54 protein-coding genes and 2 pseudogenes (2 of these 56 cut by a window edge) are annotated in these 56,989 nt (G+C 62.3%); 28 read left to right on the top strand and 28 right to left on the bottom strand.

From position 1 onward, the window contains the following. Window positions 1-1,507 carry the 3' portion of a S53 family peptidase gene (locus tag I6F35_RS13615; protein ID WP_225118178.1) on the top strand. 185 nt of this gene lie to the left of the window's left edge, so the window shows 1,507 of its 1,692 coding nt (coding positions 186-1,692); its start codon lies beyond the left edge, outside the window; it ends in the stop codon at window positions 1,505-1,507. After that, entirely contained in the window at window positions 1,504-2,421 is a 918-nt protein-coding gene (locus I6F35_RS13610; RefSeq protein WP_225118177.1) for a C1 family peptidase, read from the top strand. Before I6F35_RS13615 ends, I6F35_RS13610 begins: the two co-directional genes overlap by 4 nt. 117 nt (window positions 2,422-2,538) lie before the next feature. On the opposite strand, the gene I6F35_RS13605 is transcribed toward I6F35_RS13610, so the two are convergent. From I6F35_RS13605 to I6F35_RS13595, 3 genes are all read right to left on the bottom strand, one after another. Then, a complete protein-coding gene (locus I6F35_RS13605) occupies window positions 2,539-3,936 on the bottom strand; it encodes an HlyD family type I secretion periplasmic adaptor subunit (RefSeq protein ID WP_225118176.1) in 1,398 nt (465 codons plus the stop codon). Next, the gene (locus tag I6F35_RS13600) at window positions 3,933-5,726 is read right to left on the bottom strand and encodes a type I secretion system permease/ATPase (protein ID WP_225118175.1); all 1,794 of its coding nucleotides are present in this window, start codon (window positions 5,724-5,726) and stop codon (window positions 3,933-3,935) included. Before I6F35_RS13600 ends, I6F35_RS13605 begins: the two co-directional genes overlap by 4 nt. A gap of 188 nt (window positions 5,727-5,914) precedes the next feature. Further along, window positions 5,915-7,981 carry a calcium-binding protein gene (locus I6F35_RS13595; RefSeq protein ID WP_225118174.1) on the bottom strand — a complete coding sequence of 689 codons (2,067 nt, stop codon included), beginning with the start codon at window positions 7,979-7,981 and terminating at the stop codon, window positions 5,915-5,917. A gap of 573 nt (window positions 7,982-8,554) precedes the next feature. On the opposite strand from I6F35_RS13595, the pseudogene I6F35_RS13590 reads away from it, so the two are divergent. Both I6F35_RS13590 and I6F35_RS13585 read left to right on the top strand, forming a co-directional pair. Further along, window positions 8,555-8,871 (top strand): annotated as a pseudogene (locus tag I6F35_RS13590) (sugar ABC transporter substrate-binding protein); the annotation flags it as partial. Between the two features lie 72 nt (window positions 8,872-8,943). After that, entirely contained in the window at window positions 8,944-9,231 is a 288-nt protein-coding gene (locus tag I6F35_RS13585) for a YciI family protein (protein ID WP_225118173.1), read from the top strand. Window positions 9,232-9,535: 304 nt separating this feature from the next. On the opposite strand, the gene I6F35_RS13580 is transcribed toward I6F35_RS13585, so the two are convergent. The 17 genes from I6F35_RS13580 to I6F35_RS13500 form a co-directional block, all read right to left on the bottom strand. Then, window positions 9,536-10,582, bottom strand: coding sequence for a LacI family DNA-binding transcriptional regulator (locus tag I6F35_RS13580; RefSeq protein WP_225118172.1), 1,047 nt, complete (start codon window positions 10,580-10,582; stop codon window positions 9,536-9,538). An 82-nt stretch (window positions 10,583-10,664) separates the two neighbouring features. Further along, complete coding sequence (locus I6F35_RS13575; protein WP_225118171.1) at window positions 10,665-11,552, bottom strand: MBL fold metallo-hydrolase; 888 nt, start codon at window positions 11,550-11,552, stop codon at window positions 10,665-10,667. Then, window positions 11,549-12,373 carry an aspartate/glutamate racemase family protein gene (locus I6F35_RS13570; RefSeq protein ID WP_225118170.1) on the bottom strand — a complete coding sequence of 275 codons (825 nt, stop codon included), beginning with the start codon at window positions 12,371-12,373 and terminating at the stop codon, window positions 11,549-11,551. Before I6F35_RS13570 ends, I6F35_RS13575 begins: the two co-directional genes overlap by 4 nt. Beyond that, window positions 12,370-13,743 (bottom strand): MmgE/PrpD family protein, encoded by a 1,374-nt coding sequence (locus I6F35_RS13565; protein WP_225118169.1) that lies wholly within the window; start codon window positions 13,741-13,743, stop codon window positions 12,370-12,372. The genes I6F35_RS13570 and I6F35_RS13565 overlap by 4 nt, the downstream gene beginning before the upstream one ends. A 10-nt stretch (window positions 13,744-13,753) precedes the next feature. Beyond that, window positions 13,754-14,956 (bottom strand): acyl-CoA dehydrogenase family protein, encoded by a 1,203-nt coding sequence (locus I6F35_RS13560; RefSeq protein WP_225118168.1) that lies wholly within the window; start codon window positions 14,954-14,956, stop codon window positions 13,754-13,756. Window positions 14,957-14,967: 11 nt separating this feature from the next. Beyond that, window positions 14,968-15,903: a hydroxymethylglutaryl-CoA lyase gene (locus tag I6F35_RS13555; RefSeq protein WP_225118167.1), complete on the bottom strand. Its 936-nt coding sequence runs from the start codon at window positions 15,901-15,903 to the stop codon at window positions 14,968-14,970. A 12-nt stretch (window positions 15,904-15,915) separates the two neighbouring features. Then, the gene (locus I6F35_RS13550; protein WP_225118166.1) at window positions 15,916-16,710 is read right to left on the bottom strand and encodes an enoyl-CoA hydratase-related protein; all 795 of its coding nucleotides are present in this window, start codon (window positions 16,708-16,710) and stop codon (window positions 15,916-15,918) included. Beyond that, window positions 16,700-17,866: a CoA transferase gene (locus tag I6F35_RS13545; RefSeq protein WP_225118165.1), complete on the bottom strand. Its 1,167-nt coding sequence runs from the start codon at window positions 17,864-17,866 to the stop codon at window positions 16,700-16,702. The genes I6F35_RS13550 and I6F35_RS13545 overlap by 11 nt, the downstream gene beginning before the upstream one ends. A 73-nt stretch (window positions 17,867-17,939) precedes the next feature. Then, window positions 17,940-18,749, bottom strand: coding sequence for an SDR family oxidoreductase (locus I6F35_RS13540; protein WP_225118164.1), 810 nt, complete (start codon window positions 18,747-18,749; stop codon window positions 17,940-17,942). Continuing rightward, the gene (locus I6F35_RS13535) at window positions 18,746-20,134 is read right to left on the bottom strand and encodes an MmgE/PrpD family protein (RefSeq protein ID WP_225118163.1); all 1,389 of its coding nucleotides are present in this window, start codon (window positions 20,132-20,134) and stop codon (window positions 18,746-18,748) included. The genes I6F35_RS13540 and I6F35_RS13535 overlap by 4 nt, the downstream gene beginning before the upstream one ends. Continuing rightward, on the bottom strand, window positions 20,134-20,829 hold the full coding sequence (locus I6F35_RS13530; protein WP_225118162.1) for an ABC transporter ATP-binding protein: 696 nt from the start codon (window positions 20,827-20,829) through the stop codon (window positions 20,134-20,136). Before I6F35_RS13530 ends, I6F35_RS13535 begins: the two co-directional genes overlap by 1 nt. Continuing rightward, window positions 20,826-21,704 (bottom strand): ABC transporter ATP-binding protein, encoded by an 879-nt coding sequence (locus tag I6F35_RS13525; RefSeq protein WP_225118161.1) that lies wholly within the window; start codon window positions 21,702-21,704, stop codon window positions 20,826-20,828. The genes I6F35_RS13530 and I6F35_RS13525 overlap by 4 nt, the downstream gene beginning before the upstream one ends. Next, window positions 21,701-22,741: a branched-chain amino acid ABC transporter permease gene (locus I6F35_RS13520; protein WP_225118160.1), complete on the bottom strand. Its 1,041-nt coding sequence runs from the start codon at window positions 22,739-22,741 to the stop codon at window positions 21,701-21,703. The genes I6F35_RS13525 and I6F35_RS13520 overlap by 4 nt, the downstream gene beginning before the upstream one ends. Window positions 22,742-22,744: 3 nt before the next feature. Beyond that, window positions 22,745-23,611, bottom strand: a complete 867-nt coding sequence (locus I6F35_RS13515) for a branched-chain amino acid ABC transporter permease (protein WP_225118159.1) — start codon at window positions 23,609-23,611, stop codon at window positions 22,745-22,747. A 10-nt stretch (window positions 23,612-23,621) separates the two neighbouring features. Next, on the bottom strand, window positions 23,622-24,809 hold the full coding sequence (locus I6F35_RS13510) for an ABC transporter substrate-binding protein (protein WP_225118158.1): 1,188 nt from the start codon (window positions 24,807-24,809) through the stop codon (window positions 23,622-23,624). A 341-nt stretch (window positions 24,810-25,150) separates the two neighbouring features. After that, on the bottom strand, window positions 25,151-25,324 hold the full coding sequence (locus I6F35_RS13505; protein ID WP_249792511.1) for a filamentous hemagglutinin family protein: 174 nt from the start codon (window positions 25,322-25,324) through the stop codon (window positions 25,151-25,153). A 159-nt stretch (window positions 25,325-25,483) separates the two neighbouring features. Next, window positions 25,484-26,341 (bottom strand): SDR family oxidoreductase, encoded by an 858-nt coding sequence (locus I6F35_RS13500; protein ID WP_225118157.1) that lies wholly within the window; start codon window positions 26,339-26,341, stop codon window positions 25,484-25,486. Between the two features lie 288 nt (window positions 26,342-26,629). On the opposite strand from I6F35_RS13500, the pseudogene I6F35_RS13495 reads away from it, so the two are divergent. The 8 genes and pseudogenes from I6F35_RS13495 to I6F35_RS13460 form a co-directional block, all read left to right on the top strand. Further along, window positions 26,630-26,764, top strand: a pseudogene (locus I6F35_RS13495) (glutathione-dependent formaldehyde dehydrogenase); the annotation flags it as partial. A 108-nt stretch (window positions 26,765-26,872) separates the two neighbouring features. Then, window positions 26,873-27,436: a cytochrome c gene (locus tag I6F35_RS13490; protein ID WP_225118265.1), complete on the top strand. Its 564-nt coding sequence runs from the start codon at window positions 26,873-26,875 to the stop codon at window positions 27,434-27,436. Beyond that, window positions 27,436-28,446, top strand: coding sequence for a cytochrome c oxidase subunit II (coxB, locus tag I6F35_RS13485; RefSeq protein WP_225118156.1), 1,011 nt, complete (start codon window positions 27,436-27,438; stop codon window positions 28,444-28,446). Before I6F35_RS13490 ends, coxB begins: the two co-directional genes overlap by 1 nt. Next, window positions 28,443-30,356 (top strand): cytochrome c oxidase subunit I, encoded by a 1,914-nt coding sequence (ctaD, locus tag I6F35_RS13480; RefSeq protein WP_225118155.1) that lies wholly within the window; start codon window positions 28,443-28,445, stop codon window positions 30,354-30,356. The genes coxB and ctaD overlap by 4 nt, the downstream gene beginning before the upstream one ends. After that, window positions 30,353-30,955 (top strand): cytochrome c oxidase subunit 3, encoded by a 603-nt coding sequence (locus tag I6F35_RS13475; RefSeq protein WP_225118154.1) that lies wholly within the window; start codon window positions 30,353-30,355, stop codon window positions 30,953-30,955. The genes ctaD and I6F35_RS13475 overlap by 4 nt, the downstream gene beginning before the upstream one ends. Further along, window positions 30,952-31,296 (top strand): hypothetical protein, encoded by a 345-nt coding sequence (locus I6F35_RS13470; protein WP_225118153.1) that lies wholly within the window; start codon window positions 30,952-30,954, stop codon window positions 31,294-31,296. The genes I6F35_RS13475 and I6F35_RS13470 overlap by 4 nt, the downstream gene beginning before the upstream one ends. Then, window positions 31,284-32,177, top strand: coding sequence for a cytochrome c oxidase assembly protein (locus I6F35_RS13465; protein ID WP_225118152.1), 894 nt, complete (start codon window positions 31,284-31,286; stop codon window positions 32,175-32,177). Before I6F35_RS13470 ends, I6F35_RS13465 begins: the two co-directional genes overlap by 13 nt. Next, on the top strand, window positions 32,161-32,568 hold the full coding sequence (locus I6F35_RS13460) for a c-type cytochrome (protein WP_225118151.1): 408 nt from the start codon (window positions 32,161-32,163) through the stop codon (window positions 32,566-32,568). Before I6F35_RS13465 ends, I6F35_RS13460 begins: the two co-directional genes overlap by 17 nt. Window positions 32,569-32,580: 12 nt before the next feature. On the opposite strand, the gene I6F35_RS13455 is transcribed toward I6F35_RS13460, so the two are convergent. Continuing rightward, window positions 32,581-33,498, bottom strand: a complete 918-nt coding sequence (locus I6F35_RS13455) for a cytochrome c (protein ID WP_225118150.1) — start codon at window positions 33,496-33,498, stop codon at window positions 32,581-32,583. 265 nt (window positions 33,499-33,763) lie between these two features. Between I6F35_RS13455 and I6F35_RS13450 the strand changes: the two genes are divergently transcribed. Beyond that, window positions 33,764-34,567, top strand: coding sequence for a Crp/Fnr family transcriptional regulator (locus I6F35_RS13450; protein ID WP_225118149.1), 804 nt, complete (start codon window positions 33,764-33,766; stop codon window positions 34,565-34,567). Here the strand turns inward: I6F35_RS13450 and I6F35_RS13445 are convergent. Together I6F35_RS13445 and I6F35_RS13440 are read right to left on the bottom strand one after the other, a co-directional pair. Continuing rightward, window positions 34,564-35,523, bottom strand: coding sequence for a hypothetical protein (locus I6F35_RS13445; RefSeq protein ID WP_225118148.1), 960 nt, complete (start codon window positions 35,521-35,523; stop codon window positions 34,564-34,566). The two genes, I6F35_RS13450 and I6F35_RS13445, sit on opposite strands and share 4 nt — an antisense overlap. A 35-nt stretch (window positions 35,524-35,558) precedes the next feature. Further along, the gene (locus I6F35_RS13440; RefSeq protein ID WP_225118147.1) at window positions 35,559-35,861 is read right to left on the bottom strand and encodes a hypothetical protein; all 303 of its coding nucleotides are present in this window, start codon (window positions 35,859-35,861) and stop codon (window positions 35,559-35,561) included. Window positions 35,862-36,198: 337 nt separating this feature from the next. On the opposite strand from I6F35_RS13440, the gene I6F35_RS13435 reads away from it, so the two are divergent. From I6F35_RS13435 to I6F35_RS13365, 15 genes are all read left to right on the top strand, one after another. Further along, window positions 36,199-37,293, top strand: coding sequence for an inositol-3-phosphate synthase (locus I6F35_RS13435; RefSeq protein ID WP_225118146.1), 1,095 nt, complete (start codon window positions 36,199-36,201; stop codon window positions 37,291-37,293). 3 nt (window positions 37,294-37,296) lie between these two features. Then, the gene (locus I6F35_RS13430) at window positions 37,297-37,893 is read left to right on the top strand and encodes a histidine phosphatase family protein (protein WP_225118145.1); all 597 of its coding nucleotides are present in this window, start codon (window positions 37,297-37,299) and stop codon (window positions 37,891-37,893) included. After that, window positions 37,890-38,993, top strand: coding sequence for a glycosyltransferase (locus I6F35_RS13425; RefSeq protein ID WP_225118144.1), 1,104 nt, complete (start codon window positions 37,890-37,892; stop codon window positions 38,991-38,993). The genes I6F35_RS13430 and I6F35_RS13425 overlap by 4 nt, the downstream gene beginning before the upstream one ends. Before the next feature lies 1 nt (window position 38,994). Then, on the top strand, window positions 38,995-39,804 hold the full coding sequence (locus I6F35_RS13420) for a nucleotidyltransferase family protein (protein WP_225118143.1): 810 nt from the start codon (window positions 38,995-38,997) through the stop codon (window positions 39,802-39,804). Beyond that, window positions 39,801-40,565 (top strand): TIGR04290 family methyltransferase, encoded by a 765-nt coding sequence (locus I6F35_RS13415; RefSeq protein ID WP_225118142.1) that lies wholly within the window; start codon window positions 39,801-39,803, stop codon window positions 40,563-40,565. Before I6F35_RS13420 ends, I6F35_RS13415 begins: the two co-directional genes overlap by 4 nt. Then, complete coding sequence (locus I6F35_RS13410) at window positions 40,565-41,512, top strand: beta-xylosidase (RefSeq protein ID WP_225118141.1); 948 nt, start codon at window positions 40,565-40,567, stop codon at window positions 41,510-41,512. Before I6F35_RS13415 ends, I6F35_RS13410 begins: the two co-directional genes overlap by 1 nt. After that, window positions 41,500-42,708: a phosphopentomutase gene (locus I6F35_RS13405; RefSeq protein ID WP_225118140.1), complete on the top strand. Its 1,209-nt coding sequence runs from the start codon at window positions 41,500-41,502 to the stop codon at window positions 42,706-42,708. Before I6F35_RS13410 ends, I6F35_RS13405 begins: the two co-directional genes overlap by 13 nt. Before the next feature lie 211 nt (window positions 42,709-42,919). After that, a complete protein-coding gene (locus I6F35_RS13400) occupies window positions 42,920-44,032 on the top strand; it encodes an NAD-dependent epimerase/dehydratase family protein (protein WP_225118139.1) in 1,113 nt (370 codons plus the stop codon). Further along, window positions 44,029-45,093, top strand: a complete 1,065-nt coding sequence (locus I6F35_RS13395) for an NAD-dependent epimerase/dehydratase family protein (RefSeq protein WP_225118138.1) — start codon at window positions 44,029-44,031, stop codon at window positions 45,091-45,093. The genes I6F35_RS13400 and I6F35_RS13395 overlap by 4 nt, the downstream gene beginning before the upstream one ends. Further along, window positions 45,090-46,376 (top strand): TIGR04295 family B12-binding domain-containing radical SAM protein, encoded by a 1,287-nt coding sequence (locus I6F35_RS13390; protein WP_225118137.1) that lies wholly within the window; start codon window positions 45,090-45,092, stop codon window positions 46,374-46,376. The genes I6F35_RS13395 and I6F35_RS13390 overlap by 4 nt, the downstream gene beginning before the upstream one ends. Further along, window positions 46,373-47,485: a glycosyltransferase gene (locus I6F35_RS13385; RefSeq protein WP_225118136.1), complete on the top strand. Its 1,113-nt coding sequence runs from the start codon at window positions 46,373-46,375 to the stop codon at window positions 47,483-47,485. The genes I6F35_RS13390 and I6F35_RS13385 overlap by 4 nt, the downstream gene beginning before the upstream one ends. After that, window positions 47,482-48,612, top strand: coding sequence for a glycosyltransferase (locus I6F35_RS13380; protein ID WP_225118135.1), 1,131 nt, complete (start codon window positions 47,482-47,484; stop codon window positions 48,610-48,612). The genes I6F35_RS13385 and I6F35_RS13380 overlap by 4 nt, the downstream gene beginning before the upstream one ends. Further along, window positions 48,609-49,697 (top strand): glycosyltransferase, encoded by a 1,089-nt coding sequence (locus I6F35_RS13375; protein ID WP_225118134.1) that lies wholly within the window; start codon window positions 48,609-48,611, stop codon window positions 49,695-49,697. Before I6F35_RS13380 ends, I6F35_RS13375 begins: the two co-directional genes overlap by 4 nt. Further along, window positions 49,694-50,818 carry a glycosyltransferase gene (locus tag I6F35_RS13370; RefSeq protein ID WP_225118133.1) on the top strand — a complete coding sequence of 375 codons (1,125 nt, stop codon included), beginning with the start codon at window positions 49,694-49,696 and terminating at the stop codon, window positions 50,816-50,818. The genes I6F35_RS13375 and I6F35_RS13370 overlap by 4 nt, the downstream gene beginning before the upstream one ends. Window positions 50,819-50,829: 11 nt before the next feature. After that, complete coding sequence (locus tag I6F35_RS13365; protein WP_225118132.1) at window positions 50,830-51,894, top strand: UDP-glucuronic acid decarboxylase family protein; 1,065 nt, start codon at window positions 50,830-50,832, stop codon at window positions 51,892-51,894. Between the two features lie 234 nt (window positions 51,895-52,128). On the opposite strand, the gene I6F35_RS13360 is transcribed toward I6F35_RS13365, so the two are convergent. The 5 genes from I6F35_RS13360 to I6F35_RS13340 form a co-directional block, all read right to left on the bottom strand. Further along, entirely contained in the window at window positions 52,129-52,743 is a 615-nt protein-coding gene (locus tag I6F35_RS13360) for a hypothetical protein (protein ID WP_225118131.1), read from the bottom strand. Window positions 52,744-53,036: 293 nt separating this feature from the next. Continuing rightward, window positions 53,037-53,504, bottom strand: coding sequence for a metallophosphoesterase family protein (locus I6F35_RS13355; protein WP_225118130.1), 468 nt, complete (start codon window positions 53,502-53,504; stop codon window positions 53,037-53,039). Between the two features lie 44 nt (window positions 53,505-53,548). Then, on the bottom strand, window positions 53,549-54,079 hold the full coding sequence (locus tag I6F35_RS13350; protein WP_225118129.1) for a hypothetical protein: 531 nt from the start codon (window positions 54,077-54,079) through the stop codon (window positions 53,549-53,551). A gap of 295 nt (window positions 54,080-54,374) precedes the next feature. After that, window positions 54,375-55,661, bottom strand: coding sequence for a hypothetical protein (locus tag I6F35_RS13345; RefSeq protein ID WP_225118128.1), 1,287 nt, complete (start codon window positions 55,659-55,661; stop codon window positions 54,375-54,377). 34 nt (window positions 55,662-55,695) lie between these two features. After that, on the bottom strand, window positions 55,696-56,989 hold the 3' portion of the coding sequence (locus I6F35_RS13340) for an APC family permease (protein WP_225118127.1). It continues 797 nt past the right edge of the window; only the last 1,294 of its 2,091 coding nucleotides appear in the window; its start codon lies off the right edge, out of view — the gene reads right to left on this strand; it ends in the stop codon at window positions 55,696-55,698.

Here is a 56,989-nt window from a genome sequence, read left to right as displayed (position 1 = left end):
CCGCGGGTTTCTCACGCGCGACACGCTCGCGGACGAGGTGACGCCTCTTCCTGAGGCGCTCGACGCGGTCAAAGCCTTCTGCCAGCAGTACGGCTTCACCCTGAGCCGAACCGCGCTGGGCGGCCTTTTCGTCACCATCGAAGGCAAGGCCTGCGCTCTCGCGCGCGCCTTCGGCGTCGCGATCGGCCGCTATCACCACGGTGATCTCGTCCTGCGCGCCTATGAAGGCGCCTTGAGCCTGCCAGCGGCGCTTGCGCCTTATGTACGCGCCGTGCTCGGTCTCGACGATCTTTCCCGGCTCGCAGCCCTGCCGGACGCCTCGGCCTTCACCGAGCCGCCCTCGCTCAAGGGCAATCTGCCGACCACGGTCGCATTCGACTACTATCAATATCCGCAACACCTGACCGGCCAGGGCACCACGGTCGCCTTCATCGAACAGGACCTCAGGGTCGATCTCGACGAGATCGAGGCCTATTACCGCAAGCTGGGCCTCGGCCCCGTGTCTATTGTGCTGGTGCCGGAGTGGGGCCCGCCGAAAGCACAGGACGACCCCATGCGGCCGAAGCGCAACGGTGAAGCGATGATGGACCTGATGCTGACCGGCGCGGTTGCGCCGGGCGCCACGCTCGTCGGCTACGCCATCGTCCAGGACTACGGCTATTCGTCCGATCCCTGGGTCGACACCCTGATCGCGGCGCTCGAGAACGACAAACACCCCTGCAGCGTGATGTCGATCAGCCTTGGCCAGCCGGAATCGAGCTGGTCCACGCAGACGGCGCTGTCCGTGAATTTTCTCTTCGCGATCGCTGGTCTGCTCGGCGTCACCGTGTGCGTCGCCTCCGGAGACTTTGGCGCCCCTGGCGATGTGGATAATGGCGGCACCTACAGGCAAAACTGCGCGTTTCCGGCGTCCTCGCCGTTCTGCCTCGCCTGCGGCGGGACCGAGCTCGTGCTTACGCAGCAGGGAGACCAGCGCGTCCTGACCGGAGAAGTGGTGTGGAACGAGATGACCGAGATCGGACAGAAACTCGCGACCGGAGGCGGCATCAGCACGCTGTTTCCGGTTCCTGATTTCCAGCAGACGCTCACCCTGCCGGTGCCGTTCAATGAGGGGCAGACAGCCGGCCGCGGTCTGCCGGACGTAGCGAGCAACGGCGCCAGCAACAGCAGCTACGACGTTGGCTACGGCACGAGTGCCGCGGCGCCAATGTGGGCGGCCCTGATGGCGCTGCTCGTGGAGGGAAATGGGGGAACGCCGATCGGCTATCTCAACCCCCGTCTCTATGAGCTGCAGCTCGGCGGCACGGAATGCTGCAAGCCGATCACCGAGGGCGACAACGGACCACCCGATTCCAATATCTCGTTCCCGGCCGGCAAGCCCTGGAACGCCTGCTGCGGGCTCGGCTCGCCGCTCGGCTCCAGTCTCGCCACGGCGCTTGGGATAGGCGCGACGACGAGCCAAAGGCAGCCTCGACGCAAGACAGCGGTGGAAGCCGCGTCGCTATGACCGGTTCGCCGGATGCAAGGCCCGCCGGGCGGCATTGCCGCCGGCCCCATCCAATCGTTCTCACATCTCCCAATGGAGGTTTTCATGTCGACGCAGCAAGCCGTTCTCAACGCCGTGTTCGATCCGGGCTACGATCCGACAACGGTCGAGACCGGGCAGTCGATCCGGCCTGTGTTCACCGAGGCACTGCCCACATCCGCAACGTCAACCCCGACTATCTGCCGCCGCCGCAGGCGCAGGGCACAGCCCAGCACCAAGGCAGTCCCGGCAGTTGCGCCGCATGGGCCTCGACCTATGGTCTTGCCACCTTCACCGCCGCTGCCGCGTCGAAGCAATCGCCGTCAACCGCGTCGCTGCAGGCGAGCCCGGCCCACATCTATATCCAGGTCATGAAGATCTATGGCGCCACCACCTGCAATGGCTCGCGGCTCGACTCCTATCTCGATCTTCTGACCCAGGCAGGAACGCCCAACTGGGCAACGGCGCCGTATTATCCGAACTGCCGCGAACTCTGGTCGAGCTATGATGCGAACGCGACCGTTGACGCGAGCTTCCAGATCCCCGGCTGGGCAATGGTGGATACGTCCGATCTCGATGCGATCAAGGCAGTGATCGCTAACGGCGGCGCGCTTTGCTACGGCACCGCGCTGAACGAGGGCTTTGGGAGCTATAACAGCACCTCGCCGAGTCCGATGACCGGACCCTTCAACAAGGACAAGAGTCCGGACGGCAAGCTTATCGGTCACTGCATGCTCATCATCGGCTACGACGACGATCAGCAGGCCATCCTGATCCAGAACAGCTTCGGCCCGAACTGGGGTCACCAATGGAACGGCAGCGGCGGCTATATTTGGATGAGCTACAAGCTCTTCCAGTATCTGGCGCAAGGGAAGGCGATGTACGTCACGGCCTGATGCCACCAGGCACGCAGGAGCTGTGTTGTGGCCGGCGCCCGACGATCACCTCGAGCTGATCCGTCGGCGCGCTCGCCAAGAGGAGGCATACGGAACTCGATAGCGCAGATCACGCGCTCATTGCTCGTGAAAGGCACGGTGAAAGCTGTCCCGAATCGGCTGAGTGATGTAGCGGAAGAAACTTCGCTCCCCAAGCTGAACCATTGCCTCCACCGGCATCCCCGGCGTGAGCTGGACATTGGGAAGATGAGCAAGCTGGTCTCGATCGATCAGAATCTGCACTTTATAGTAGTTGCTTTTCGTCTGCTCATCGGCCGTGACGTCGGAGGCGACGAAGGTGACGCGGCCCGCAACGAAGGGCACGAGGCGCTGCTTGAACGCAGGAAGACGCACCTGTGCTTCAAGGCCAGGATACACCACATCGATGTCGTCGGGCGAAAGTTTCACGTTGGCCACCAGCCGATCGCGCGATGGCACCAGTTCCATAACCGTATCGCCAGGCTTGACCACGGCGCCGACGTTGAACACCCGCATGCCAAGGACTGTTCCGTCCTCTGGCGCCACTACATCGCGGCGCACGGCGACATCCTGCGCGGCGCGCAATTTGTCCTCTACCTCGTTCAGCCTGTTACGGGCTTCGCGTGTGTCGTTCGAGACATCCTGTAGCCGCTGATCTTGAATCTGCTTCATGGATGAGCGAGCCTCCGCGATCGCGGCCCTCGCGCGTTGGATCTGCCCGCTCAGGTCACCCAGCGTCCCTTCCAATCCGGCTTGGCTCCGCTGCAAGGCCAGCACAGCGGACAACGTCGCCAGGCCCTTTGTCAACAATCCCTGCTTGATCTCGGCCTCATACCGTATCAATTCGAGCTGTTGCCGCGTGGCGCGCTGTTGCTGTTCCGCCGATTCGATCACGCCGAGTTGCTGATCGACCCGATCCAGCAGCACGGCAAGCTGGCTTTTCAAGCTGATCGTGCGCGCCTCGAACAGGGCGCGCTGGCCGCTGACCGCATCGGCAGCGCGCAGGGCGTCGAAGCCTTGCCCACCAGCCGCCGCCAGCAGATCATCGGGAAAGCTTATATCGCTGCTTGCGGCCGTCTCGGCGTCCAGTCGGGCCAATTTCGCGAGCAACGCCCAGCGCTGGGCTCGCGCCGTCTCGGCCGCCGCGCTTGCCTGCACATCATTCAGCCGCATCAGCACCTGACCGGCCCGCACATGATCGCCGTCGCGCACCAGGAGTTCCTGGACCGATCCGCCCTCCTGGTTGGCAATGACGCGACGCTGCCCCTCGACCTCGATCAAACCATTCGCGATCGCCGCTTCCGCCAACGGTGCGGAGACGGACCAGACGCTGAAGCCGCCGATGAAGACTGCCATGGCGATCAATCCGAGCAGGATCGCGCCGCGTGTCGACGGATGAGGCGCCTCGATCGATGGTGGCGCGCGCGACGCGATCGACCAGTCGCCGCCATCAGTGACGAGGGCTCGTTGGGACGGAGACGTGAGAGCTTGGGTCATGATGCAACGCGGTTCTGTTCGCGCCGGGCGGTTGCTGGCACTGTGGTGATGCGTGGTTCCGTCAATGTCGGCCGGTTGTCGGGGGTCGGGGCGACGACGCGGTTCAGGATCTCAGCCCGCGGTCCAAACATTTCGACCGCGCCATCTCTCATCAGCAAGACCAGATCGACATGCTGCACCAAGCGCGGACGGTGCGAGACCAGGACCACCGTGGCGCCGCGCGCCTTGAGCTTTCCTAACGTATCGGCAAGATTGGCCTCGGAATCGCCGTCGAGATTGCTGTTGGGTTCATCCAGCACCACGAACTTCGGATTGCAGAACAGGGCACGCGCCAGGCCGATCAGTTGCCGCTGTCCGCCCGACAGATACTGCCCGTTCTCGCCGATCTCGGTCTCGTAGCCGCGCGGCAGCCGCAAGATCATGTCGTGACAGCCCGCAAGCTTGGCGGCCTGGTAAACCTGCTCGGGCGAGGCCTCTGCCATCCGCGCGATGTTGCGGAATACTGAACCCTCGAACAGCTCGACCGATTGCGGCAGGTAGCCGACGTAGCGGCCGAAATCCTCACGCATCCAGCGATGGACGTCGGCGCCATCGAGACGGACGGTGCCGGCGCTTGGCGCAAGCGTTCCGATCAGCATCTTGATCAGCGTGGTCTTGCCGGCTGCCGAGGGGCCGATGATGGCAAGACTGTCACCGGGAGCCAGCGCGAACTGCACGCCTTTGACGATCGGGACCGTCGAACCCGGTAAGCCGTACGAGACACGCTCCACCGACAGCCGGCCGACCGGGGTCGGCAATGGCCGTCCGCATGGACGAAGACGAGGCTGGCGAAGAAAGTGCTGCAAGCGAAAGAAGGCCTGCCGGGCCTGGACCAGCTGCTTCCAGCCGCCGATCAGCATTTCCACTGGCGCAAGCGCCCGGCCCATGATGATGGAGCCAGCGACGGCTACGCCCGATGTCAGCTCATGCTGCAGCACCAGATAGCCGCCCGCGCCAAGCACGGCGATCTGCACACCCAGGCGCGCGAACTTGGCCATGGCCAGCAGAACGGAGGCTCGCTGCGCCGCGCCTCGCTGCGGCGGCAGCATTTCGGCCACCGCCTCCTGCCAGCGGCGCATTACCGCCGGCAACATGCCCATGCTGTCGATCACCTCTGCATTGCGCGCGATACTGTCGGCTCGACGTTGCGAATTGGCCGCCGCAACATTTGCTTCCTCCATCAGGCGCGAGGTGGTCAACTCGTTCAGCAAGGTGAGAATGAAAAGGACGATCGCTCCGGCCGTCGCAATGCAACCCAGCACCGGATGCAGGGCGAAGATCACGGCGAGAAAAATCACCACCCAGGGAAGATCGTAGAGGGCGAGCAAAGCAGGCGAGCCGAGATAACCGCGGCAGATGGCGAGATCGCGCAGCGCCTCCATACGATAGGAATGACCGGAGAGCACGCTCTCGATCGCTCTCGCAAAGCCCTCCGGGGCGGCCCTCTGCTCGACCCAGATTGCAACGCGCTGCAGGGTCTGATTGCGCGAGATTTCCAGAATAGCCAGCAACAGGATGGACATGCCCGCGATCAGCGACAAGTAGAGCAGCGTATCGACGTTTTGCGTCGTCAGTACGCCGTCGAAAATCTGCATCATGTAGATCGGGATGGTGAGCTGCAGCAGGTTGACCACGCCACTGAACAGGCCCACCACCAGGAACTGGATCTTGCAACAGCCGATGGCCTGGCTGAGGATTGTCTTGCTTTCCCCATGCGGATCGACCGCCGCGAGCTTCGACATCGGCTTCATATGCGACGCCCCCAACTTTCAATCCTGATGTCCTGGTCGTGAAATCCGGATCTCGTCGCCCCTGCCGTATCTGACAGGCGCAGCACGACTTCAAAATCCTCCGATACGGTCGTCCTCCCCAAGAGGAGGACGACCGTATCCGTAGAAGCGCTGTTGTGTTCGCTGAGGACAGACAATCCTGAGGGGACTTAGCCCAGGACGAAATCGTGTTGATTGAGATCGGCGGCGTGGACGCCCTCGAACGTCACCTGTCCGGCGGCGCCGAGATCGAGTACGGCTCCGCCGGCAGTGTCGTGCAGGTGGGCCATCGGATCAAAATTGGAGCCAAAGCCGGAGAGATTGATCGTATCGCTGTTGACGTTGAAGTCCGTGATCGCGTCATGCCCACCTTGCGACGCCTGGAAGGTGAAGATATCGGCCCCGCCGTTGCCGGTGAGGGTGTCGTTGCCGACTCCGCCATCGATGCGGTCCGCACCATTGCCACCGATGATGGTATCGTTGCCGTCGCCGCCGAACAACTTGTCGCCGACCGTTGCGTTCGCCGCGCTGGTCGTGAAAGCCTGGATGAAGTCGTTGCCGGCATCCCCATAGATCTCGTCAGCGGCCATGTCACCACCGATGATCCTATCGCTGCCATTGCCGCCATGAACCAGGTCACCGGTAGTATCGTTCCACTGGATGATGTCGTCGCCATCACCCGCATCGACGAAATCATGGCCCGCCATCTTGTCGATGACATCGTTGCCGGCGCCGCCGAAGATCTGGTCGTTGCCATCACCGCCGCTGATGTGATCGTCTCCGTCGCCACCGTCGAGAAGGTCGTTGCCGCCGTTGCCGACGATGGTGTCGTTGCCCGTGCCGCCTTCGATACGATCGTTGCCGTTGCCGCCCACCAGGGTATCGTCGCCGGCATCTCCGAACATCTTGTCGCCGCCCGTGGCGTTCTCGGCGCTCGTCGTGAAAGCCTGGATGAAGTCGTTGCCGTCGCCGCCATGACTTTCGTCTGACGCGGTGTCGGAACCGATGATCCTGTCGTCACCTTGGTCACCAAAGACGGTGTCGCCAACACCATCATTCCAGGAGATCACGTCGTCGCCGGCACCGGCGTGAACGACGTCATGGCCGGCCATCTGGTCGATGGTATCGTTGCCGTCGCCGCCGTAAACCAGGTCGTTGCCGGCTCCGGTGCTGATGTGGTCGTTTCCAGACCCGCCGTCGAGGTAGTCGTTGCCGCCGCCACCGCTGATGGTATCGTTTCCGGTACCGCCTTCGATGTGGTCCGCGGCATCGCCGCCGACCAGCGTGTCATCGCCGCCATCACCGAACATCCTGTCGCCTGCAGTCGCATGCGCGGCATCGGTGGTGAAGGCCTGAATGAAATCGTCGCCGTCGCCGCCATGACTTTCGTCGGACGCCGTATCGGAACCGATGATCCTGTCGTTGCCGCCGTCGCCATAGACGGTATCACCGACGGCATCATTCCAGGAGATCACGTCGTTCCCATCGCCGGCATGAACGACATCATGGCCCGCCATCTGGTCGATAGTGTCGTTGCCATCGCCGCCAAACACCATATCGTTGCCGGCACCGGTGCTGATATGATCGTCGCCGTCGCCGCCATCGAGGACATCATTGCCGCCGTTTCCGTTGATGACGTCATTGCCGGTACCGCCCTCGATGTGGTCGTTGGCGTCGCCGCCAATCAGAGTGTCATTGCCCGCATCACCGAAGATCTTATCTCCTGCGGTCGCGTGCGCGGCGTCGGTCGTAAAAGCCTGAATGAAGTCATTGCCGTCACCGCCGTGGCTCTCGTCGGCCGCCGTGTCGGAACCGATGATCCGGTCGTTACCCTCATCGCCGAACGCGACATCGCCGACCTTGTCGTTCCACGAGATCAGATCGTCGCCCGCACCTGCATGGACGACGTCATGACCGGCCATCTGATCGATCGTATCGATGCCGTCACCGGCGAACACGACGTCATTGCCAGCCCCGGTGCTGATGTGGTCGTTTCCCGAGCCACCTTCGAGAAGATCGTTGCCGTTGCCGCCGGTGATGGCGTCGTTGCCCGCGCCGCCCAGGATGTGATCGTCACCATCACCGCCGCTGAGCGTGTCATCGCCGTCATCGCCTGACAGCGTATCGTTGCCCCCGTTGCCGTTGATCGTGTCGTTGCCGGCAAGGCCGAAGATATGATCCGGCCCATCGGTGCCGGTCAGGATATCGTCGCCGTTGGTTCCCGTGAGATCAGACATGACGCATTCTCCCTTTCAAATCTGGGCCTCGGCGTTGCAGGCAGACGAGATTCCTGATGGTGCCTGAACCGATGCCCTCATGCATTGGTATGCTTTCTTTTCGGAGAGTTCGGGGCGATATGGCTTCATCTGTAATGCGAGACGCGGATTGCTGTAACCAAACTGTAACGTCGCTCTCAGCTTGAGCCGAGGGCATCATCCGAGCTGACGCACGATCGATCTTGAAAAACGCGTGGTTGCTGATGTCCTCGAGCTATTCAACGGCCGCAGTCAGCCTCCAGCATCGTCGCAAACACGATGCCGCGATCAGCCGCCAGGAAGTCGCTGACGTCTTCCACAAGCTCAGAGTGTGGCCGTGGCGCGAAGCACTATAGAGACTGCAGCTTCGATCGAGGTCTCGCCCGAACGAATCCCACCGATCGAGCGCGTCGATAGCTCCCGCTTCGCAAAGCGATGGCTATGCTCGCGGAGTAAAAACAACACCTGCCATGGAAAACATCGCTCAGCGCCAGATCCCGAACGCCTTCAAAAATCGACTATTGCTTTGTCGCATCCATCCAGATGCCCGCCTGCGCCATGGCGGTTGGCGCGATCGAGGCGCTCGATGGCGCCAATCGCAAGGCTCAGGTGATCGGCATCAACGGCACCAAGGAAGCAATCGATACCATCAAATCCGGCAAGCTGCTTGCAAGCGGCGACTACAACGGCTTCGCGCAGGGCTGCCTCGGCACGATGATGGCGATCCGCTCGCTTCGCGATAAGCTGTGATCAACGAAATCGTGCTGAAGCCGACCGTCATCACCAAGGACAATTATCAACCCTTCGACGTGCCGCTGGACCAGCGGACCTGCCCAACCTGGGAGGAAGCTGGTAAGCTTGGCGGGAAATAAACCTCTCTATTCGCTCGAACACGAAGACGGCTGCCGCTGTCGTCTTCGTGCTGCAGTTTTCCGGAGACCGCGATGTTGTTTGTGATCCACGCCCTCGACCGTGCCGATGCGCTTCCGACCCGGCTTGCCAATTACGATGCGCACAAGGCGTACCTCGCGGACACCTCGCGTTTCGGCGTCAAGATCGTGATGTCCGGCCCGTTGGTCGCCGACGATAGCCAGACCATGATCGGAAGCCTGTTCCTCATCGAGGCACCAAGCCGGGCTGCAGCCGAAGCCTTCAACCGCGCCGACCCATTTGCCGCCGCGGGCATTTGGGAGCGAGTTTCGATCACCGGATTTATACGTCGCCAAGGCTGAGCGAGCGAATCGCGGGTCGGGCGGATGGCGGGGCCAATGGATGACACCGAAGGCACGGCAAATGTCCGCTCGGCCTATTCGGAGACCTGCGGGCAGCCGACAGGGCTTGATCCACCACCGAAAAGATCACGCTCGAACACAAAGATGAGATCATTCTTTCGAAAATTTGCACAGCGGCAAGCTTCGTCGTACCGATGGTCGCAGCATGCAGCCCCGGCACCGCCCGCCCACGGTCTCGCCCAGCACGCCGATGGCGAAAGAAGTGATCGGCTGGGACACATTCACCCGAGGCTGCTTCACGAACTCAGGGCGCCTGCCTCGGCGGTCCCACTGATGCGCGGGGGATGAATTCGCTTGGCACCAGCACATGACGGGCCTCCTGCACGTCGTGGTTTCGGATTCTATCGAGGAGCATGCCGGCAGCGATCCGGCCGATTTCACCTTGGTCCCATCCGATGACTGCAATCGGCGGCGTGACAAGCTCCGCAAGTTCGGAGTGGCCGGAGGCGATGATCGAGACATCGTCAGGAATCCGCAGTCCTCTTCCCCGCACCGCGCGCAGCACGCCCGATAGCATGTCGATGCCGCCGGAAATCACCGCCGTCGGTGGATTGCGCTGGCCGAGCATCGCCGAGGTGATACGGAATCCCGCGCCGGGCAGGAAACTGCCGGCCTGGATCAGAGATGGATCGGGCGCCAGTCCGCGCGCCTCATAGGCCTCCCGATACCCGCGGATACGTTCACTTGCCGGATATAGCCCACGCTCACCCGTGATCAGTGCAATGCGGCGATGGCCGAGATCGAGCAGATGGTCGACGGCGGCACGCATGCCGCCTGCGTGATCCGCCATTACCGCATCGGCCCATGGCGGTTTAGCGCGATCGATCAATACGATGGGAATGTCGAGCTCGCGCAGAAAGGCTTCGAACTCTCCCTCGATCGGGGTGTAGGGGCCCATCATGACGCCGTCGGCCTGCCGGCTTGACAGCCGGCTGAGCAGCTCCCGCTCGCGTTCCTCGCGACCTTCTGAGTTGGAGATGACCAATGAAAAGCCCTCGTCGTCGAGCACGTCGTGGGCCGCCTTCACGAAGCCGGCGAGCTGCGGGATATTGATCTCACGCAGGATGCAGCCGATCGTGTGCGTCGAGCGGATCCGCATGCTGCGCGCCACCGCGTTCGGCGCATAGCCGAGTTCGTCGATCGCGCGCTGGACCTTTCGGCGGACGTCGGGACGAACCGTGGCATTGGCATTCAGGACACGCGAAACCGTGCCCGTCGAAACGCCGGCCGCGGTCGCCACGTCGCGAATCGTCAGCTTACTTCCACGGCCCACCATCTGCCGATTTGTCATCGTCTCCACCTGAGGTCCGAATTCACTTTAGCGCATACGGCGCTGAAGTGAATTCCGCGGCCTCAACCGTCGGACGTACCGATCAGATCTCGAAGGCCCACTGCTCTGCTACCAAAGTATACTGTCCGCCCTCGCGTCGCATATGGCCAAAACCGGGGAAATGCAAATGCATTCCGCCGATCAGCATGTCGTCGGTCACCACCATGTCGAAGATCATCTGCCGCGCCTTGGCCGCGGCCTCGGGGTCCGTATCGAATTCCATGGTGACGTGCGGAAGCGCAACCTGGATCTCAGGCACATGCACCGTGTCGCCCCACACCACCATCGACCGGCCGCCGGAGGAGACAACATAAGCAGTGTGCCCGGGCGTGTGACCGGGGATAGGAATCGCGGTGACGCCCGGCAGCACCTCGCCGCTACGGAAGGTGCGGACGCGGTCGGCAGCCATATAGGGTTTGAGCTGAGTCCGGCCAGCTTCAAAGTAGCGGCGGCGGGGCCGCTCCGCTGCCTTTGCCATCGCCTCGTCATTGAACCAGTGATTGATCTCGTTTTCGTGCACGATGACCTCGGCATTGGGAAACAGTCTCGTGCCGGTCGCCGCGTCGGTCAGCCCGTTGGAGTGGTCGGGATGGACATGGGTGAGCAGCACGCCACCGACGGAGGCTGGCTCGATACCTGCCGCTGCGAGATTGGCAGGCAGGCGACCGCAGGTCGGTCCCATCAGATCGGCGGAGCCGCAATCGATCAGGTAGGTCCGTCCGCCCACTCGCAGCGCAAAAGCATTCACTGAAATGCGCGGCGGCGACGTACGGTGATCGCGGGCGAGAATAGCCTTGGTCTCGTTCTCCGGAATGTTGCGGAAGATCGTGTATCCCATATCGACATAGCCGTCGCTCAGGCCAGTGACCAGCACGTCACCCAGTCTGCGATGGTAGACGCCTGCGACTTGCGTCTCGGGAAACCTGCTCATCGGACATTCTCCTCCCAGAGTCGCGCGACCGCAGCGGGATCGTCGCGCCTGTGATGCCAGCTTCGGCCGACGCGAAGCCCGGTTCTCGACCACAGCCGAATCTCCATCAGCGCGTAAGCCCAGGCCACTGCGAACACGTCCATCACCGGTGCGCCGGCGATCTCGCGCAGACCATGACGGATGAGAAGTTCGGCAAGCACCCCCTCCGCCGGAATGATCACGTCGGCGCCGCGCGCCACCAAGCGTTCGGAAGCCGTGATGAAATTTGCGATCACAGGCGCAGGATCGGCATAGGCCGCTGCCAGCGCCGGCTCGTCCAGCGGCGGATCAAGGGCTACGACATCGAGCACGCGGGTAGCGAGCCCGTGCTTGTCGACCGCAACCTTCGTCATCCATTGCACCGCCGGCGCGTTCGACACCAGCGCCACGTAGCGTCCGAGCGAGCAACCGACGAGAAGACCGCTTTCCGTCAGCGAGGCGACAGGGATGTCGACGGCGGAACGGATCTCACGCAAGAACGGCTCGCTGAACGAGCCAATCACGAAGGCCTCATAACCCTCCCGTTCGGCCCTGATCGCGTTGTCGATGACGCGGCCGAGAATGCGGTGATAAGCATATGCATTGCCGAGCACCGCAGTGGCTGACGCTCCGCCATAGCTTCCGGGGGGAAGACCATGGACGACAAGCTCAGCGTCGTTGCCGAGGATTTCCGCCGCATGCGCTTCCAGCACGCGCTTGTAGACCGCCAGATGGTCGAGCTCGTTGACCGACTGATGCCAGATGCGAGGCTTCGAGCCTCCGCCGAATTCTGTGACAATCATGCGTCGGTCCGATCGCCGGTCAGGCGCAGCGAGCGCAACGAGCCGATCTCTTCCAAGCGCCATAGCTGCTCGAACAAGTCGCCTGCGTGGGCGCGGCTGAACACGCGCGTCGTGCAGTCCAGGAACTTGGCCCTCAGTTCCTCGCGCGTGAGCGGCATTTGCCAGCTGCCCTTGGCATACACCACGGGTGCGTGTTCCAGCACTTCGCCTGAAGCCAGCACAACGCTCACCTTGTCCGACGGCGCAAAAGGCTGGTCGCCCGGCATGGTCTCGGCGGTCGTCGTGCAGCGTACCTTCGCAAAGGTGGCACCGACATCCGGTCGCGTGACGAATTCATCGGTCAATTCGGCAAGGCCAACCCGCCGTGCGATGAGCGCGGCGGCCATCGCGAACTCCATGCTGAATTTTGCTTCCAGTCCCGTCTGCGGATTGCTGTTGCGCAACATCAGCTTTTGCGTGACGCCGGTATGAACCCGAATCTCCCTGACGTCATTGGGATCAAGCCTATGCTGATCGACCAGGCCGAGCATCGCATCGATCGAGCGATGCGTGGCATAGCAGGTCGGATAGCGTTTGACGTTGATTCCAAGCTCAGCCAGTCGCCAATGCTTGCCGATGTCGAGCGTTCCGTCCTCAATTTTTGGAGCGCCGGACGGGGAATGAGCGCGAAGGAACCCGGTTCGGTGCTCGAGCACGTCCAGCGAAGCCGTGAAGCCTTGATCCGCCAGACGCGCGGCAAGCACGCCGGATTGCGCGGTGCGACCGGCGTGGAGGGATTTCGTCATTGTGCCGAAATTGGCGACGAGGCCCGAGGCGAGCGAGGCAGCGATGGCGACGGCATGCGCCGTTTTCTCAGGATCGAGCTTACGAAGGCGGGCGCAAGCCGCGGCGGTTGCGAGTGCGCCCATCACCGCGGTCGGATGAAAGCCGCGCTCGTGCAAGTGCCCCGGCTCGAGATCTGCAAGCTGGGCCCACAGCTCATAACCCGCGACATAAGCCGCAACCGCATCGGCACCAGTTGCATCGAGCGACCAGCCTTCGGCCAGGATGGCTGGAACGAGCACCGCGCTCGGATGGCCGGCAAGCGCCACGTCGTCATAGTCCAGCACGTGCGCGGCCACGCCGTTGACGAGTGCGGCATCCGGCGCCGCAAGGTTGCGGCCCGCAGGAATTTCGGGCGCCCCGTCGTTCTGCGTCGAAGATGCGAGCATGGCCGAGACGATCCGCACCGGTTGCTCGGCCGCCCCTGCAATCATGACGCCGACGCAATCGATGATGCCGGTGCGCGCGGCCTCTCTGCACCGATCGGGCAAGTCGCACGGTCGCAGGCCCGCGACGAAATTTGCAGTCTCGCGTGTGATATCAAGCATGATCGCCTCCTCAATAGGATCGGGGAAGACCGAGCACATGCTGCGCCACATAGGCGAGCACCATGTTGGTCGAGATCGGGGCCGTCTGGTAAAGTCTGACCTCGCGCCACTTGCGCTCGACGTCGTATTCCCGCGCAAAGGCGAAGCCGCCATGGGTCTGGAACGCTGTGTCGGCCGCCCTCCACGTCGCTTCGGAGGCAAGCAGCTTGGCGATGTTGGCATCAGCGCCGCACGGGTGTCCGGCCTGAAACAAGGCCGCGGCGCGCCGGCACATCATGTCGGCCGCCTCCAGCTCGGCATAGGCGCGCGCCAGCGGAAACTGGACACCCTGGTTCTGTCCGATCGGGCGGCCGAACACGCTGCGCTGATTGGCGTAGGCGACACCCTTGTTTAGCAACCAACGTCCATCGCCGACACATTCGGAAGCGACCAGGATACGCTCCGCGTTCATGCCGTCCAGGATATAGCGAAAGCCCTGCCCTTCCTCGCCGATCAAATTCTCCGCCGGTACCCGCAAGTTCTCGATAAAGACTTCGGTGGTGTTGTGGTTGACCATGGCCTTGATCGGGCGGATCTCGACGCCATTGCCCTTGGCCTCGCGCAGATCGACGAGGAACACCGAAAGTCCCTCAGGGCGACGCTTGACCTGATCGAGTGGCGTGGTGCGTGCCAGCAGCAGCATCAGATCGGAATAGAGCGCGCGCGAGGTCCAGATCTTCTGGCCGTTGATCACGTAGACGTCGCCCTGACGCTCCGCCCGTGTCTTGAGCTGGGTGGTGTCGGAGCCGGTGTTGGGCTCGGTCACGCCAAAGGCTTGCAGCCGTAACTTTCCGGCGGCGATATCCGGAAGATAGGTGCGCTTCTGCTTTTCGTGGCCGTGGCGCAACAGCGTGCCCATGATGTACATCTGCGCATGCGCCGGGCTCGCCGTGCAGCCATTGGCATTGATCTCTTCCAGGATCACCGCCGCCGCGCGCAGCGGCAGGCCGGAGCCGCCATATTCCTCCGGAATGAGGGCGCCAAGGAAGCCGGCCTCGGTCAGCGCGGCGACGAATTCGGCCGGATAGCCGCTGCGCTCATCGAGCGCCCGCCAATATTCGCCGGGGAATCTTTCGCAGATCTTTCGGACCGTGCTGCGCAGCTCTGGAAAATCCTCGCCCAGGACGACCGTGACGTCTGCCTCGGCTTGGTGGGAAGCATCGTGATAGTTCATGCAGTATCCTTTCAGAGGGCAGCCCCGGCAGGTGCGCGATAGGTCTTCGGCAATCCGGCGCGAGCGATGGCGCCGGAGAACCGCTCGCCCGGCAGCCAGCTTTCGAGCTCCCCGCGCAATGCAATCAGCGCTTCGATATCGGCGCCGGTATCGAAGCCGAGTTGCTCCAGCAGGAACACGGTGTCTTCAGTGTCGATGTTGCCGGTCGCGCCGGGCGCGAAGGGACAGCCGCCAAGTCCGGCGAGCGAAGCGTCGAAGGCGCGAACGCCGGCTTCAAGCGCGGCGGTGACATTGGCAAGACCGAGCCCGCGGGTGTCATGGAAATGGCACGCGACGGGAATGCGGCCGACGGCTGCGATCACCGCTTTCATCAACCGGCGGACCTGACCCGGATCACCGTAGCCTACGGTGTCGGCGACGATGATCTCATCGGCTCCCATTTCAGCAAGCCGCACCGCGACCTCGACGACCCGCGCCTCCGACACGGATCCGGAGATGGTGCAACCGAAGGCAGTGGCAATCCCGGCGCCGAGTGCAATGCGCGCGCCGGCGCGTCGATCACGCGCTGCGACGATGCGCGCGAAATCCTGCAACGATTCTTCGGTGCTGCGACGGACATTGGCGAGATTATGCTCCTCGCTTGCCGACAGCACATAGTTGACCTGCGCCAGATCCAGCGCGAACGCGCGCTCCGCACCGCGCAGATTCGGCACCAGCACCGAAGGCCGGCAGCCGGCAATCGCGATCGCGCCGCGGGCCACCTCGTCCGCATCGGCAAACTGAGGAATCACCTTCGGCGGCACGAACGACGTCACCTCGATCTCGGTGATGCCCGCCTCGACCATGCCGCGACACCAGGCGAGCTTGCGCGCGACTGGCAGGATCGCCTTCACGAGCTGCAATCCGTCCCTCGGCCCGACTTCGCGAACATGAGCTTTCTCACGCATCTCGCGCCTCCATTACTTGCCCTGGAAGTCTGGCTTGCGGCGCTCGTTGAACGCCAGCACGCCTTCGCGGCGGTCCGCAGTCGGAACCAGGCGGTTGTAGGCCTCGATCTCGAAAGCAAGACCGTCCGCAAGCGACATCTGAAGACCCCGGTGGATCGCCTGCTTCGCCTGGCGCACCGAGATCGGGCCGTTGCCGGCAATCCGCTCGGCAATCCCCAGCGTTGCGGTCAGCAGTTCCTCCGGCGGCAGCACGCGATTGACCAGGCCCCAGCGCTCCGCCTCCTCGGCCGAGAACGGCAGGCCGGAGAGGATGACTTCCTTGGCGCGGCGTTCGCCGATGGCTCGCGGCAGATTCTGCGTTCCGCCGGCCCCCGGCATGATGCCGAGCGTCACTTCCGTCAGTGCAAAGCGCGCGTTGCTTGCGGCGTAGACGAAATCGGCCGCCGCCGCGATCTCGCAGCCGCCGCCATATGCGGCGCCGTTCACCGCCGCAATGACGGGTATCGGGCACGCCAGGATCGCGCGCAGCATACGCTCGAACACGAGATGCTGGGCCTGCCACGCTTCATCCGTCATCCCCTTACGCTGCTTGAGATCGCCGCCGGCGCAAAACGCCTTCGCGCCGCTCCCGGTCAGAATCGCAACGCGAAGTCCTTCGAGATCGACGGTGAGCCCTTCGAATAGCTCCATCAGGTCGAGACCCATCTGAGTGTTCATCGCATTGGCGGCGTCCGGCCGGTTCAAGGTGACCAGCAGGATGTGATTGTCACGCCGTTCGGCCGTGATGGTCTCGAAATCACTTCGCATTGACTGTCTCCGTTCTGGCGGGTGTCCGAAGGATGACATTGTGCTGACCTAGCGCCGGAGCCGGCGTGCGCGCCCGGGGACGCTCCCCGTTGAAGGCAAGGGGAATGCCGATCAGCTCGATGTCGTCGTCATCGCATCGCACCGTCATGTCGAGCGCGCGGGTTTGCGGATGCTTGGCGACTTCATCAATGCCGAGCAGCGGCGCATTGGGCACCCCAGCCTCATCAAGCAGCTTGCCGAGCGCCTCGCCCGAATATCGCCGCACCGCGGCTTCGATCTGCGGCAAGAGCTGCCCGCGGTTGACGACGCGCGCGGCGTTGGTGGCGAAGGCGGGATCGGACGCAAGCGCATGGAGTCCCAATGCGCCGCAGAGCTTGCGGAACAGATTGTCGTTGCCGGCGGCAATCATCAGCCAGCCATCGGACGCCTCGAAAGCCTGATAGGGTACGATCTCCGCCGTGCCGGAGCCGTAGGGCTTGCGGACTTCGCCGGATGCCGCGTACCCGGCAAGCGGCACGGTCATCCAGGCAAGGCCGGTCTCGTAGAGCGACGTCGCGACGATCCGCCCCTCGGCGCCGCTCTTGCGCGCGACCAGCGAAGCGAGCAGGCCGATCACGGCCCACATCCCCGATCCCATGTCGATCAGGGAAACGCCGACCCGCACCGGCGGCCGGCCGCCCTCGCCCGTGACACTCATGATCCCCGTGCTGGCCTGCGCGAGCGGATCATAACCCGGCTTGCTCGCGAGCGGCCCCTTGGTGCCGAACGCCCCGATGTCACACCAGATCAGCGCAGGCTTCTCGGCACGCAGTGCCTCGGCCGTGAGCCCGAACTTGCTAAGAATGCCCGGCCGCAGATTCTGGATCACGGCGTCGGCCTGCGAAAGAATAAGCGACTTCAGCTCGTGGCATTCACGCGCATCGCTGAAGTCGACCGTCACGTCCTCCTTGCCGCGGTTGAGGCAGTGAAAGGCGCTCGCCGTCTCATTCCAGAACGGAGGTCCCCAGCCGCGCGCATAGTCGCCGCTCTTCGGATTCTCGACCTTGATCACGCGTGCGCCGAGATCAGCCAGGATCAGCCCGGCGTAGGGCGCGGCCACGCTGTGACCGAGCTCCACGACGGTGATGCCTTTCAGCGGCTTGTCGATCTCAGCCATTCGGTTCTCCTTGATGGGGTGCCGCGCACCGTTCGCCTTCGTCTTCATTGCGACCAAGCTTTCCGACCAGGCTTCAGGACTTATCCATCGCGTTATCGGCCACGAGCACCGCGCCATTGACGAAGCTCGCCCGATCCGACAGCGCGAACACGATCAGATTGGCGAGTTCCTGCGGCGTGCCCCAGCGCGTATTGCGCATCGAATTGTTCTCTGACCAGCGCCGCCGTTCAGCCTCGGCTTCCTCTGCGCTCAGATTGCGCTTGGCGAGCTCACGCTCCCATTTCGCGAAGCGCTCCGGCGTGTTGACGAAGCCGGGCACCACGCAGTTGACGCGGATATTGTGCGGTCCGAACTCGTTGGCCAGGATCTTGGAGAAACGGATCTCGGCCGATTTGGCTGGCCCGGTGCAGGACGACAGGAAGGGCGGCATCGTCACCATGATGCCGGTCTCGCCCGAGACGTTGACGATGCTGCCACCCTTCTGCTGGATCATGACAGGAATGATGCGCTGGCAGATGCGAAACTGGGCGAAGAAGTTGATCGCCATGCCATACTGCAATTCCTCGTCAGTCACCTCGAGGAATGGCTTGTAGGTGCCGGTGCCGGCGTTGTTGACGAGGATATCGATGCGCCCAAGGCGGTCGCGGGCGATCATCGGCAATTGCTCGATCTGCTGCAAATCGGTCACGTCGAGCGACAAGGTCTCGACCTTCGCACCCGTCGTCTTCTCGATGTCGGCGCGCGCCACAGTGAGAGCATCCTCGCGCCGTGCGCAGATAAGCACCTTGACTCCCTCTTCGGCCAGCAGCCGGCTCGTCTCGAGGCCGATACCTTTGCTGCCGCCGGTGACGATGGCCGTCTTGCCTTCCAATCCGAGTTTCATCTGTTTTCTCCCTGAAGCGAGGTCATGCGATCGAGCAGCACGCGGATCGGCATCGTTCCGCCATTGCGCGCGGAGGCAAGGACGTCGGCAGCCAGCCGGCTTGCGGCGCCGGATGGGAATCCCAGTCGCGCCATCCGGGCTTCGAACACTTCGGTGGCGCGCGCCTCGTCCTGGAAGACCAGCATCCTTGGCGCTTCGCGTGCGGTGCGGCGGTAGCGGCCGCCATCATCCATCTCGATCTCGACGGTTGCATCAAGATGCGTCCCGACATCGTCGGGCAGGACCGTCGTCTTCTCGACGAGTGTCAGGATCTGTGGATCCCGCTGGTGCTCGGCGCCCATCTCATAATCGAGCCGGTCGTAGCGGAGCATGGCGGCAACCGCAAAGGCGGTGCTGGCCTGCGTCTGGACGATGCTGGTGAAGGGTCCCTTGAAGGATGTCCCGGGATACTCGGTGTAGGGACGCCAGATCGTCACCGTGATCTGCTTCGCGTGCGCGAGGTCGATGCCGTCGCCGTGGAGCAGCTTGGCTGCAATCACGGCAGACATATTGTCGCCGAGTGTGGCGAACGGCTTGGCCATGACGCCGAGCATCGTCGCGGGATCGGGATTTTTCAGCCAAGCCTCGGGCGTGTGGTCGAGACCGGCAAGGGAGCGTAAAAAGCCCTTCGGCCCTTCCAGTGCATCGAGCGCACCTTGCACGCCGCGCGCCGCGAGCTCAGCGGCAATGTACCCGCCGTGAGCGGCGCGCCCGTTTTGCACGCGCCATTCGTCCGACCCGCAGCGTACCGGCTCGAGCGTTCCCCCTGTCGTGGACGCCGCAATGGCGACCGCGTTGGTGGCTCTTGACGGATCGAGACCAAGCGCCGCGGCGCCGGTCGCGGCCGCGGCTATGGTGCCAAAGGTCGGACTGGTGCGCACGCCTCGCCCGATCAGGCCGCGGGCAACGGTCTCGCCCGCGCCGAGCCATTTGAGCGTGGCATAGCCGGCCGTGAGCGCATTAAGGACGACGCGCAGCGATGCGTCGCACGCTTCGCCCAAGCACACCGCCACCGGTGATATCAACGATCCCGGATGGGTCCACGAATCGTGATCGGTATCGTCCTGGAAATGCGCATGCACGGCAATGCCGTTGGCAAGCACCGCTTCGGACAGTGGGACATGCTTACCGTTCGCCCAGATCCGCGCACTTCGCGGGCCAGGCGCGACATCAGTCGTTATCGCCCGCGCAGCCGTGGCCGTTGGTTCATCACGCGACACCAGCCCAAGCCCAAGCGAATCGAGGAGGCAGATCGCAGCCTTCACAGCGATCTCGACCGGGAGTTCGGCTTCAGCCGCTGACGCGGCAAAGGCGCCGAGCCGAGTTGTTGCGTTGATTTGAGCCATCACAGGTACTCCTCGGCCAGCGCGACATCACGTATTTCAGCCACAGAACCGCTTCGCCTGATCTCGCCGCCACGCATCACATAGCCGCGCGTTGCAAGCTTGAGCGCTGGCCGGGCCATTTGCTCGGTCATGAGGATCGTGGTGCCGCGCGCCTGCATATGGCGGATCGCCTCGCTGATCCGCGCGATCCACACCGGCGCTAGCCCGAGGAAAGGCTCATCCAGCAGCAGCAGCTTGGGAAACGAGCTCATGGCGCGAGCCAGAGCCACGATCTGCTGCTGACCTCCGGACAACTGTCCCGCCGGCTGGCTCGCGCGCTCGCGCAGCATCGGAAACAGACCGCAGAGCCAATCCAAGGCTTCACGCTGTGCCGCACTGCCTCGCCCGCAGGCGCCGCTCAGAACATTGTCGGCGACCGACATGGTCGGAAATACGCGGCGGCCTTCCGGCGAATAACCCATGCCGGCGCGCGCCCTGCCGTCGCATGCGAGCGCGCTGATGTCCCGGCCGGCAAAGCGCACCGTGCCGCGCGAAGCGCCAGCAAGGCCGATGACGGCATTGATCAGGCTTGACTTGCCTGCTCCATTGGCACCGACCAGAAGGACCGTCTCGCCCTCCGCAACTTCGATCGAGACGCCGCGCAGGGCCGTGATGCCGCCGTAGCGAACTTCCAGGTTTTGCACCGCGAGCATCATGCCTCTGCCCCCTCCATCGTTCCGAGGTAGGCGTCGATCACGTCCTTACGCGACAGCACTTCTGCGGGTGCGCCTTCGGCGAGCACGCGGCCGGAATCGAGCACCAGGATCTTCGGGCAGAGCCGACGCACAAGTTCCATGTCGTGCTCGACGATCAGAACGCCGCACCCCAATTCCGTCACGGCATGACGAACGAAAGCATCGACACGCAGGCGCTCGCGCCGTTCAAGGCCGGCCGCCGGCTCATCCAGCAGCAGCACTTTCGGCCGCACCGCACAGGCAAGCACGAGGCCAAGCATCTTCTGCAATCCGTAAGGCAGTTTGTCGCTTTGCTCGTCAAGGTGCGCGGCAAGATCGAATTCATCGATCAGCGGCGCAATGGTCTGCCACAGGCTCTCGCCGCCATTGCTGAAGCGCACCGCGCGCGAAATATTCTCACGCGCCGTCGCGGTACGGAACGTGTTGGTCTGCTGAAAACTGCGTACGATGCCCGCGCGGCTCACGGCATGGAGCGGCTTTCCCGTCATGTCCCGGCCATCGAGCAAGACGCGGCCGGCGGTTGGCGGGAGCATGCCGCAGATCACGTTGATCAAGGTGGTCTTGCCGGCCCCGTTGGGGCCGATCACGCCAAGCACGTCTCCCGGCGAGATCGAGAAGCTCACGTCATTAAAGACGTGCAGCCCGCCGAAACGCTTGCAGATGCCAGCGACCTCGAGACGCGTCCCCGACTTCGCGGTGCCGACGACAAGTTCGCGGCGATCGAACCGCGGTCCCATGACGCCGAGGACGTCGCCGGGCGGCATCACAAACCCCTCGCCGAAACTACCCTCGGTCCGCGCCGCCTCTCTGGGCAGCGGCTCTCTGCTCCTCGTCATGGTCGCGACTCCGTGGCTGCGGGGGCACCTAGCGCGCCGGACCCAGGGTTGATGGTGGGCCGGCGGGGAGCGCGCGAACTTGGAAGGACGACAAATCGAGACGCGGTGCCAACAATGCCTTCACGCGCTGCAAGCACCACGACCACGATCAGGAACCCGAACAGGAGCTGGGAAAATTCACCACGCAGCGAGAAGATGTCTCCTGCCCAGATCAGCAAGGCTCCGCCGACGACCGGCCCGAGCATGGTGCCCTTGCCGCCGATGATCGTGTAGGCGATGTAGTTCACCGACGAGAGTGCGCTGAACGAGGTCGGATGTGCGGTGAGCAGCATGTTGACCAACGCGAAGCCGGCGAGCCCGGAGACGCCCGCGGCGACCGCAAAGCCGAATGCCTTGTAGTGCCAGACGACGAGCCCGAGAGATTGCGCAAGCAGCTCGTTCTCTTCGATCGCGGCAAAATGCTGGCGCAAGCCCCGCGTGACCGCAGCCGTGATCAGCGCACCGGTGAGCGCCAGGCCGATCGTGACCAACAGCACCGCGCGATTATCGCCGAGTTCGATCCCGAACAAGGTCACGGCCGGCATGCCGACCAGGCCGTTGGCCCCTCCGGTCCAACCCGGCATCTCGAACAGCAAGAGCTGTGTGATCTCGGTGAGGACGAAGGTCACCAATACGAAGTAGACGCCGGTAAGGCGGAGCACCAACGCGCCTAGCGGCAGCGCAAACAGCGCCGGCACCATGAAGCTCGCAATGCCGAGCAGCACAACGTCCGTCACACCATGGCGGAGACCGAGGATGGCCGCGGTGTAGCCTCCAATCGCCATGAACGTGGGCACCGCAAACGTCATCAGGTTCATGCGCAGCATGATGTAGACGCTGAAGGCAGCAGTGACCCCGATCAGGATCTGATTGGCCAGCGAGTAGATCGCAGGATTCTGGCTGATCCAGGGGATGACGAAGGCGGCGGCGATAATAATAACGCTTGCCGTCTCGGCGATGGCGCCGCTGCGCGCGGTGCCAAGATCAATGCTTGCCATGGCTCACGCTCCCCGTACCCGATGACCGAACAGACCTGACGGTCTGACCACCAGCATGATCAGGACAAGCACGAACAGTGCGAGGGCGCCTTTCGATCCTCCGAGATAGACGGCTGAGAATGCCTCCACCATGCCGACGATGAAAGCCGCAACGGTTGCACCGCCAATGCTTCCCAGGCCGCCAAGGATGACAATGAGGAAGGATGTCGCCAGCACGGGATCGCCGACATGCGGCGCAAGCGACAGGATCGGCGTGACCAGCGCGCCGGTGAGACCCGCAAGTCCGGTGGCCAGCGCAAACGCGGTTGGAAACAGAAGTTTGGGACGCAATCCCTGCGCCGTGGCGACTGCACGGTCGTCAGCAAGCGCACGCAGGGCACGGCCGAAATCGGTGTGGTAGATCAGGGCGTAGATCAAGAGGATCCCTACAAGACAGACAACAAGGACCACGAGATTCTCGATCGGAACGTAGAATCCGTGCCCGCGAAGGACGCCGGTCAGGGGAAAGCTGAACGCAGGCGACTGCGGTCCAAACAGCACCAGGAAGCCGCTCGACATCATCAGATAGAGACCCAGCGTCAGCATCAGCGTTGCCAAATGATCGTCGATCACGCGATCGAGGACGAAGCGTTCGAACAGATAGCCGAGCGCCGTCGTGCCGAGTGCGGCTGCGATCACCGCCAGCGCATAAGGCACACCAAGATAGGTCACCGCCGAATAAGCGAGATAGCCTCCGAGCACGTAGAAGCCGCCATGGGCGAAATTGACAACGCCGAGAATGCCGAAGATCAGGGTGAAGCCGAGGGCGAGCAGTGCATACTGCGCGCCCAGGCTGATGCCGATGAGGCCAGTGGCAACGATGCCTTCCACAGGAGCTCCGCTACTTGCCTGTGGCCGCTTCGACCGGAACGATCGGCTGCAATTGGCCATTGGTGACAAGTCCCACGCCGAAGGGGAACGACAGCTCCTGGTTGATGCCGAAGAATGCCTGGCCGATCCAATGGCCTGAACCAATATTTGGATCGTCTACGGGCAGTCCACGTAGAGCCTGGGCCACCTTTTCGGTGTCGGTGATCGTGCCCGCTTTGGCGATTGCCTTCACGACCATGCGGGCGCCGGACACCCACTGGAAGAACAGATTGTTCTCAGGCCGCTCGGCACCGAACAGCTTCTTGTATTCGTCGGCGATCAACTGAACTTTCTCGTCGACCAGAACCGGTTCGTACCAATAGAAGTCCTTCAGCACGGCGTCGCCGCCGGCGACGCGGGAGATCTCGCCATAGCCCGGACCACCGAGGCGCCCGATTGGTCCTTCGAAGCCGGCTTGTCGCAATTGCTTGACCATGATGCCGGCGTCGCCGGGCGGCGAGGACGCAAGATCCACAGCCTCCGGCTTCGCGTTCATGATGCGCGTCACGATCGGCGCAAAATTGGTGGTGCCGCGCTGGTAGTATTCCTCGGTCGCGGCGATACCGTTCTTCTTGTAGGCGTCCGCATCGACGCTTGCGATATCGGTGCCGCCCTGATCGTTCGGAGCGACGAGGACAACGCTCTTGATGCCGAATTTCTGCTTGGCGATCTTGATGATCGGATCGGCCCATCCCGACGGACCAGGACCGACATGGAACACCAAGGGCCATTGCGGACCGAGCGCATCCTTGGCGTAGCCATTGCCCATCACCAGCATTGAATTGCGCTTGCCGATCGGCTTTAGCCCGGTGAGTTCGGGTGAACCGATGGGTCCGATGATGAATTTTACGCCCTGCCCCGCGAGCGTATTTGCCGCGGCAGCGGCGCCCTCGGCAGTGTACTTGCTATCGATTGCGACGACACTGACCTGACAGGGTGCGCCATCGATCTTGACCAGACGGTCGCGATTAGCCTCCGCCGCGACGAACTCCACCGCACCCTTGAGTGCGAGCCCCCACTGCGCAGCCGGTCCGGAAAGCACACCGACGACGCCGAGTTTAAGCTCCGGTTCAGCGGCCAGTGCGGACGGCCGGGACGCGACACTTGAAGCGCCGATCGCAGCGCTGGCCAACAGCAGGTTACGACGCGTTATCTCCATTCCATCCTCCCCGTTATGGATCGTTTCATTTATTATGCCGCTGATGCTCATCACGAGGCACAGAGACCTCGCTTTGGGCAGCCGCGCCATCACCTCGGAGAGAGGACGCGACTATCCAGCAAATATTTGATTTTACTTAGATATATTTCTACGAAGCATCTCGTGCTGGCGAAATGCGCGTTCGGCACGAGTATTGACGTCCTTCCCTACGATTGTTCTTCCAGCACTTGGTTCGAATTATGCGCAGTTATCCATGTGCTGTCAATGAAACGATTTAACAGAATCGTCAAGGTATCGCGCAATCAGATCGATGTCGCCTGGCCGTACCTCAGGGATTGGGTTCAGTGTGGCAATGCCGGCGCCTGAGCTCGGCGCCACCGGTGAGAGCGCCACAGGACCGTACTTGTCGTAGACGCGCCGAGCCGGGTGTACAGCACAGTGGTCTTGGCACCACGACCTGCGTCGATGCCGCCTTCGGCAAACCAGGCAAGAATATCGCCGCCGAAGGTAGTCATGATAGGCTCACCCAAGCAGCAGGATGCCCCCGGCAGCGCGGTAGCCAACGCAATTGTACCAACTTCATGTCGATATCTTCGAGGTAGAGGCGCGTCATTGCTTGCGCATGACGGCGTTCTTAAACATCGCCAATGGCACCGTTGGCCGTTCCCCCAGGATCAGATGAACGGTTTGCCGCCTGTGACTGCGATGGTGGTGCCGGAGGTGTAGCTCGACAGGGGATCGGCCAGCATCACATAAGCGGTAGCCAGTTCGGCCGGCTGCCCTGCCCGCCGCATCGGCACCTGCTTGCCGAAGTTCTTCACGGCGTCCTCGGGCATGGTGGACGGGATCAGCGGCGTCCAAATTGGACCAGGCGCGACCGCGTTCACGCGTATGCCCTTCTCAGCGAGCATCTGCGCCAGTCCGCCGGTGAAATTCTGAATCGCGCCCTTCGTCGTGGCGTAAGCCAGCAGGATGGGATTCGGCATGTCAGAGTTCACCGACGCCGTATTGATGATTGCGCTTCCCGCCTTCATAAGCGGCACCGCCGCCTTCGCGAGATAGAACATCGCGTGGATATTCACCTCAAAAGTGAGCTGCCACTCTTCGTCGCTGATGTCGCCAATATCGCTGAACGTTGCTTGGTGCGCGGCGTTGTTGACGAGGATATCGATGCCACCGAGTTCGCTTGCCGCGCGGCTCACCACATCCCGGCAATGCTCTGCATTTCGGAGATCCCCTTCGACTAGGATGGCCTTGCGCCCCTCCTTCTCGATGAGTTGTTTCACGTCCTGAGCGTCTTCCTTCTCGTTGAGATAGGCTATCAGGATGTCAGCCCCTTCGCGCGCGAACGCAATGGCTATCGCGCGGCCAATTCCGCTGTCGCCGCCGGTTATGATGGCCTTTCTTCCCTGCAGCCGACCGGACCCTTTGTAAGTCGCTTCGCCATGATCTGGCCGCGGCCTCATCGCTGCCGTGGACCCCGGCATTTCCTGCTTCTGAGCGGGATATGGCGGTTTTGGATAGTCGATCATGTGTGCCTCCTGTCGAGCGCGCTGAGCTGCGGTCTCTTGCTTCCGGAAGGCAGTACGCTGCGATCGAGCCGGTGATCAGGATGTGGACCGATGCCGATAGACGCACCGGTGATGACGGCAAGCTGTCCCATGAGCATGTCAACTTCCTCAACTTGAGAGCTTGCCGCTCAACGGCCGTGGTGACCGGTCGTTCCTATTTGCTTCCGCCGCTTCACCGCAGCGCGCGCAGCAAGAAATCGAATGGTCGTTAGCAAGAATCGCCGGCGCTCCGACTTTAGAGTTTCATCCGGCAAGCTGAAGAAGAGCGAGCGAATCGTCGCGCCCTTCACCATCATTTGCGGCCGGTGCGAGCACTTCTCGGTATGCGAGACCACCAATCGCAAACGGCATCTGGCCGACAAGGTGTCCGGAGCTCGATCCGCGACCTTCGTTCCTCTTCATGCCTTCGGCGGTTCCCACGGCCGGCCGAGGAACCTTGCTCCACGACATCGATTACGAGTCCGACGTCTCCCGTTTCCACCAGATCGAACCATGCGGATAGCGACGCTTCTTACCGGTCTCGCGATTGCTGTGGCGGGATGCCAACGGGAGGAACGACAACTCCGGCTCGATCCACCGATCGCGGAGGCGCTCGACAAAGTAGCGCTGATGCCGAACGGCATCAGCGGCGCGCCGCCCAACGTGTATTTTGCGCTGGAGAAACCGTACGAGACCAACGCCTACAATCTCAGCCAGGGCAAGCGGCTTTACTCTTGGTTCGGATGCAAGACCTGCCACGGCAATGGCGAAGGTGGCATCGGACCCGCCTTCCTCGATGGCTGGTGGTACTACGGCCCCGACATGGTCTCGATCTTCGCCTCGATCCGCGATGGCCGGCCGCACGGTATGCCGGCCTATCGCGACAAGATGACGACCGATCAGATCTGGCAGCTTGCAGGCTACGTGCAGACGATCGGCTCCTATGCCGGCAAGACGGCCGCGCCGAGCCGCAGCGATGAAAAGCATACGCGCCCTGCGGAAAATCGCGCGCCCGCAAAGATTCAGTTCGATCAGGGACCAACGCCGCTGCATCCGGATCAGGGGCCTACGCCGTGATGCGACGCGCGACCAGACTTGCGTGGGTCGTGACACCTGCAGTCCTGCTGGCGGGTTGCGACGGCTGGCAGTCGGCGCTGGATGCGCATGGCACATCTGCGGTCAGCCTGAAGCAATTGATCATCCTGATCGTGGCGGTCTGCTCCGTGGTCTGGATGCTGGTGATGATCGCGCTGATCATGGCCCTATGGCGCAATCGCCGCGAGCGTCCCCTGCCGGTCACGCCGCAACCTTCGACGCAGAGGCGCATGACGGCCACCGTCATCGCCGCAGTCGCCGCCACGACCGTCGTCATCAGCGGTTTTACCATCATGAGCTTCTTTGCGACACGCGCGCTGGGCATCGGCGGCAACGACGAGCTGACGATCAAGGTGCGCGGCCTGCAATGGTGGTGGAGCGTCGAATATTTCGGCGCGCGCTCCGAGGAACGGTTCGAGACCGCCAATGAGATTCACATTCCCGTCGGTCGCAACGTGCGTTTCAAGCTCGAGGGGCTCGACGTCATCCACTCCTTCTGGGTGCCGAGCCTGGCCGGCAAGCAAGATCTCGTCCCGGGCCGAGCCAACGAGCTGATAATTCGCGCCGAAAAACCCGGCATCTATCGCGGGCAATGCGCGGAGTTCTGCGGAATGCAGCATGCGCATATGGCGTTCCTGGTTATCGCGGAAAGTCCGGACGAATTCGACAAATGGATAAATGCACAGCGGCAGCCGGCCGTCCAACCATCCGAAGAAGAGCTCGCCGGCGGCCAACGAACGTTTCTCGAGAAGCCATGTGCGGCCTGCCACACTGTTCGTGGCACGGCGGCATCGGGCACGACCGGACCGGATTTGACGCATGTCGGCAGCCGCAAGTACATCGCCGCCGGCCTGTTCGAAACGACACGGGGATCGCTCGCAGCGTGGATCGCTGACCCGCAGACGATCAAGCCAGGCAATAATATGCCGATGGTGCCGCTCACGCCCGAGGAGCTGCGCGCGGTCTCGGCCTATCTGGCGAGCCTGAAATGAAGGCGAACATCACCGGGCCAGCTACGCGCGACACCGATCTCGAGCGAAGCCAGCTGGAGGCTGAGCTCGCAGAAACTTGGAAAACGCCTTCCGGTTTGTGGGCTGCGCTTGCGACCGTCGATCACAAGATCATCGGCCGGCGCTACATCCTGACGGCCTTCGTATTCCTCGCGCTTGGCGGAATCCTCGCCGCGCTGATGCGCATCCAGCTCGCACAGCCGGAAGCGCGCTTGATCGGTCCGGACCGCTACAACCAGATCTTCACGATGCACGGCGCGAACATGATGTTCCTGTTCGCTGTGCCCGTGATGGAAGCGATGGCGGTGTATCTGGTGCCGCTGATGCTCGGCACGCGCAATATCGCCTTTCCTCGGCTGAACGCGTTTTCCTACTGGATCTATCTTGCCGGAGGCACGCTGCTCTGGCTTTCCTTTGCGCTCGACATGGCTCCCGATGTCGGCTGGTTCGCCTATGTGCCACTGTCCGGCCCGCAATATGGCGCCGGCAAGCGCGCCGACATTTGGGCCCAGATGATCACCTTCACCGAGCTCTCGGCGCTCGCCGTGGCAGTCGAGCTCGTTGTGACCATCTTCAAGCAGCGCGCGCCGGGCATGACACTCGACCGCATTCCCGTGTTCGTCTGGGCAATGCTGGTAACCGCGTTCCTTGTCATCATGGCGATGCCGGCAATCATGGTCGCGAGCACCAGCCTGATCCTCGACCGGCTCGTTGGCACGCACTTCTATAACCCCGCCGAAGGCGGTGACGTACTGTTGTGGCAGCATTTGTTCTGGTTTTTTGGCCACCCCGAGGTCTACATCATCTTCCTGCCGGCGGCTGGCATGGTCTCCACCATGATCGAGCCGTTCGCGCGCCGTCCGGCCTTTGGCTATCTCGCACTGGTGATGGCGCTGATCGCCACCGGCATCCTGTCGTTCGGGCTGTGGGTCCACCACATGTTCGTGGCCGGATTGCCGAGGCTCGGCAACAGCTTCTTCACCGCCTCCAGCATGGCGATTGCGATTCCCGCCGGCGTCCAGGTCTTTTGCTGGATCGCGACGTTGTGGGATGGCAAGCCCGTGTTCGCGACGCCGCTGCTGTTCATCATCGGATTCATCGTCACCTTCGTGATCGGCGGCTTGACCGGTGTGATGGTTGCGTCCGTGCCGTTCGACACGCAGGTGCACGACACCTATTTCGTCGTCGCGCATTTCCATTACGTGCTGATCGGCGGCGCCGTCTTCCCGCTACTCGGCGCCGTCCACTATTGGTTTCCCAAGATCACGGGACGCATGATGAGCGAGACGCTCGGGAAATGGTCGTTCTGGCTGATCTTCGTCGGATTCAACCTGACATTCTTTCCCATGCATATCCTCGGTCTGCAGGGCATGCCGCGCCGGATCTACACTTACCAGCCGGACATGCCATGGCATGGCATCAACCTGTTCGTCAGCTTGAGCGCGATTATCCTGGTTGCCGGCTTCCTGATTTTCTTCCTTAATGCCATTCGCAGTGCACGGTCCGGATCAGTGGCCGACGACAATCCCTGGGCGGCGCCGACCCTGGAATGGGCCACGCCCTCGCCACCGCCAAGCTACAACTTCGCCCGCGTGCCGGTCGTGAGCGGCTCCCACCCGCTCTGGGACTGTAGCGACGGCCTCGCCGTTGCGAACGGTTTGCGCACCGACCGGCGCGAACTGGTCGTCACCTCGCTCGTCGCTGCCGAGCCGCAGGCGCGCGAGGCTTCGCCGCGGAATTCGATCTGGCCATTGTGGGCGGCGATCGCGACGACCGTGATGCTGATCTGGTCGATCTTCTCGCCGTGGGCAGTGGTCTGGGGTTCGATCCCGATCTCGATCACCCTCATCGGCTGGTTCTGGCCGAAGAGCATCCCAGAGGACGAATCATGAAGGAGAGAGTCGCGCTCGATCTCTCAAAGCTCCCGTTGCACGGAATGGGAACCGCCAGCGTCACCTGGTGGGGAACGCTCGCCTTCATGCTGATCGAGGGCACCGGCTTCGCGCTCGTCATCGCGGTCTATTTCTATCTCATGAGTCTGGCTGCGACCTGGCCGATCGATGCGCCGAAGCCCGACCTGCTGCCGGGCACGCTGGCGACGCTGATCCTGATAGCAAGTCTCGTTCCGAACGTCTTGATGTCGCGCTGGGCGGAGCAACAGGATCTCGGAAAGATAAGAATCGGAATGGTCGTGATGTCGCTATTCGGCGTGGCGCCGCTGATCGTGCGCATCTTCGAGTTCCCCGCACTTGGAGTGAGCTGGGACACCAACGCCTATGGCTCGATCGTTTGGACGCTGCTCGGTTTGCACACGACCCACATCATTACCGATCTCGTCGATACGCTTGTGCTCACCACGTTGATGTTCACACGCCACGGCAACAATACAAGGCGGTTCGGCGATGTGCAGGACAACGCGATGTATTGGAACTTTGTCGTCGTCACCTGGCTTCCGATCTACGGCTGCATCTACTGGATCCCGCGGCTATGACCACGTCAACGATGATGTCCCATCTTCTGCTCTGGGCCGGCCTCTGGCTCGCGCCGCTCGTCTGGGCCGTGAACATGCAGCTCGGACAAATCCTGCCTTATGCCGACTGCCGGTCGCAACTGCACGCAACCGCCGCCGCGTCGCTGATCGGCGCCACGATCGCTGCCCTTTCCGGTCTCGCCTCATGGCGATCGGCGCGACCGTCATCGGCGGATGCTGGTGCGCCCGACGAAACAATTTCCTTTGCCGGCAATCTCAGTGGCCTTGCCGCGCTTGTCTTCACCTTTGCCCTGATCATGCAGGGCATCGCGTCAATGATGCTGACCGGATGCGAAAAGTAGCCGTTTCCCTCCTTGTATTGCTGTTGGCAACGTCGGCGCACGCCCATGACGTCGAGCAGCCGATCGCTCGCGCGAGTTGGACATTCGATCCCTGGATCGTTGCCCCTCTTCTCACGTTCGGCGGCATCTACGCCATTGGTGCGCTGACGCTGTCCCGGCGGCGGGGATGGAATGGCGGCAGGCGGAGCTGGCGTGATCTCGCCTGCCTCGTCGGCTGGCTCTCCCTTGCTGCTGCCCTGGTTTCGCCGCTGCACTGGCTCGGCGAACGTCTCTTCACGTTTCACATGATCGAACACGAGATCATCATGGCCGTGTCGGCGCCGCTGATTGTTATCGCCCGGCCGGTTGGGACATTGTTGTGGTCGCTGCCGCGACGGGCCCGTCTGGCCATGGGCCGCCTTATGCGGCAGCCCGTCACCCGCGCGGCATGGAACTGGCTGAGCTCCGGCCGCAACGCCACCCTGCTGCACGGCGTTGCAATCTGGGCGTGGCATGCGCCGGTGCTGTTCGATGCCGCAGTGGCCGATCCGCTGCTGCATCGGCTGCAGCATCTCAGCTTCTTTGCGACGGCGGTGTTGTTCTGGTGGTCGGTATTCCGCCGCAGCGAGACCGGCGCGGCCGCCTGGCACGTATTCGTCACAATGCTACACACGAGTGTGCTTGGCGCGCTCATGGCGCTGGCGCCGCGGGTGCTCTATCAGCAGCAAACGGCTGCGGCTGCCTCATGGGGCCTGACACCGCTGGAGGACCAGCAATTGGCCGGAATCATCATGTGGGTGCCGGCAGGGACGATCTATGCCGGGGCCGCGCTGGCGCTGATCGGGATCTGGATCAACGGGGCGGGCAAGACGGCAGGACAAGCCGATGTGGTCGCTCCCTAGACTTTACGTGTGGGCACTCGCATTGGCAGCGACCTGCCCCGCTGCAACTATCGCGGCTCAGCTTGCGTGGAACTCGCAACATCAGACGGAGAGGGTTGCCCGTGCGATGACCGGCGGCGATCCTTCGCACGCACCGGAAATCATGCGCCGCTATGGCTGCACGGGATGCCACACGATCCCGGGAGTTGCCGGCGCCGACGGCCAGGTCGGCACACCGCTCGCAGGCCTGCGCGGCCGTGTTTACATTGCCGGCGTGGCGACGAACTCGCCCGATAACCTGGTGCGGTGGATCGTTGCTCCGCAGGCCTTCTCGCCGCGCACGGCCATGCCGGCCACCGGAATCACCGAGGCCGAAGCGCGCGACGTCGCCGCCTATCTCTACGCCCGGTGATCAGGAATTGTGTCACGGCTTTGGTGTCGGTCGCGCTGCTAGCGATTTGATATAGAGTGCGACCGCCTCAAGATCGCTCTCGGGCAACATGGCGGTGTTGGTGACGACATCAGCCATTGAGGATCCAACGCGCCCGTGGTCGGGCGTTTTCCCGCTCCGGAGCATCTCGATCAGATCCTGTTCCGACCAATGGCCGATGCGCTCGGGGGTGATGTTTGGGTAATAACCGGCGCCCTCCGGATCCTGGCCACCGGCATAGCGCGTCTTCGTCTTGATGCCGCCGAACATGTCGCGCGAGGAGTGGCACTCGGCACAGTGTCCGATTGCTTCCACAAGGTATCGGCCCCGATTCCATTTCTCGTCGCGAGCAGGATCCGGCTCGAGCGGGCCGGGCCTGAAATAGAGAATTTTCCAGAATCCGACGAAGCGACGAACGCTGAACAGCGAAGCTAGTTCGTGTGCAGGCGGCCTCCCCTTGACCGCCGGCAACGTCCGCAAATACGCCATCAGGTCAGCGACGTTCTGCGGCTCCATATGCGTATAGCTCGCATAGGGAAATACCGGATAGTAGTGGCTCCCGCTCGGAGAAAGGCCACTGAGCAGCGCGTTGGCGAGGTCCTTCGTCTGCCAGTTGCCGATGCCGTCCACCGGGTCCATCGAGATGTTCGGTACACGAAATGTCCCATAGGGCGAGGCGAGAGCAAGTCCTCCGCCCAAGCGCAGTCGATTAGACTGTCCCGGAGACGCATGGCACGAAGCACAATCGCCCGCAGCAAAAATCAGCCGGCCTCGCGCGGCATCGCCGCCCCTGTCCGCGAACCACGCGAGATCTGCGGATGCGAAAAGCTGTGGCAGGGTGATCAACCAGGCGCCAACGGCGAGAACCGTTGCGACCGCAATTCCTGCGCTCATCCATATACGTACGCGCATCTTGCCCTTGCACGGCGGTCTCCCGGCGGCACTAACGCCTCCGCTTTCGCCGTCGTTCCCTTACGTCTCCATGCACCGCCTGGCGAGACATCGACGAGATAGTCGGTTGCGCGGGGTAAATAGGAACTTTCAGTTTCGTCACGAGTCGACCTTTGGAACTGTGAAAACGCTGTTCACCTTCGAGGGCTCAGAGGTCCGATCGAGTAACACAGATTAATCCACACCAGCCTCTGCAGCGCGGAGGTGGTGCGGATGCGGGATTATTATGCAAACAGGATTTGCCTTCTCGAAATTCGCAGACCGCCTTGCCAGCATAATCGAACTGTCATCTGACGATCTCGATCTGCTCGCGAGAATGCCGACCAGTATCAGCCATCTTGGTCCCCGCCACCGTCTCCACAAGGGCGATCAGCCCAGCCATTGCTGTTTACTCCTACAGGGCTATGTTTGCTACCAGGATGCCGAAAGCCGCGATGGCCAGATCACGTCGATCTACGTGCCTGGCGACCTACCCGATCTCCACACCGTCTATGACGGCCGGGTCGATCACGAATTGCTCACGCTCGGCTCCGCCGTGGTCGCATCCGTGCCTCACAGATATTTTCGCGAGATATCCGTCCTATCGCCATCGATGTCGCGCGCACTATTGCGTTTACTGTTGGCTGACGCCTGCTGCTTGCGGAATTGGATCGTCAATCTGGGAAGCCGGGATGCAATGACGCGAGTCGCACACCTGTTCTGCGAAATTACAACCCGCCTCCGCGCCGTCGGCCTTGCCAAGGATTTGAGGATTCCGTCTCCGTTCACGCAATCCGATCTGGCCGCCGCCTGCGGCATCTCCGCCGTTCATGCCAACCGAATCATTCAGGAATTGCGCCGGAGCAATCTGCTACGGTGGCAATCGAAGACGATCACGATCACCGACTGGAACGGCCTTGTTCGGCTGGCCGGATTTAATCCCGATTATCTGCGGCTGCGGGAATACAACAACATCGAAAACATCGAACAGGAGTCAGCGCTGGCGACCACCATCGACCGCAGTTCCATTGTCGACGCGTTGCTGCCTTAGGCTGGGTGATCGGCCAGTTCGTCTTGGTCCTTCGCTCTTACCTGCTCGAGGAGCGCTAGCCGGACCTCTCGGAGGACGCTCGACCAGTCCCCGGGAGCTGACTGTCGAAACAGCCGCAGGCTCGGATACCATAACGTCCTGTTGCCGAAAGCAGGCCACCGCCAGTCGCAATCGGAATGCAGCAGCACCCAGGCTTCGCAGCCGAGCGCCCCCGCCAGATGCGCAACGATGGTATCGACACAGACCACCATGTCCAGTTGCTTGATCGTTCGGCCGAGTGTGGCGATGTCCGGCGTGCTGATGTCCGCCGCACCGATCTCGGCCGCTTGCGCGGCCGCAGGACCTCGTTGCAGCGAATAGAGGTTTACGCCGTCGCCGTTGAGACGCCGCAACAAGCCCGCCGGTATCGCACGCCGCTTGTCCCAGTCGCCGACCTCCCAGACCAGGCCTACCGTCAGCCCCTCGCCGCTCCGGCATATTGTCCCGCCGTCACGCTCGGGCAATGTCAGATAAGGCTTCCGTATGGCGATCGAGCCCTTCCCAGCCCTGATCGCGTGAGGAACCTCCATGATCTCGATGTCGACGTCGAATTCGGCGTCAGGTGTACCATCATGAAGCGGCATCGCGCGGTCGACGCCGTTCGCCCGCTCCAGCAGTGGTAGCAGTTCGGGCTGACACCAGAGCGTCACTTCGCGCGCGACGGCACGAAGCGCCGGCATGAAGCGGACAAACTGGATGGTGTCGCCGAGACCATGGTAGCAGCGGACCAAGACCCGCTTGTCGCGGAGGTCCTCCCCGCGCCAAATCCGTTGCAGATGGCGCGGTCCGGTATGCTTCTCAGGGCCGAGGCGGCACAAAACCGCCAGATCGCGATCGTTGATCGCCCAAGCACGCTCGAAGTCCCCCGTCCGCATCGCATCGGTCCAGCTTTCTTGCGATTCGTCCGCCGGCGACAAATCGGCTGGGCCAGTTCGCGCTGCGGATCCAGGATTCATCCGGCGGACGAGCGCCGCACGAATTTATGGAATCGGCTCGGCTTACCCTCGCCGGTCTCATCCTGGTACAGGAACGCCAGTTCAGACTCGTCGAACTTCCGAAAGAACTCGTCCCAGCTGATTCTATCGAGCCCTTCGTCCTTCGGGCCGAAATCAATGCGTAAGATGCCGGCATGCCCGTCCTCTTCGGTCGCCCTGACCGTCGCCGGACGGCCACCGCGCTCTTCCGCCCAGTCTCGAATCACCTCGTGGTCAGTGGTCGTGTGCGCTTCACTTTCCCTGGTCTTGCTCGCAATCATTGGCAGCTCCTCAATCGTTGGACCCAACGGACAGCGCAGGCTTTCGCGTCAGGTTATTCGCCAAGAAACTCCGCCATCCCGGATTGGTTCTTCCACGCACGATCGTTACGGCTCTTGCGGAGTGATATTTCAGGATCATCTTCTTCATCTTCATCCAGTAAGCGCTTCGTTCCTGCGTGATCCTATCCTGGGTTAAGCTTTCTCGATTTTGTGAGACGGAATCGGTCTTCGTCTCCCACGGGCGCGCTCGGTGCAGGAACGAACATACCTTTCACACGTTCGCCGACCTGCTTACGTCCGCACCGCATGGCGGCTTGCTCCCGGAGGATCACGATCGATGCATTCACGTCTTCAAGACAGCCGACGCGTTCGCGTCGGTATCGTGGGAGTTGGAAATTGCGCGAGCTCCTTCGTCCAAGGCCTCAGCTACTACCGGAACGCCAAATCGAACGAGCCGGTCCCGGGATTGATGAATGCGGATGTCGGCGGCTATCACGTTGGCGATGTCGAGATCGCTTCGGCCTTCGACGTCAACGCCAACAAGGTCGGACGCGACGTGGCAGAGGCGATCTGGGCGGCGCCAAACAATACGCACCGTTTCTCGGATGTGGCGCGAACCGGCGCGATCGTACAGCGCGGGCCGGTGCTGGACGGCGTTGGGCACTATCTTGAAGACGACATCCCGATCGCAGACATGCCTGAAGCCGATGTCGCCGACATCCTGGTGAAATCGCGGACGGACGTGCTGGTTTCGTATCTACCGGTAGGCTCGCAAAGAGCAAGCGAATGGTACGCGGAGCGCGCCATCGCCGCCGGATGTGGCTTCGTCAACTGCATTCCCGTCTTCATCGCATCCGACCGCAGCTGGCGGCGGCGCTTCGAGGAAGCGGGTCTGCCGATCATCGGGGACGACATCAAGAGCCAGGTGGGCGCCACCATCCTGCATCGCGTGCTAGCTAACCTGTTCCGCGACCGCGGCGTGCGGCTCGACCGCACCTACCAGCTCAATGTCGGCGGCAACACCGACTTCAAGAACATGCTTGAGCGGGAACGCCTGACCTCGAAGAAGATTTCGAAGACACAAGCCATTACCAGCCAGTTTGACGTACCGATCGATGCCGACAATGTACACGTGGGACCGAGCGATCATGTTCCATGGCTCACCGATCGCAAACTCGCCTTTATCCGTCTGGAAGGCACCACCTTCGGGGGCGTTCCGTTGACGGCCGAGGTCAAGCTCGAAGTCTGGGATTCACCCAACTCTGCGGGCGTCGTGATCGATGCCGTCCGCTGCGCCAAGCTCGCGATGGACCGCGGCCTATCGGGTGCGCTGACCGGACCGTCGAGCTATTTCATGAAATCTCCGCCACGGCAATTCACCGACGAGGAAGCGCGTCGGCGAACGCGCGCCTTCATCGACGACAAGGCGTAGCCAATGGTGCAAAGCATTCACCTCGTTCGCCACGGCCATCATGCACTACTCGGGCAGGTCCTATGCGGCCGCGTGGCCGGCGTTCAGCTTGATGATCTCGGCTGCCGCCAGATGGCGCGTTGCGCCGAGCTGATGCGGCCCGCTCCTTCGGCAGTTCAGGCGAGCCCGCAGCCGCGCGCCCGACAATCAGCCGCCATTCTTGCCTGGCATTTCCGCCGCCCTGTTGAGATCGTGCCAGCGGTAGACGAGATCGACTGTGGCGACTGGACCGGCCAGCCGTTCGCGGCGCTCACGAATGATCCGCGCTGGATACGGTGGAATGACAAACGCGGAGCGAGCCGTCCGCCGAATGGCGAATGCATGCACGCCTTGCAGCGGCGCGTCGTCGAACACGTGGAACAGCTCGGTCGCGACCGAACCGACGGCACGATTGTCATTGTCAGCCACGCAGAGCCGATCCGGGCCGCGCTGCTGCATTACGCGGGGATTCCGCTCGATAACTTTCTCTCGATCGAGGTCGATCCAGCCAGCATCAGCACCCTGGCGGTTGACGAGACGGGAATTCGCATCGCGCAAATCAACCAACGGGTGGCGGCGTGAAGATCGTGATTTTCGGCCTGACGATCTCATCGTCCTGGGGCAACGGCCATGCGACGCTGTGGCGTGGCCTGTGCAAGCATCTCGTGAGATCCGGCCACGCAATCGTGTTCTTCGAACGCGACGTTCCTTATTACGCCGGCGCAAGAGACATGTTCGAGTTGCCAGGCGGGCAACTGGAGCTGTTCTCGACCTGGGAAGACGTCCGCGCCAAGGCGCATGACCATATCCTTGGCGCCGATGCAGCGATCGTTACCTCCTATTGTCCAGATGCCATCGTGGCAACGCAGTTGATCCTCGATCAGAGCCGTGCACGCGCGGTATTCTACGATCTCGACACACCAGTCACGCTGTCAAAGCTGCATGCTGGGGAGGCGGTGCCCTATATTGGGCCCGACGGCCTTGCCGGATTTGATCTTGTCCTGAGCTTCACCGGCGGACCGCGCGTATCGGATGAGTTCCGCCGCAAGCTCGGCGCGCGCAATGTCCAGCCGCTCTACGGGCACGTCGATGCCGACGTGCATAGACCGGTGCCGCCGCAGCCGCACTATCGTGCGGCGCTTTCCTATCTCGGCACCTATTCGGAAGATCGCCAGCTCGCCCTTGAAACACTTTTCGTCGAACCTGCGCGTGCGCGGCAGGACCTCCGGTTCCTGATCGGCGGTGCGCAATATCCGGACGATTTTCCGTGGTCGCCGAACATCCACTTCGTCCGGCATCTGCCGCCATCTGAGCACGCGCCGTTCTTTGCCTCTTCACGGCTGACGCTCAACGTCACCCGCCGCGCGATGGCCGAGATGGGCTGGTGTCCGTCGGGCCGCCTGTTCGAGGCGGCGGCTTGTGGCGCGCCCCTGCTCAGCGATGGCTGGGCAGGCATCGAGGCTTTCTTCACCCCGGGTGACGAGATCCTGATAGCACACGACAAGTGCGACACGCTTGCCGCGCTTGACATGAAAGACTCAGAGCTGCTGCGCATCGCCGGCCGCGCGCGTGAGCGGACCATGGAGCAGCATAGCTCCGGCAAGCGCGCCGGCGAACTGATTGCGCTGCTGGAGCAAACGGCGCGCCGAGGCGCACTTCAAGCGGAAGCCGAGGAGGCTTAAGATGTGGGGCATCGTTCCGGCCGCGGGCCGCGGCAGTCGCATTCAGCCGCTGGCATTTTCGAAGGAGTTGCTGCCTGTCGGGAGCCGGCGCGACAACGGCGCGGACCGCCCCTGCGCCGTCTCCGAATATCTGGTCGAACGCCTGATCCTTGGCGGCGCCGACAAGATCTGCTTCGTCATTTCGCCGGGAAAATCCGATATCCTCGAATATTTTGGCGACCACTATAGCAGCGCCCAACTCGCCTACGTCGTGCAGCCGGAAGCGTCCGGACTTTGCGACGCGGTATTCAGGGCGAGGACCGTCATCGGGGATCATGACCATGTCCTGATCGGCTTACCCGATACCGTATGGTTTCCGAAGACGGCGCTGCAGACCCTGCCGGATGCCGATCTATCCTTTCTGCTGTTTCCGGTCGAACATCCTGAATTCTTCGATGCCGTCGTGCTCGACGGCGACAATGTGCGGGAAATCCAGGTCAAGCGGACTGATGCCGCGTCGAACTGGATTTGGGGCGCCTTCAGGATGTCCGCGGCCGGCTTTCGCGATCTGCAACTGCTCTGGCGCCAGCGAAACTGCCGCGACGAATATTTTGGGACGCTGGTGAATGCCTATCTCGCGGCCGGGGGCCATGGGATTGGCGTCAGGACCGGCGAATCCTACGTCGACGTCGGCACCGTGAACGGCTACCGCACGGCGATGGCACTGCTTGCCGAGAGCGACGGAAATGACGGCCGATCGAAACAATGGGCGGATTCGCGGAGCGATGCGGTCCGTCTCCCCGCAAACGTAAGCAACGGAAGGAATACATGACGAGCGACACGCTCTCCAGGGAGGAAATCCGCCGGCGCGTGAATGCACTCGGCCCGTGGTTTCATAACCTCGACCTCAAGGGCATCAGCACGGCGCCATCGCATTTCCTCGGCGATTATCCCGCCGTGAAATGGCAGCGCTTCTCGGGCGTCATCCCTGATAACCTGGAGGGCAAGACCGTGCTCGATATCGGCTGCAACGCCGGCTTCTACGCGATGGAGATGAAGCGACGCGGCGCCGAGCGCGTGCTCGGCCTCGATACCGACGAGGAATACTTGGCGCAAGCGCGATTTGCCGCCGAGGTGAACGGGCTCAAGATCGAGTTTCACAAACTGTCCGCCTACGACGTCGGCCAGCTCCGGGAAAAGTTCGACCTCGTGATCTTCATGGGCGTGCTCTATCACCTCCGTCATCCGCTGCTTGCACTAGACCTGATCCACGAGCACGTGGCGGGCGATCTCCTGCTATTCCAATCCATGCTGCGCGGCGACGATCGCGTGGATCCGGTGGACAAGAATTACGACTTCTGGACAACGGACCAGTTCGATCGTTCGGGATATCCGAAATTGCACTTCATTGAGAACGAATATGCCGACGATCCCACCAACTGGTGGGTACCCAATCGTGCCTGTGTCGAGGCGATGTTACGCAGCGCCGGGTTCGTCATTGCCGCCCATCCCGAAGACGAGGTCTATCTCTGTCGGAGGGCGACAAGACCACAGGCCGAGGGAGCGACCTATCCATCGCGGGGTACGATCTGATGATCGAGGCGGCAAAGATCTGGAACGAACCGAACAACAAGTCGCATTGGGATATTCTGATCGATCCGGACTGGGCGAAGTTCGCCGAACTGGCGATCGCCGCAGGCAAGGCGATCCGCGCCGCCCACCCGAACCTGCCGCGGGTGCTCGGCGGCATCTCGCCGATCGATCCATCCTTCATGCGCAACATGCAGGCGCGCGGCGTGCTGGATCATTTCGAAGCAGTCGCCGTGCACGGTTTTCCACTCGACTGGAATCTGTGGCAGATCGATGAGTGGCCGAACAAGCTCGCGGAAATCAAGGCAGTCGTCTCGCTGCCGGTGTGGGTGACGGAAGTCGGCGCCTCCTCGTTTGGCGCCGAGGAGGTGCAAGCCTGGGGCCTCAGACGCACCGCGGAACTATTGATCGGCCGCGCGCCGCGAATCCATTGGTACAGCCTCTATGATCTCCCCTCCGCCTGGGAGGCGACAACACGGCACAAGGAAGCGGAAGGCTCTTCATATTATCGGCATTTCCACATGGGGCTGCTGCGCGAGGACGGCACGCCGAAGGCAGGACTGGAGCTATTCGCAGAGTATTCGCACGCGATGGGGCTGTGCCAATGGTTTCATTTCGAGGATCATCGCCTCGACGACGCGGTGCGCTGGATGCGCCGGCTCGGCGTCAGGCACCTTCGGACTGGCCTGTCCTGGGCTGACAGCTTCCGTCCCAACGCACTTGATTGGTTCGACCGCCAGATGGACGCGCTTGCGGAGTTTGACGTCACCGTCACCCTTTGCTTCACCCCTGAACACCGCGGTATCGCCCCGCACCATACCAGCCCGCCGCTTGACGCGAATGAATTCGCCGACTTCTGTGCGGCGATGGTCGCGCGCTATGCCGGCAGGACCGGGCTCGCGCTTTCGTCGACATCCACCGAAACAAGGGAACCGACATGCGTGCCCTGATCCTCGTGATGGACTCCGTCGGAATCGGTGCCGCTCCCGACGCGAGCCTTTACGGGGACGAAGGAGCTGAGACGGTCGGCCATGTCGCGCGTACCTGTGTGCTCGGTCAGGCCGACAGCAACCAGCGCGAAGGACCCCTTCGCATTCCCAACCTGGTTGACCTCGGGCTCGGAGAAGCCTGCCGCCTTGCAACCGGCCGCGTGCCGCCCGGACTCGATGGCGCCAACATCTCGCCTCAGCAATTCGGCTGCGCCAGCGAACTGTCCAAGGGCAAGGACACGCCTTCCGGTCATTGGGAAATCGCCGGCGTCCCGGTGCCGTTCGATTGGGGATATTTCCCGAGGACCATACCCTGCTTTCCGTCAAAAATCATCGAACGCCTATGCAAGGAAGCTGCCCTGCCCGGCGTCATTGGAAACCGCCACGCCTCCGGGACCGAGATCATCGACTCGCTCGGCGAGCGGCATATGCGGAGCAGCGAGCCCATCTGCTACACCTCCGCTGACAGCGTCTTCCAGATCGCAGCCCATGAGGAGACCTTTGGGCTCGAACGGCTCTATGATGTGTGCGCGGTCGCGCGCCGGCTGCTTGATCCCTTGAACATTGGCCGCGTGATCGCCCGCCCCTTTGTCGGCTCCTCGAAGGGCGGCTTCAGGCGGACCGCGCATCGGCGAGATTTCTCGGTTCCGCCCCCAGAACCAACCATTCTCGATGCTTGCGAAGTCGACGGTCGCGATATCGTCTCGATCGGCAAGATCGACGATATCTTCGCCCATCGCGGCACCGGACGAAACGGGCGCGGGGACAGCAACGACGCGCTGTTCAATTGCACGCTGGACGGCTTGAACAGCCTCGCCGATGGCGGACTCCTGTTCGCCAACTTCATCGATTTCGATACCCTCTACGGCCACCGGCGCGACGTCGCCGGCTATGCGGCAGCGCTCGAGGCATTCGATGCCCGCCTGCCCGAACTGATGGCGCGGCTGAAGAGCGATGACCTGCTCGTGATCACCGCCGATCATGGCTGCGATCCGACCTGGAGTGGCACCGATCACACGCGCGAGCAGGTGCCTATTCTGCTCCGGAGCAGCGCCCAAACATCACCAATCGGCAAGCGCGTCGGCTTTTCCGATATCGGCGCAACGGTCGCCGCGCATCTCAAGCTCGCTCCACTTCGACACGGCGTCCCGTTCTGAGCAAGGCCGCCCCTCAATCTTTACTCATGTTATTGATCGAAGTTAGAGAAACCATTGTTTGTACATTTTTGAGGAACGAACATTCGTTGCACCGCTTCTGATTCCAAACGTGACTGGCGCGCAGGTCAATCGGCCATCAGGGCGCACATCCACTTTCATCCCTGGCCGGTCGCAAGACCCGGTCCGATGTTTGGCAAGGAAGCGAAGGCGAATGACACGAGTATTGATTACGGGTGGTGCCGGCTTCATCGGCTCCCATGCCGCAGACGCGTTGCTTGCCGCCGGCTACGAGGTCAGGCTGCTCGACGAGCTCTCCCCCCAGGTTCACGGTCCGCAACGCGAGCGTCCCACCTATCTCGACCGCGAGGCGGAACTTGTCGTGGGCGACGTGACTGACGCGCTTGCCGTAGAGCGCGCGTTGCGCGGCACCGATATGGTCCTGCATCTCGCTTCCGCGGTTGGCGTTGGTCAGAGCATGTACGACATCGATTCTTATGTGCGGACCAACGAACTCGGCACAGCGATCCTGCTCCAGGCTCTGTCCAAGCGTCCGGTCGAACGTCTCGTCGTCGCATCCTCTATGAGCATCTACGGTGAGGGCCTTTGCCGCGGCGTCGACCATGCCGAGTTGGCGCCGCAAGAGCGGTCGCTTGACCAGCTCCGAAGTGGTGTATGGGAGTTGCGCGACGGCGCAGGCCGCAGCCTCGATCCCGTGCCGACGCCCGAAACCAAGCAGCCTTCCTTGAGCTCAATCTACGCGCTGAACAAATATGCGCAGGAACGCATGTGCCTGATCATTGGCAAAGCCTACGGCATTCCAACGGTCGCGCTGCGTTTCTTCAACGTGTTCGGCCCTCGCCAGGCATTGTCGAACCCCTATACCGGCGTGCTGGCGATCTTCGCCGCACGCCTGCTCAATGGCCGTCGTCCGCTGGTATTCGAAGATGGCCTGCAGCGGCGCGATTTTGTTCATGTCAAGGATGTCGCCCGCGCCTGCCGGATGGCGCTGGAGACCGATCGGACCAACGACGTATTCAATGTCGGCTCCGGCCAGAGCCGCACGATCGTCTCGGTGGCAAAGGACCTTGCCCGCGTCATGGGGCGCGCGGACATTGCACCTGAGATCACCGGCAAATATCGCGCCGGCGATATCCGCCACTGCTTTGCCGATATCACCAAGAGCCGCGCTCTGCTCGGCTTTGAGCCGCGTGTCGCATTTGAAGACGGGCTCACCGAGTTGGCCGGTTATCTTGCGGACCAGATTGCCGATGACCAGGCTGAGAAAGCCGCCGAGGAACTCTCGCGACGAGGATTGGTCGCATGAAGAACAGAGACAACAGGCCTGTGCTGATCACTGGAGGCTGCGGCTTTATCGGCTGCAATCTCGCCGATCGGCTCGCCGAGCGTCGTGATAATGTCCTCGTCCTGGACAATCTCGCCCGCGCCGGCGTCCGCGAGAATGCGCAGTGGCTCAAGTCGAAGCATGGCGATCGGATCAACATCATCGTCGCCGATGTTCGCGATCCGATTTCGGTCATCGACGCCGTGAGGGACGCCCGTGCCGTGCTTCACCTCGCGGCTCAGGTCGCCGTGACCGACAGCGTGGCGGATCCGGTCGGAGATTTCGAAACCAACGCCCGCGGCACCATCAATGTGCTCGAGGCCGTGCGCCTTCACAACAAATCCGCGCCCGTGCTCTTTGCGTCGACGAACAAGGTGTATGGCCGGCTCATCGACGACACGCAGATCATGCGAACCGGTGCCCGCTATGCGCCTGCGAGCAAAACGCTCTCCGACGGAATATCCGAGAATGCCCCGCTCGACTTCTACAGCCCCTATGGTTGCTCCAAGGGAACGGCCGATCAATATGTCCGCGACTATGCCCGCGTGTTCGGCCTGCAGGCTGTCGTCATGCGCATGAGCTGCGTCTACGGCCCGCGACAGTTCGGGACCGAGGACCAGGGCTGGATCGCGCATTTCCTCCTGAGCGCGATTCGCGGTATCCCACTGACGATCTATGGCGATGGTCTTCAGGTTCGCGACGCGCTGCACGTCTCCGACGCCGCCGACGCCTGGCTGACCGCGCTGGAGCGGATCGCGCTGGTTCGCGGTCGCGTATTCAATCTCGGCGGCGGCCCTTTCAATTCGGTGAGCCTGCTCGAGCTGATCGATCACATCAGGCAACTGACCGGTCGCGAGGTCAAATACGCACTCGCCGATTGGCGCCCCGGTGACCAGCCCTGGTATGTCACTGATACGCGAGCTCTCTCTACCGCGCTCGGCTGGACGCCGAAGGTTTCCCTCCAGCAAGGGCTGCACTCGCTGCACGCGTGGCTTGACGGCCGGTTTGGACAATCGACCGCAAATAGGGAAGCCTCGGCATGACGCGCGTCGCCCTGATCAATCCGAACTGGAATTTCGACGGCAGCATCTATTTCGGGTGCCGCTCGCCGCACCTGCCTCTGGAGCTCGGAATCTCGGAGCGCTATCTGCGTCAAGCTGGGCATCCGACGCTGTTGCTCGATGCTCACATGTTCAGCCTTTCGCTCGCCGAGATCGAAGCCGAGCTCCGCGCATTCAAGCCGGATCTCGTCGTCGTTACGACAGCGCCAACCTATCTGTTCTGGCGCTGCGCGCCGCCCGAACTGCGCGTTCCGCAGGAGCTTACACTTTCACTGCGGGGACTTGTACCAAAGCTGGTCGCCGTCGGGCCTCACGGCTCGACCACGCCGAAGACCGCGCTGAAGAAGCTCGGCGTCGATATCGTCGTGATGGGCGAGTGCGAGCAGTCGCTCCTGCGCATTGCCAATGGCGAGCGCGATTTCGCTGGTTTGTGTTTCGCTGACGGCAATTCAATTCATGTCAACGGCGGACCTCAGGCGGTCAACTTCAAGGATCAACCATCGCTGCACTGGCCTGCGGAAATGCTCAGACGGCATCATCATCATCATCACCGCTTTGAGGCGGAGCCGAGCGGCCCCGGCGCCGAGGTCGAGGCTTCGCGCGGCTGCCCGTATAACTGCACTTTCTGCGCCAAGGAGAATTTCCGCAACGCCTATCGCAGGCGCCCTGCCCCGGTCATTCTGGAAGAGATCGACGGCTTGCGGGACCAAGGCATCGAGTATCTCTACTTCATCGACGAAATCTTCCTGCCGAACAGCGAATTGCTGCAGGGCCTGTCCACCCGTGGGCTCAAATTCGGCGTGCAGACGCGGATCGATCTGTGGCGTCCCGACATGCTGGAGCTGCTCGGCCGCGCCGGCTGCGTGTCGATCGAGGCCGGGGTCGAAAGCCTGACGCCGGAAGGGCGAGCAGCGCTGGCAAAGAACTGCAAGATGACGACCGACCAGCTCGCCGACCGGCTGGTCGAAGCGCGCCGGCATGTGCCGTTCGTGCAGGCCAACCTGATCGAGATGCCGGAGGATGAGGATCCCGTGGTCCAGCGCTGGCGCCGGCGGATGCAGGATGCCGGCGTGTGGGCCAACGATCCGGTGCCGCTCTACCCATATCCCGGCTCACCGGATTACCGGAAGCTTTGGGGTGAGCCCGATGATTTTGCCTGGGAGCGAGCCCACCAGCACTACCTCGCGATGTTCGACCAATTCAGCGATGTGCAGGAGGAACGTCCCGTTCCACTCGCCGCGCTCGAGCTGCAGGTTGCGTCATGAGCCGATCCGCGAATCTCACGATTCTGATGACGTCGGATACCGTCGGTGGTGTGTGGACTTATGCCTCCGCGCTTGCGACGGCGCTCGCCGCTTCGGGTGCCGAGGTTCATCTCGTGACGACGGGACCGCGCGCACGTATGGATCAGCGTGCGATGCTGCAAGACGATCGCGTGCACCTGATCGAGACCGACCTCGCGCTCGAATGGCAGGATCCGGAAGGAGCCGACCGGCCTGTCGCCCAGCGCGTCCTGACCCAACTGGAAGAAGACATCGAACCTGACGTCATTCACCTCAACAGCTTCCGCGAAGCCGTATTCGATTGGAATGCACCTGTGCTCGTGGTCGCGCACTCCTGCGTAAATTCATGGGGCCTCGCCTGCCACGATACCGCGTGGCTCGAGGAACCGGCATGGCGAGGGTACACCGCAGCCGTCGCCGCGGGCCTGAGCAAGGCGCAGGCGTGGATCAGCCCGAGCTGCGCGTTCTACGATGTCATATGCGATCTGTACAGCCCTAGAGCGCCGGGCCTGGTGATCCGGAACGGCATCGCGCCTGCCTCGCAAACAGATAGGAAGGAGGACTTCATCCTTGCGGCCGGCCGGGTGTGGGATCGCGCTAAGAACATCGCAGCGTTGACCGCGGCCGCGAAAGGCGTGCACTGGCCGATATCCATAGCGGGCCCCGACAATGATGCCGCCCGAGCCGAAGTCTCCTGGTTAGGACATCTTCCCTACGACGAGTTGCGCGCGCGCATGCAACGCGCGGCGATCTTCGCAAGTCCCGCATTTTACGAGCCCTTCGGTCTTTCGGTCCTGGAGGCCGCCTCCGCAGGGTGTGCGTTGCTCCTATCCGACATTCCGACGTTCCGGGAACTATGGAATGGCGCCGCCGTGTTCGTCGATCCGACGGATACGAAAGGTCTGCGTCGCGCCCTCAATGCGTTATGCACCCATGACGACGAGCGCGCGCAATTGCAACGAGCCGCCCGGACGCGCTCGCAGCGCTACTCGCTGGGACGAACGGCAAGCGCCTATCTGCAACTCTACATGAACCTGGTGGCCAACGCGCAGCGTCCTGCTCCAACGCATGCGATGGAGATGCACGCATGAGATGCATCCTCTTCTACCATGCGTTTACGTCCTGCTGGAACAACGGCAACGCGCATTTTCTCCGCGGCATCGCACGCGAGCTTGGCGCGCTCGGCCACGAGGTTCTGGTCTACGAACCCATTGATGGCTGGAGCCGGACGAATGCAATTCGTGACCGCGGTTCGAATACCCTTCACGAGGTACCGACCCTTTTTCCCGGCATCGATATTCGCCAGTATGACAGCTCGCTCGAACTGGACGAGGCACTGGATGGCGCTGCGCTTGTGATCGTCCATGAATGGAATCCGCCGGAGCTGATTGAAGCGATCGGCCGTCGCCGCACCCTCGGCGCGCCCTTCACGCTCTTGTTTCACGATACCCATCATCGCGCCGTCACCGCCCCCGATAAGCTTGCGGGGTTCGACCTCGATGGATTCGACGGCGTACTCGCCTTCGGCGAAGCGCTTCGTCAGATCTATCGGCGGCTCGGATGGGCCGACCGTGCATTCACCTGGCATGAGGCGGCTGATACAAAGCTATATCGCCCGCTGCCGCATATCGCGCGAACCCACGACGTGGTCTGGATCGGCAATTGGGGCGATGGCGAGCGCGCTGCCGAACTCGACGAGTTTCTGGTTCGACCGGTGTCGGAATTGAATGCCCAGGCGCGGATCTACGGCGTCCGCTATTCGGAAGCCGCGCTCCGCGCGATTGAGCAGGCCGGCATTGAATACCGCGGCTGGCTTCCGGCGCATCGCGCGGCCGCGGCCTTTGCTACCGCGCGTGCCACCGTGCATGTGCCGCGCGGCCCCTACGCCCAGTCGCTGCCGGGCATTCCGACGATCCGGATGTTCGAGGCCATGGCCTGTGGCATTCCCATCGTCTCGGCCCCGTGGGACGACGTTGAGAATATGTTCCCGCAGAACGCCTACCTGCGAGCCGAGAACGGAGCGCAGATGACCCGCGCGCTGGCGACGCTCCTTAATGATCAGGCGTTCGCGGCTGAAAGCGCCGAAACCGCTCTTCAAGTGATCAAGAGCCGTCATACCTGCGGCCATCGCGCTATGCAGCTTCTCAACATTGTCGATGAGATTCGAGGCGCGCGTGCGTCATCGCACCCCGCCGAGCACGAGGGAGCCATCGCATGAAGATCTGCTTCTTCGGTTCGAGCCTCGTCTCGTCCTATTGGAACGGCGCCGCGACCTACTACCGCGGCATGCTGAAGGAAATCGCAGCGCTCGGGCATGACATCACTTTCTTCGAGCCCGACGCGTTCGAGCGACAGGCTCATCGCGATATCGACGATCCATCGTGGGCCAGGGTGGTCGTCTATCCGGCGACGCCGGAGGGATGGCAGCGCTCGCTGGAGGTCGCTGCTCATTCCGCGGACCTGCTGATCAAGGCGAGTGGCGTCGGCGTATTTGACGTCGAATTGGAAAAAGCGATTGTGGAGATTCCGTCGAGCGCGATCCGTATCTACTGGGATGTCGACGCGCCAGCCACGCTGGATGCGATGTCGAGCCATCCACACCGTCATCTGCGCAAGGCGATCCCGCGTTATGACATCGTGCTCACCTACGGCGGCGGAGAATGCGTCGCGGCGGCTTATCGCGCGATGGGCGCCCGGGACTGCGTCCCTATCTACAATGCGCTGGATCCGGCGACGCATTTTCCGGCGCCGGCCGATCCCAAGTTCGAATGCGATCTCGGTCTGCTCGCCAACCGCCTGCCTGACCGCGAGCAGCGCATCGACCAATTCTTCCTCGACGTCGCGACACGGATGCCCGACAGGGGCTTTGTATTGGGCGGATCGGGCTGGGAGACCAAGGAGACCCCCTCCAACGTCCGCAAGGTCGGGCACGTCGGCACCGGCGATCACAACGCGTTCTTTGGCTCCGCTCTTGCGACGCTGAACGTCAACCGCAACAGCATGGCCCGTTACGGGTTCTCGCCGCCGACCCGTGTGTTCGAAGCGATCGGCGCCGGCGCGTGCCTGATCACTGACGACTGGGAAGGCATCGACCATTTCCTCGAACCAGATCGTGAAGTGCTGGTGGCAGCCAACGGCGCCGAGGTGGCCGAGCACCTGAATTCACTGAGCCCCGAACGCGCACATATGATCGCGGAGCGCGCGAGGGCACGCATCCTCAGCCTTCACACCTACCGCCACCGGGCGCGCCAATTCAACGACCTTTTCGCAGGAATGGACACGAGAATCGAGGCAGCAGAATGAATCTCAACATTGTGGTCATCGGGCTCTCGGTTACGTCTTCCTGGGGCAACGGTCATGCCACCACCTACCGTGCCTTGATCGACGCCATCGCGAAGCGCGGCCACCGCGTCACGTTCCTCGAGCGGGATGCGCCATGGTACCGCGATCATCGCGACCTTGCAAAGCCGTCGACATGGACCGTCAAGCTCTACCAGTCGCTGCCGGAGCTTCCCCGACGGTTCGGCAAGCTGATCCGCGATGCCAATCTGGTGATCATCGGCTCCTACGTGCCGGACGGAATCGCGATCTCGGAATGGGTGACGACGCACGCGCAGGGAATAACGGCCTTTTACGACATCGATACGCCGGTCACGCTCGCTGGGCTCGATCGAGGACTGGGCTACATCTCCGCCGCCATGATCCCGCGCTTTGATCTCTATTTGTCCTTTAGCGGTGGACCGGTGCCGAAGATGATCGAGGATGACTTTGGCAGTCCGCTCGCCCGCGTCCTCTATTGCAGTGCCGATACGAGCCTCTACCGCCCGCAGCAGGCGGAAATAAAGTGGTCGCTGGGTTACCTCGGCACCTATAGCGAAGACCGGCAGCCGCTGCTGGAGCGACTGCTGCTTGCGCCTGCCCGAATACTACCGGATCAACGATTCGCAGTCGCGGGATCGCAATATCCAGAGCGTCTTGCCTGGCGTGAAAATGTCGAACGGATCGAGCATCTCGCGCCGACCCTGCACGCACAATTCTATTCGGAGCAGCGCTTCGCCTTGAACGCCACTCGCGCGGATATGCGCACGCTCGGTTTTTCGCCGAGCGTGCGGCTGTTCGAAGCCGCCACCTGCGGAACGCCGGTTATCTCCGATCGATGGCCGGGCATCGAAACGATTCTCACGCCATCGACGGAGATCCTCCTGGTCTCAGAAACGCGCGAGGTGGTCCAGATCCTTCGCGAGATGCCTGAAGAACGCCGGCGGTCGATCGCCGAAAACGCGCGCAAGCGCATCCTGGCCGATCACACGCCCGAACATCGCGCCCGGCAGTTGGAAGCCCATTATCTCGAGGCAACTGCGCGGCGCTGCCGCAAATCGACCCGGCCGTCCATCAGCCCGCCGATGCAGGTCGCCGAGATATGAGAGGAGATGCCATGACGTTTCAGGTCCGCCTTCGGTCTTCCCGCTGCACCAAAACCGTGCTGGTCGCCGGGGGCGCCGGCTTCATCGGTTCGCATCTCTGCGATTCACTGCTTCAGCGAGGCGCGAGTGTGATCTGCGTCGACAATCTCTTCACCGGTACGGTCGACAATATCCGCCCATTGCTCAATCATCCGAACTTTCGATTTGTCGAATGTGACGTGCGCGATCCGCTTAGCATCAATGACGACGTCGATCAGATCTACAGCCTTGCCTGCCCGGCTTCACCGCGTCACTATCAGGCGGATCCGATCGGTACGATGAAGACCTGCGTCGTCGGCACCATGAACCTGCTGGAACTCGCGCGGAAGAAATCGGCCCGGGTCCTGCAGGCCTCGACCAGCGAGGTCTATGGCGATCCCGAGGTGCACCCGCAACCCGAATCCTATGTCGGCCATGTCAACACCATCGGTCCGCGCGCCTGCTATGATGAGGGAAAGCGTGCTGCGGAAACGTTGATGTTCGATTATCAACGAATCCACGGCGTCGAGGTGAAAGTGGCGCGCATCTTCAACACCTATGGGCCGCGCATGTTGGAGAACGACGGCCGCGTGGTGTCGAATTTCATCGTGCAGGCCCTGCGCGGCGAACCGATCACGATCTATGGAAGGGGAACGCAGACACGAAGCTTCTGCTTTGTCGACGATCTCATTCGCGGGCTCGAACTACTGATGGAGAGCTCGCCCTCCATCAGCGGGCCTTGCAATCTCGGCAACCCGCAGGAAATCACCATCGAGTCGGTGGCACGCGAAGTTCTGGCCTATACCAATTCCGCCTCGCCGCTGCGTTTCGAGCCGCTGCCGAAGGATGACCCCAAACGGCGCAAGCCGGTGATCGACACTGCCGAACGGTCGCTAGGCTGGCGTCCGCGTATCGCGCTGAAAGAAGGCCTGCAGGCAACCATCGCCTATTTCGCGTTGCGTGTTGCGACGGCGATGCCAGTACTGGTGCCGGCGAGCGCCTCCCGGAGCACATCACGTGCAGCGCGCGCTCGATTGACCATCGCCACCCAGCAGTGACGCCGACGCCAGCTTGAACAGGTGGACGCGAGGTGGCTCGATGTGGATGTCGGCCACGTCATACTGGTAAGCGCACCGCTCAACGCACGAGACAGCACCGATGGTTCAGGCAAGCCGCTCGGCGCGCGAACGCACGCATGCGCACACGGCAGGAGAACAAAGGTCAGCCTTCCCAAATGGGCAAGCATCTACCCGCGCTCTTCGGTTCGGAGCTGGGCACCACCTTGATCTACGTCAGGTCACAGGACGTGCCGTCTCTGCGACAGCGCGGCCGGTAGTCGCCATCCCTGCAGCGTACGCCGCTCCAGCTCCGAGCAGAAGTGCGCAGAAACTTGCAAACATCGCATAAGCGAAGTGTTTGCGCGCTTCGTCGATTTGAGCCTGTGTCGCGGACCGGGCGGTCGAGCCGACCGTTTCGCGTCCTGGGACATTCGACAAGGCAGCCACGCGCGCACTGGCAGCATATGTCGGACCGACCAAGTTGCTGGCGATACTGGTCGCGGAGGCCGGCATCAGGGCGGCCGCCGCGACTACGACCACGGTTGCCACCGCCCACGCACCCAGGGCGTGACCGACCCGCCCGAGACCCGTCTGATCCGGCGAATTGGCTGCCGCCACCGCGCCACCGATGAACGCGGCTATAATGCCCGATACCGCCCACCACACGAACGCCGCCCAGCCTGCACCAGCAGGCGCGGCCGTGGCGGTTGAGACATCGATCGCGAGCAGACCGATGCCAAAACCGAGCATGGTCAACAAGATTTGGACAACCAGCGAAGCAAAGACGCCGGCAAGTACGGCCGACCACGTCCAGGCAAAGAAAGCGTTGGATAATGTGCGCGAGACCATGGCAAGCTCCTCCATGAAACTGATTTTGGTTCCAACGTTCTATTCAAACGTACGTTCCTGTTCCTAGGAACTCCGGATGGTCCTCACGGGTTTGAACATGCGGGCTTGTTGGAGGAGAGGCCCCTCGTTGGAGGAGACGACAATGACATTTGGCAGAGGCGCTTTGCTTTGGTTGCTGGGTATTCCTCTTCCGGTCATCCTGCTGCTTGCACTATTCTGGCGGTAGGCAAGCCGCGAGACCGAAGCGCTACGCTCCGGGAATGTTCATACCCGAAAAGAAGCCGCGCCGGCGATCAGTCCACATGACCGAGACGGTGAATCACCGGCCGAAGGCCGCTTGCGGTCAGTTCAAGAATGGCCAGAGTAACAGGCAGCTTAAAGCGGCGGGGCCCAGCGCTTCCGGGATTGAGATAAAGCACCCCGTCAATGGTCGCGATCCGCGGTCGATGCGAGTGGCCGGAAACGACCACGTCAATTCCGCACAAACCAGGATCGAGCCGTAGTTCCTGCAGGTCGTGCAGGATGTATATGGACCGCCCGCCGAGCCTTACCGTCTGGGTGTCGGGATAGTGCTCCGCCCAGTCGCCGGTATCGATGTTCCCTCTGATCGCCGTTACCGGCGCAATCCGGCGCAGCCGGGTGATCACGTCGGGGCGACCGATGTCGCCGGCATGGATGATATGCGCGACGCCGGCGAGGCATGGCTCAACCTCGGGACGCAGCAGGCTGTGGGTATCGGAGATGACTCCAATCCTGAGCAATACGTCAGTGTCCCTTGGTGCGGTACCTGGTCCTTCAAGCGCGTTCACCGCTGAGAAAGAGCGCCCTCTGGCTTGGAAACGACACCCGCTGGTGCTCTCGGCGGAGACGGTTCATTCGAAGACACCGGCCGTAGCTCCGGCCGCACAAACCTGATCAGCGCCCTCTTCTCCTCGCTCGCATTCGGATTCTCCGGGAGAGAGGCCACGGCAATGTCGATGCGGCTGCCGAGGTCGGCCTCTCCGATCTGAGAGCCCGATGCGCCGCCAGCTCTCTTGCGCTGGGCATCGGCAATCTCGTTCCAAACCGTCCAGGGCAGCGCCCAGAGCCAGGCAAGCGATGTGCCGAGCACGAGCGCACCAAACAGCATGGCGGTAATCGTAGTCAATAGCCAGCGTCGGCTTGGCGTCGGCGGCGTGACATCGTCATCGAAATGCCGCGGCAGTGGCGGTGGATCCTCGTCGTCCCAATCGATCAAAGCCTGCTGCCACAAGGGACGCGGAATTTCGGCGACCGTGATCGGAGGGTAGGACTCTGGATAACCGCGAAATCGCTCGATCGATTTTCCGACGGGCACTGTTTTTGACCTGCGTGATAGGTGCCTAAACTCAACCCAGGAAACTCGCTATGCGCGCTTAGAATCCGGTAGAGAACCGATCATAACGTGGACACGTCATTCTTGTTCCTAATTCCACGGGCTCGCGCCCGAGCGTTCCCTGATGCGCGCCGCGGCTATGACCTGCGGGCCCGGCACGGAACCCTTGCCTGACTGAGGCGGCCGCCGAGCGGTGCACGAATCGATAGCTGAGAAGAACGCAATCGCTTGACGACTGGTCTGCGAGAGCAGATCTGGCTCGCGCTTCAAACGAGGCCTACTTGGTCAGCGACTTGCTCTGATGAACTGACCACCATTCGACTACGGCTTGAGAGACTTTGTCCCAGAGGGATGTCGGCAGGTCTGGGACTGCAATTCTGAGCACATACCGGTCCCGCGGTCTGTCGTTGAACCACTCTGCTGCTCCGAAATCGAAACCGAAGCTTCCGGCATGACGTAGGGGCAGCCCGGTCTTGCTCAGATCGTGGCAGAGCTCCGCCGCGAGACTCCTCGTCTGCTTCTCGTCCAGCCTCGTGGATGGTGCCAACGTGACATAAAGCCCGTGCGCGAAATGCAGCTCCGCTGACGAGCCGGGAAGCGCTGACGCAAAGTAACGCGCCGTACGTCGGCTGTTACGCAACATCGCGGCAACGCGTCTATCGGTCAACTGTCTGTAGGCCGTCGTCCCTACATAAGGCGGGAAATGCGCCGGCACAGCAGCACTCCCCAGAAGTCGGACAGCATTGCGTGTCCCATCGACCAATTCGCGGAGCAATTGCCGCTTTGAGGCTTCGGCCTTCTTTTCGCAACGAACAAAAACAGCGGAGCCGAGCCGGCCATACTCCACGCCGAGAGAATCCAGTTTGGTATGGCTGCGCACCAGAACGATGGGGATTCTCCAACGGCGTGCCCAACTCAGAACCCGGCGGATCCGACCAGAGCCGTTGGAGAAGCAAGTCGTATCGAAGACTGTCAGATCGAGCTGCGGCTTTTCGCAATGCAAGGTCGCCTCGAATGCGGCAGCGGACGTGCAGGAATCGAACAGAAAAATGCGTGGTCTTTCAGCGGAAGGTTCGACTTCGTCGGGTGATGATTTCAACGTGATCAGGCGCAGATGGCGGGCATGACTTTCGACCAGCTCGACGGTTTCTCCGTAAGTGCCTGGCAGCGTCAGGATATCCGCGTCGGGCAACAAAGGCCTGGTGGCCAGCAGCAGCGCCGATATGGCTGCCATTCCGGAGGCCGTATAGATGGTCTCGTCGTCTTCCGAAGCAACGAACTGGTAGAAGGATGGACCCCGGACCGCGAGGTCCGCCCGCTGATAGTCATAGTCAAACTCAAACGGCCCAGCTCGCAGCCGGCCCGAGTGTGCCCACGCCGTTTCGGTAAGCGCCCAATCGTGCAGCGCATGTTCGGCCTTCAGGGCAGCGGCAAGTTGGAATTTTTGCTCGATCACCTCGGCCGGCGAGGACGGATACCGCAGGGGCAGCGGCGTGCTGAGCGATCCATTCAGCAACCTGAGTTCCTCGTGCTTCCTGTCGAGATATGTTTCGAGCGCTTCCACCGATGTCCTCACTGGTCCAGGACTAACGTAGCCGCTAACAATTGGGTCCTCCGAAGAGCCCAGCGCGAGTCTCGATAACCATTCGCGCATCAGCAGCGGAAATCGACTTAGTTCCAGGAGGCCCAGGAATTCCTCGACTTTCCTTGTCGGATGCTACCCGACTCACGCAGGTTGGGTCGAACCTGGCTTCTGAGTCGGTCTTTGCCTTTCCGTCCGAATCAGGAACGCCGATTGGCTCGTTGCCGAACTCATTATCCACGTCCAAGCGCCACGGGAGGTTGATCACGGTCACATCGGGCCGCCCGAGTCCGATGAGTCGAGAGCGCAACCGGAGGGCGCGATGCGTATGCAGCAGGTGTTGGTACCAACGCCGCTTAATCACTTCTGGGATCAGCACTGCGAGTCGCCTGCCGCGAAACTCATCTCTGATGTCGTCAATCACCCTCAACATTGGTTGCTGAATCGTGCGGTACTGTGCTTGAAGAACGATAAGACGTGGAGGCAGGAGTCCTGCTTGCAGTGCCGGCACCTCGACATCCTTTCGCCATTGGTCGCGGAGATTTCGCTGTTCATCCGCAGCATCTGGACCTGATAGCTGTAAGAGATGAACGGCGACGACTTCGGGCGAGATGCTCAGCGCAAACTTCAAAGCGTTGTCGCTCAGCCTGTTCCAGCTCTCGAACGCAACAACGACAATAGGCGGTGTCAATCCGCTGAGATTTAGAGGAGCGGGATCGCGGAGCTGGTTGGCAAGCTCGTCGTAGTAGGCGCGTATCGCTTTGAGCAGAACGATGACGAGCGGAAGCACCAAAATGGTGATCCAAGCTCCCTCCGCGAACTTGGCGGCGATGATCACGATGAGAGCAGTACCTGTCGTGATCGCGCCGACCGCATTGATCGCGAGATGGGCTTTCAATTCCTTCTTGGGTGCTTCCGCCGCGGCAACGGCTCGGCGCCAATGCCATACCATGCCGGTTTGCGAGATGGTGAAGGTGAGAAATGCACCGATCGCAAACAGCGGGATGAGCCGGTCGGTTATGCCACCAAAGACCGTCAGGAGAAGTCCGGATGTGAACGCCAGATACAGGATGCCTACGTCGAAGACCAGTCGCCGGCCCGCAACTGCGAAGGATTTGGGCAGAAAGCCGTCCTGGGCGACTACGCGGCAAAGGCGCGGGAAATCCACGAAGCTCGTATTGGCTGAAAGAGCCAGGACGCACAGCAGTGAACCGATCGCGACATAATAGAGGGCGCCGTTTCCCACGATGGCGGCCGCAAGCTGGGACAGAACACTGCGATAGCCTTCCCGCTCCTGATCCATAGCGCCG

Source organism: Bradyrhizobium sp. BRP22, assembly GCF_020194175.1.
Classification (GTDB): Bacteria; Pseudomonadota; Alphaproteobacteria; order Rhizobiales; family Xanthobacteraceae; genus Bradyrhizobium.
This window is presented reverse-complemented; position numbering and strand designations above follow the sequence as displayed.

Bases quoted from the DNA above. Each gene is read 5' to 3' on its own strand.
- I6F35_RS13610 (WP_225118177.1), top strand. From the start codon at position 1,504: ATGACCGGTTCGCCGGATGCAAGGCCCGCCGGGCGGCATTGCCGCCGG.
- I6F35_RS13605 (WP_225118176.1), bottom strand. From the start codon at position 3,936: ATGACCCAAGCTCTCACGTCTCCGTCCCAACGAGCCCTCGTCACTGAT.
- I6F35_RS13600 (WP_225118175.1), bottom strand. From the start codon at position 5,726: ATGAAGCCGATGTCGAAGCTCGCGGCGGTCGATCCGCATGGGGAAAGC.
- I6F35_RS13595 (WP_225118174.1), bottom strand. From the start codon at position 7,981: ATGTCTGATCTCACGGGAACCAACGGCGACGATATCCTGACCGGCACC.
- I6F35_RS13585 (WP_225118173.1), top strand. From the start codon at position 8,944: ATGTTGTTTGTGATCCACGCCCTCGACCGTGCCGATGCGCTTCCGACC.
- I6F35_RS13580 (WP_225118172.1), bottom strand. From the start codon at position 10,582: ATGACAAATCGGCAGATGGTGGGCCGTGGAAGTAAGCTGACGATTCGC.
- I6F35_RS13575 (WP_225118171.1), bottom strand. From the start codon at position 11,552: ATGAGCAGGTTTCCCGAGACGCAAGTCGCAGGCGTCTACCATCGCAGA.
- I6F35_RS13570 (WP_225118170.1), bottom strand. From the start codon at position 12,373: ATGATTGTCACAGAATTCGGCGGAGGCTCGAAGCCTCGCATCTGGCAT.
- I6F35_RS13565 (WP_225118169.1), bottom strand. From the start codon at position 13,743: ATGCTTGATATCACACGCGAGACTGCAAATTTCGTCGCGGGCCTGCGA.
- I6F35_RS13560 (WP_225118168.1), bottom strand. From the start codon at position 14,956: ATGAACTATCACGATGCTTCCCACCAAGCCGAGGCAGACGTCACGGTC.
- I6F35_RS13555 (WP_225118167.1), bottom strand. From the start codon at position 15,903: ATGCGTGAGAAAGCTCATGTTCGCGAAGTCGGGCCGAGGGACGGATTG.
- I6F35_RS13550 (WP_225118166.1), bottom strand. From the start codon at position 16,710: ATGCGAAGTGATTTCGAGACCATCACGGCCGAACGGCGTGACAATCAC.
- I6F35_RS13545 (WP_225118165.1), bottom strand. From the start codon at position 17,866: ATGGCTGAGATCGACAAGCCGCTGAAAGGCATCACCGTCGTGGAGCTC.
- I6F35_RS13540 (WP_225118164.1), bottom strand. From the start codon at position 18,749: ATGAAACTCGGATTGGAAGGCAAGACGGCCATCGTCACCGGCGGCAGC.
- I6F35_RS13535 (WP_225118163.1), bottom strand. From the start codon at position 20,134: ATGGCTCAAATCAACGCAACAACTCGGCTCGGCGCCTTTGCCGCGTCA.
- I6F35_RS13530 (WP_225118162.1), bottom strand. From the start codon at position 20,829: ATGATGCTCGCGGTGCAAAACCTGGAAGTTCGCTACGGCGGCATCACG.
- I6F35_RS13525 (WP_225118161.1), bottom strand. From the start codon at position 21,704: ATGACGAGGAGCAGAGAGCCGCTGCCCAGAGAGGCGGCGCGGACCGAG.
- I6F35_RS13520 (WP_225118160.1), bottom strand. From the start codon at position 22,741: ATGGCAAGCATTGATCTTGGCACCGCGCGCAGCGGCGCCATCGCCGAG.
- I6F35_RS13510 (WP_225118158.1), bottom strand. From the start codon at position 24,809: ATGGAGATAACGCGTCGTAACCTGCTGTTGGCCAGCGCTGCGATCGGC.
- I6F35_RS13505 (WP_249792511.1), bottom strand. From the start codon at position 25,324: ATGACTACCTTCGGCGGCGATATTCTTGCCTGGTTTGCCGAAGGCGGC.
- I6F35_RS13500 (WP_225118157.1), bottom strand. From the start codon at position 26,341: ATGATCGACTATCCAAAACCGCCATATCCCGCTCAGAAGCAGGAAATG.
- I6F35_RS13490 (WP_225118265.1), top strand. From the start codon at position 26,873: ATGCGGATAGCGACGCTTCTTACCGGTCTCGCGATTGCTGTGGCGGGA.
- coxB (WP_225118156.1), top strand. From the start codon at position 27,436: ATGCGACGCGCGACCAGACTTGCGTGGGTCGTGACACCTGCAGTCCTG.
- ctaD (WP_225118155.1), top strand. From the start codon at position 28,443: ATGAAGGCGAACATCACCGGGCCAGCTACGCGCGACACCGATCTCGAG.
- I6F35_RS13475 (WP_225118154.1), top strand. From the start codon at position 30,353: ATGAAGGAGAGAGTCGCGCTCGATCTCTCAAAGCTCCCGTTGCACGGA.
- I6F35_RS13470 (WP_225118153.1), top strand. From the start codon at position 30,952: ATGACCACGTCAACGATGATGTCCCATCTTCTGCTCTGGGCCGGCCTC.
- I6F35_RS13465 (WP_225118152.1), top strand. From the start codon at position 31,284: ATGCGAAAAGTAGCCGTTTCCCTCCTTGTATTGCTGTTGGCAACGTCG.
- I6F35_RS13460 (WP_225118151.1), top strand. From the start codon at position 32,161: ATGTGGTCGCTCCCTAGACTTTACGTGTGGGCACTCGCATTGGCAGCG.
- I6F35_RS13455 (WP_225118150.1), bottom strand. From the start codon at position 33,498: ATGCGCGTACGTATATGGATGAGCGCAGGAATTGCGGTCGCAACGGTT.
- I6F35_RS13450 (WP_225118149.1), top strand. From the start codon at position 33,764: ATGCAAACAGGATTTGCCTTCTCGAAATTCGCAGACCGCCTTGCCAGC.
- I6F35_RS13440 (WP_225118147.1), bottom strand. From the start codon at position 35,861: ATGATTGCGAGCAAGACCAGGGAAAGTGAAGCGCACACGACCACTGAC.
- I6F35_RS13435 (WP_225118146.1), top strand. From the start codon at position 36,199: ATGCATTCACGTCTTCAAGACAGCCGACGCGTTCGCGTCGGTATCGTG.
- I6F35_RS13430 (WP_225118145.1), top strand. From the start codon at position 37,297: ATGGTGCAAAGCATTCACCTCGTTCGCCACGGCCATCATGCACTACTC.
- I6F35_RS13420 (WP_225118143.1), top strand. From the start codon at position 38,995: ATGTGGGGCATCGTTCCGGCCGCGGGCCGCGGCAGTCGCATTCAGCCG.
- I6F35_RS13415 (WP_225118142.1), top strand. From the start codon at position 39,801: ATGACGAGCGACACGCTCTCCAGGGAGGAAATCCGCCGGCGCGTGAAT.
- I6F35_RS13410 (WP_225118141.1), top strand. From the start codon at position 40,565: ATGATCGAGGCGGCAAAGATCTGGAACGAACCGAACAACAAGTCGCAT.
- I6F35_RS13405 (WP_225118140.1), top strand. From the start codon at position 41,500: ATGCGTGCCCTGATCCTCGTGATGGACTCCGTCGGAATCGGTGCCGCT.
- I6F35_RS13400 (WP_225118139.1), top strand. From the start codon at position 42,920: ATGACACGAGTATTGATTACGGGTGGTGCCGGCTTCATCGGCTCCCAT.
- I6F35_RS13395 (WP_225118138.1), top strand. From the start codon at position 44,029: ATGAAGAACAGAGACAACAGGCCTGTGCTGATCACTGGAGGCTGCGGC.
- I6F35_RS13390 (WP_225118137.1), top strand. From the start codon at position 45,090: ATGACGCGCGTCGCCCTGATCAATCCGAACTGGAATTTCGACGGCAGC.
- I6F35_RS13385 (WP_225118136.1), top strand. From the start codon at position 46,373: ATGAGCCGATCCGCGAATCTCACGATTCTGATGACGTCGGATACCGTC.
- I6F35_RS13380 (WP_225118135.1), top strand. From the start codon at position 47,482: ATGAGATGCATCCTCTTCTACCATGCGTTTACGTCCTGCTGGAACAAC.
- I6F35_RS13375 (WP_225118134.1), top strand. From the start codon at position 48,609: ATGAAGATCTGCTTCTTCGGTTCGAGCCTCGTCTCGTCCTATTGGAAC.
- I6F35_RS13370 (WP_225118133.1), top strand. From the start codon at position 49,694: ATGAATCTCAACATTGTGGTCATCGGGCTCTCGGTTACGTCTTCCTGG.
- I6F35_RS13365 (WP_225118132.1), top strand. From the start codon at position 50,830: ATGACGTTTCAGGTCCGCCTTCGGTCTTCCCGCTGCACCAAAACCGTG.
- I6F35_RS13360 (WP_225118131.1), bottom strand. From the start codon at position 52,743: ATGGTCTCGCGCACATTATCCAACGCTTTCTTTGCCTGGACGTGGTCG.